Source organism: Massilia terrae, assembly GCF_024753145.1.
Classification (GTDB): domain Bacteria; phylum Pseudomonadota; class Gammaproteobacteria; order Burkholderiales; family Burkholderiaceae_D; genus Telluria; species Telluria terrae.
On record NZ_JANUGU010000001.1, the window covers coordinates 569609 to 627279 of the forward strand.

48 protein-coding genes (2 of these 48 running past the window's edge) are annotated in these 57671 nt (G+C 65.8%); 28 read left to right on the forward strand and 20 right to left on the reverse strand.

Annotated features, from left to right (window positions below):
- Positions 1-1051, forward strand: the 3' portion of a protein-coding gene (locus NX778_RS02670) for an NAD(P)-binding protein (RefSeq protein WP_258810131.1). The gene continues 986 nt to the left of window position 1, outside the view; the window shows 1051 of its 2037 coding nt (coding positions 987-2037); its start codon lies beyond the left edge, outside the window; its stop codon occupies positions 1049-1051.
- Positions 1048-2577: a glycerol-3-phosphate dehydrogenase gene (glpD, locus tag NX778_RS02675; protein ID WP_258810132.1), complete on the forward strand. Its 1530-nt coding sequence runs from the start codon at positions 1048-1050 to the stop codon at positions 2575-2577. The genes NX778_RS02670 and glpD overlap by 4 nt, the downstream gene beginning before the upstream one ends.
- Before the next feature lie 108 nt (positions 2578-2685).
- Here glpD and NX778_RS02680 read toward each other — a convergent pair whose 3' ends face one another.
- Positions 2686-5346, reverse strand: coding sequence for a M1 family metallopeptidase (locus NX778_RS02680; protein ID WP_258810133.1), 2661 nt, complete (start codon positions 5344-5346; stop codon positions 2686-2688).
- A gap of 165 nt (positions 5347-5511) precedes the next feature.
- Between NX778_RS02680 and NX778_RS02685 the strand changes: the two genes are divergently transcribed.
- Positions 5512-6132, forward strand: a complete 621-nt coding sequence (locus NX778_RS02685; protein WP_258810134.1) for a glutathione S-transferase family protein — start codon at positions 5512-5514, stop codon at positions 6130-6132.
- 59 nt (positions 6133-6191) lie between these two features.
- On the opposite strand, the gene NX778_RS02690 is transcribed toward NX778_RS02685, so the two are convergent.
- The 3 genes from NX778_RS02690 to NX778_RS02700 form a co-directional block, all read right to left on the reverse strand.
- Entirely contained in the window at positions 6192-6896 is a 705-nt protein-coding gene (locus NX778_RS02690; RefSeq protein WP_258810135.1) for a YjjG family noncanonical pyrimidine nucleotidase, read from the reverse strand.
- 114 nt (positions 6897-7010) lie between these two features.
- Positions 7011-7862, reverse strand: coding sequence for a CheR family methyltransferase (locus NX778_RS02695; RefSeq protein ID WP_258810136.1), 852 nt, complete (start codon positions 7860-7862; stop codon positions 7011-7013).
- Positions 7850-12757, reverse strand: a complete 4908-nt coding sequence (locus NX778_RS02700; protein ID WP_258810137.1) for a response regulator — start codon at positions 12755-12757, stop codon at positions 7850-7852. Before NX778_RS02700 ends, NX778_RS02695 begins: the two co-directional genes overlap by 13 nt.
- A 363-nt stretch (positions 12758-13120) precedes the next feature.
- Between NX778_RS02700 and NX778_RS02705 the strand changes: the two genes are divergently transcribed.
- Positions 13121-13858, forward strand: a complete 738-nt coding sequence (locus NX778_RS02705; protein ID WP_258810138.1) for a helix-turn-helix transcriptional regulator — start codon at positions 13121-13123, stop codon at positions 13856-13858.
- Here NX778_RS02705 and NX778_RS02710 read toward each other — a convergent pair.
- Positions 13833-14102: a helix-turn-helix domain-containing protein gene (locus tag NX778_RS02710; RefSeq protein WP_370661301.1), complete on the reverse strand. Its 270-nt coding sequence runs from the start codon at positions 14100-14102 to the stop codon at positions 13833-13835. The two genes, NX778_RS02705 and NX778_RS02710, sit on opposite strands and share 26 nt — an antisense overlap.
- 157 nt (positions 14103-14259) lie before the next feature.
- On the opposite strand from NX778_RS02710, the gene NX778_RS02715 reads away from it, so the two are divergent.
- The 5 genes from NX778_RS02715 to recD all read left to right on the forward strand — a co-directional run bounded on the left by NX778_RS02715 (position 14260) and on the right by recD (position 27025).
- Complete coding sequence (locus tag NX778_RS02715) at positions 14260-14844, forward strand: acyl-homoserine-lactone synthase (RefSeq protein WP_258810139.1); 585 nt, start codon at positions 14260-14262, stop codon at positions 14842-14844.
- 114 nt (positions 14845-14958) lie between these two features.
- A complete protein-coding gene (locus NX778_RS02720) occupies positions 14959-17925 on the forward strand; it encodes a CHASE domain-containing hybrid sensor histidine kinase/response regulator family protein (RefSeq protein WP_258810140.1) in 2967 nt (988 codons plus the stop codon).
- Positions 17926-18111: 186 nt separating this feature from the next.
- Positions 18112-21495 (forward strand): exodeoxyribonuclease V subunit gamma, encoded by a 3384-nt coding sequence (gene recC, locus NX778_RS02725; RefSeq protein WP_258810141.1) that lies wholly within the window; start codon positions 18112-18114, stop codon positions 21493-21495.
- Positions 21492-25112, forward strand: coding sequence for an exodeoxyribonuclease V subunit beta (recB, locus tag NX778_RS02730; RefSeq protein ID WP_258810142.1), 3621 nt, complete (start codon positions 21492-21494; stop codon positions 25110-25112). Before recC ends, recB begins: the two co-directional genes overlap by 4 nt.
- Complete coding sequence (gene recD, locus NX778_RS02735) at positions 25109-27025, forward strand: exodeoxyribonuclease V subunit alpha (protein ID WP_258810143.1); 1917 nt, start codon at positions 25109-25111, stop codon at positions 27023-27025. Before recB ends, recD begins: the two co-directional genes overlap by 4 nt.
- A gap of 136 nt (positions 27026-27161) precedes the next feature.
- On the opposite strand, the gene NX778_RS02740 is transcribed toward recD, so the two are convergent.
- Together NX778_RS02740 and NX778_RS02745 are read right to left on the reverse strand one after the other, a co-directional pair.
- On the reverse strand, positions 27162-28040 hold the full coding sequence (locus NX778_RS02740) for a serine hydrolase (RefSeq protein ID WP_258810144.1): 879 nt from the start codon (positions 28038-28040) through the stop codon (positions 27162-27164).
- Positions 28041-28248: 208 nt separating this feature from the next.
- Positions 28249-29262, reverse strand: a complete 1014-nt coding sequence (locus tag NX778_RS02745) for a sulfate ABC transporter substrate-binding protein (protein WP_258810145.1) — start codon at positions 29260-29262, stop codon at positions 28249-28251.
- A gap of 267 nt (positions 29263-29529) precedes the next feature.
- Between NX778_RS02745 and NX778_RS02750 the strand changes: the two genes are divergently transcribed.
- The 4 genes from NX778_RS02750 to NX778_RS02765 all read left to right on the forward strand — a co-directional run bounded on the left by NX778_RS02750 (position 29530) and on the right by NX778_RS02765 (position 31614).
- On the forward strand, positions 29530-29991 hold the full coding sequence (locus NX778_RS02750) for a GNAT family N-acetyltransferase (RefSeq protein ID WP_258810146.1): 462 nt from the start codon (positions 29530-29532) through the stop codon (positions 29989-29991).
- 68 nt (positions 29992-30059) lie between these two features.
- Positions 30060-30788, forward strand: a complete 729-nt coding sequence (locus NX778_RS02755; RefSeq protein WP_258810147.1) for a YcbK family protein — start codon at positions 30060-30062, stop codon at positions 30786-30788.
- A gap of 83 nt (positions 30789-30871) precedes the next feature.
- Positions 30872-31159, forward strand: a complete 288-nt coding sequence (locus NX778_RS02760) for a DUF378 domain-containing protein (RefSeq protein WP_258810148.1) — start codon at positions 30872-30874, stop codon at positions 31157-31159.
- Positions 31160-31161: 2 nt separating this feature from the next.
- Positions 31162-31614, forward strand: a complete 453-nt coding sequence (locus NX778_RS02765; RefSeq protein WP_258810149.1) for a metallophosphoesterase family protein — start codon at positions 31162-31164, stop codon at positions 31612-31614.
- 1 nt (position 31615) lies between these two features.
- Here the strand turns inward: NX778_RS02765 and NX778_RS02770 are convergent, their stop codons facing one another.
- On the reverse strand, positions 31616-31831 hold the full coding sequence (locus NX778_RS02770) for a DUF3460 family protein (protein ID WP_258810150.1): 216 nt from the start codon (positions 31829-31831) through the stop codon (positions 31616-31618).
- 68 nt (positions 31832-31899) lie between these two features.
- Between NX778_RS02770 and NX778_RS02775 the strand changes: the two genes are divergently transcribed.
- The 3 genes from NX778_RS02775 (at position 31900) to NX778_RS02785 (ending at position 33924) form a co-directional block, all read left to right on the forward strand.
- Positions 31900-32349: a hypothetical protein gene (locus tag NX778_RS02775; RefSeq protein WP_307727895.1), complete on the forward strand. Its 450-nt coding sequence runs from the start codon at positions 31900-31902 to the stop codon at positions 32347-32349.
- Between the two features lie 87 nt (positions 32350-32436).
- Positions 32437-33252 carry a cystine ABC transporter substrate-binding protein gene (locus NX778_RS02780; protein WP_258810151.1) on the forward strand — a complete coding sequence of 272 codons (816 nt, stop codon included), beginning with the start codon at positions 32437-32439 and terminating at the stop codon, positions 33250-33252.
- Positions 33253-33261: 9 nt separating this feature from the next.
- The gene (locus NX778_RS02785; protein ID WP_258810152.1) at positions 33262-33924 is read left to right on the forward strand and encodes an amino acid ABC transporter permease; all 663 of its coding nucleotides are present in this window, start codon (positions 33262-33264) and stop codon (positions 33922-33924) included.
- Positions 33925-33985: 61 nt separating this feature from the next.
- Here the strand turns inward: NX778_RS02785 and NX778_RS02790 are convergent, their stop codons facing one another.
- Complete coding sequence (locus NX778_RS02790; protein ID WP_258810153.1) at positions 33986-35662, reverse strand: electron transfer flavoprotein-ubiquinone oxidoreductase; 1677 nt, start codon at positions 35660-35662, stop codon at positions 33986-33988.
- A 172-nt stretch (positions 35663-35834) separates the two neighbouring features.
- On the opposite strand from NX778_RS02790, the gene NX778_RS02795 reads away from it, so the two are divergent.
- Positions 35835-36611 (forward strand): SDR family oxidoreductase, encoded by a 777-nt coding sequence (locus tag NX778_RS02795; protein WP_258810154.1) that lies wholly within the window; start codon positions 35835-35837, stop codon positions 36609-36611.
- Complete coding sequence (locus tag NX778_RS02800; protein ID WP_258810155.1) at positions 36611-37030, forward strand: acyl-CoA thioesterase; 420 nt, start codon at positions 36611-36613, stop codon at positions 37028-37030. Before NX778_RS02795 ends, NX778_RS02800 begins: the two co-directional genes overlap by 1 nt.
- Positions 37031-37124: 94 nt before the next feature.
- Here the strand turns inward: NX778_RS02800 and NX778_RS02805 are convergent, their stop codons facing one another.
- Positions 37125-37394 carry a hypothetical protein gene (locus NX778_RS02805; RefSeq protein WP_258810156.1) on the reverse strand — a complete coding sequence of 90 codons (270 nt, stop codon included), beginning with the start codon at positions 37392-37394 and terminating at the stop codon, positions 37125-37127.
- A 17-nt stretch (positions 37395-37411) separates the two neighbouring features.
- On the opposite strand from NX778_RS02805, the gene NX778_RS02810 reads away from it, so the two are divergent.
- Positions 37412-39721 (forward strand): TonB-dependent receptor plug domain-containing protein, encoded by a 2310-nt coding sequence (locus tag NX778_RS02810; RefSeq protein ID WP_258810157.1) that lies wholly within the window; start codon positions 37412-37414, stop codon positions 39719-39721.
- Between the two features lie 145 nt (positions 39722-39866).
- Here the strand turns inward: NX778_RS02810 and NX778_RS02815 are convergent, their stop codons facing one another.
- Positions 39867-40967: an alkene reductase gene (locus NX778_RS02815; protein WP_258810158.1), complete on the reverse strand. Its 1101-nt coding sequence runs from the start codon at positions 40965-40967 to the stop codon at positions 39867-39869.
- 136 nt (positions 40968-41103) lie between these two features.
- Between NX778_RS02815 and NX778_RS02820 the strand changes: the two genes are divergently transcribed.
- Complete coding sequence (locus tag NX778_RS02820) at positions 41104-42039, forward strand: LysR family transcriptional regulator (protein ID WP_258810159.1); 936 nt, start codon at positions 41104-41106, stop codon at positions 42037-42039.
- Here the strand turns inward: NX778_RS02820 and NX778_RS02825 are convergent.
- Complete coding sequence (locus NX778_RS02825) at positions 42029-42589, reverse strand: PAS and helix-turn-helix domain-containing protein (protein ID WP_258810160.1); 561 nt, start codon at positions 42587-42589, stop codon at positions 42029-42031. The genes NX778_RS02820 and NX778_RS02825 overlap by 11 nt on opposite strands.
- 138 nt (positions 42590-42727) lie before the next feature.
- Here NX778_RS02825 and NX778_RS02830 point away from each other — a divergent pair, with 138 nt between their 5' ends.
- On the forward strand, positions 42728-43426 hold the full coding sequence (locus tag NX778_RS02830; RefSeq protein WP_258810161.1) for a CoA transferase subunit A: 699 nt from the start codon (positions 42728-42730) through the stop codon (positions 43424-43426).
- Between the two features lie 21 nt (positions 43427-43447).
- On the forward strand, positions 43448-44098 hold the full coding sequence (locus tag NX778_RS02835) for a 3-oxoacid CoA-transferase subunit B (protein ID WP_258810162.1): 651 nt from the start codon (positions 43448-43450) through the stop codon (positions 44096-44098).
- Positions 44099-44200: 102 nt separating this feature from the next.
- Here NX778_RS02835 and NX778_RS02840 read toward each other — a convergent pair whose 3' ends face one another.
- Positions 44201-45466 carry a M56 family metallopeptidase gene (locus tag NX778_RS02840; RefSeq protein ID WP_258810163.1) on the reverse strand — a complete coding sequence of 422 codons (1266 nt, stop codon included), beginning with the start codon at positions 45464-45466 and terminating at the stop codon, positions 44201-44203.
- An 8-nt stretch (positions 45467-45474) separates the two neighbouring features.
- Entirely contained in the window at positions 45475-45858 is a 384-nt protein-coding gene (locus NX778_RS02845) for a BlaI/MecI/CopY family transcriptional regulator (protein ID WP_258810164.1), read from the reverse strand.
- Positions 45859-46004: 146 nt separating this feature from the next.
- On the opposite strand from NX778_RS02845, the gene NX778_RS02850 reads away from it, so the two are divergent.
- Both NX778_RS02850 and NX778_RS02855 read left to right on the forward strand, forming a co-directional pair.
- The gene (locus NX778_RS02850; protein ID WP_258810165.1) at positions 46005-48374 is read left to right on the forward strand and encodes an ABC transporter permease; all 2370 of its coding nucleotides are present in this window, start codon (positions 46005-46007) and stop codon (positions 48372-48374) included.
- A 19-nt stretch (positions 48375-48393) separates the two neighbouring features.
- On the forward strand, positions 48394-49095 hold the full coding sequence (locus tag NX778_RS02855) for an SIMPL domain-containing protein (RefSeq protein ID WP_258810166.1): 702 nt from the start codon (positions 48394-48396) through the stop codon (positions 49093-49095).
- Positions 49096-49141: 46 nt separating this feature from the next.
- Here NX778_RS02855 and NX778_RS02860 read toward each other — a convergent pair whose 3' ends face one another.
- The gene (locus NX778_RS02860; protein ID WP_258810167.1) at positions 49142-50443 is read right to left on the reverse strand and encodes a dicarboxylate/amino acid:cation symporter; all 1302 of its coding nucleotides are present in this window, start codon (positions 50441-50443) and stop codon (positions 49142-49144) included.
- A gap of 254 nt (positions 50444-50697) precedes the next feature.
- On the opposite strand from NX778_RS02860, the gene NX778_RS02865 reads away from it, so the two are divergent.
- Complete coding sequence (locus NX778_RS02865; RefSeq protein WP_258810168.1) at positions 50698-51561, forward strand: patatin-like phospholipase family protein; 864 nt, start codon at positions 50698-50700, stop codon at positions 51559-51561.
- Between the two features lie 44 nt (positions 51562-51605).
- Here the strand turns inward: NX778_RS02865 and NX778_RS02870 are convergent, their stop codons facing one another.
- The 5 genes from NX778_RS02870 to NX778_RS02890 all read right to left on the reverse strand — a co-directional run bounded on the left by NX778_RS02870 (position 51606) and on the right by NX778_RS02890 (position 55980).
- Positions 51606-52904 (reverse strand): metal-dependent hydrolase family protein, encoded by a 1299-nt coding sequence (locus NX778_RS02870; RefSeq protein ID WP_258810169.1) that lies wholly within the window; start codon positions 52902-52904, stop codon positions 51606-51608.
- A 94-nt stretch (positions 52905-52998) separates the two neighbouring features.
- A complete protein-coding gene (locus tag NX778_RS02875) occupies positions 52999-54111 on the reverse strand; it encodes a hypothetical protein (protein WP_258810170.1) in 1113 nt (370 codons plus the stop codon).
- A 65-nt stretch (positions 54112-54176) separates the two neighbouring features.
- A complete protein-coding gene (locus NX778_RS02880) occupies positions 54177-54602 on the reverse strand; it encodes a hypothetical protein (RefSeq protein ID WP_258810171.1) in 426 nt (141 codons plus the stop codon).
- Positions 54603-54666: 64 nt separating this feature from the next.
- Positions 54667-54975, reverse strand: a complete 309-nt coding sequence (locus NX778_RS02885; protein ID WP_258810172.1) for a DUF1272 domain-containing protein — start codon at positions 54973-54975, stop codon at positions 54667-54669.
- A gap of 210 nt (positions 54976-55185) precedes the next feature.
- Positions 55186-55980 (reverse strand): 3-hydroxybutyrate dehydrogenase, encoded by a 795-nt coding sequence (locus NX778_RS02890; RefSeq protein ID WP_258810173.1) that lies wholly within the window; start codon positions 55978-55980, stop codon positions 55186-55188.
- A 121-nt stretch (positions 55981-56101) separates the two neighbouring features.
- On the opposite strand from NX778_RS02890, the gene NX778_RS02895 reads away from it, so the two are divergent.
- The 3 genes in view from NX778_RS02895 to NX778_RS02905 are tightly spaced (at most 13 nt apart) and all read left to right on the forward strand, a layout consistent with a single transcriptional unit that may run on beyond the window.
- Positions 56102-56998 carry an alpha/beta fold hydrolase gene (locus tag NX778_RS02895; RefSeq protein WP_258810174.1) on the forward strand — a complete coding sequence of 299 codons (897 nt, stop codon included), beginning with the start codon at positions 56102-56104 and terminating at the stop codon, positions 56996-56998.
- A gap of 9 nt (positions 56999-57007) precedes the next feature.
- Positions 57008-57358: a RidA family protein gene (locus tag NX778_RS02900; protein ID WP_258810175.1), complete on the forward strand. Its 351-nt coding sequence runs from the start codon at positions 57008-57010 to the stop codon at positions 57356-57358.
- 13 nt (positions 57359-57371) lie between these two features.
- Positions 57372-57671, forward strand: partial view of a RelA/SpoT family protein gene (locus NX778_RS02905; RefSeq protein ID WP_258810176.1) — the 5' portion only. 1947 nt of this gene lie beyond the right edge of the window; only the first 300 of its 2247 coding nucleotides appear in the window; it begins with the start codon at positions 57372-57374; its stop codon lies beyond the right edge, outside the window.

Consider the following 57671-nt stretch of genomic DNA (forward strand, 5'->3'; position numbering starts at 1 on the left):
GCGCTTTGAATTCTTCCGGCGCGTCGAGGAGCTGCTGCCCGATGGCGACGGCATCGGCGAAGTGCGCCTGACCGAGCAGGCGCTCGTGGGCGGCAGCTACGATCCGCTGGTCGACGTCAAGGGCCTGCCGTGCTGGCCTTCGCAAGCACTGTGGGAGCAGCTCGATCCTGCCCAGGCCATGCTGATGCGGGAAAGCGGCGTCGACCTCGAATCGTGGTACAGCGACTGGCCGGCGATCTACCGCCAGGCCTTCGGGCGCGAGCTGCCGCAGCGCGTGCTGCGCCGCGGGCAAGATTTCGACCACATCGTGTTCGGCATACCGGTGGCCTCGCTGCCACTACTGGCGCCACGCGTGCTCGACGCCAGTCCGCCGCTGCGCGCCACCGCCAGGCGCCTGCGCACCATCGCCACCCAGGCCTTCCAGGCTTGGTTCGACCGCGATCTGGACGCGCTCGGATGGACCGAACACCCCGGCGGCCAGCAGCCTGTGCTGACCGGCTTCAGCCAGCCCTACGATACCTGGGCGCCGATGGACCAGGTGCTGGCGCGTGAAGATTGGCCGGGCAGCGAGCGCCCGGCAGGGGTATCCTATTTTTGCGGGGTGTTCCCGGCCGGCGCGCTGCCGCCGCAATCCGACCACGGCTATCCGGAACGCGCCAACGCGCAAGCGCGCGACAACGCGTTCGCGCTGCTGGCGTCGCGCATCGGTGGGCTGTGGCCGGCCGCGGCCGGCGGCTTCGCGTGGGACTGGCTGCACGACCCGCTGCACGGCGAGGGCAAGGACCGCTTCCAGCGCCAGTTCTGGCGTGCGAACGTCGACCCGTCCGAGCGCTACGTGCTGTCGGTGGCCGGCAGCGGCGGCTACCGCGTGACGGCAAGCGGCTCGGGCCTGTCGAACCTGTACCTGGCCGGCGACTGGCTGCGCACCGGACTCGATGCCGGTTGCGTGGAAGCGGCGGTGATGGGCGGAATGCAGGCATCGCGCGCCTTGTCGGGTTATCCTCGGGTCATCGAGGGCGAGACTGATTTCCCTCCGGGGGAGAGTGCATGAGCGAGGACGCAAACCGTATCGAGTGCGATGTGCTGGTGGTCGGCGGCGGCATCAATGGCGTCGGCATCGCGCGCGACGCCGCCGGGCGCGGCCTGCGCGTGGTGCTGTGCGAGAAGGACGACCTCGGCGCCCATACCTCGTCGGCCTCCAGCAAGCTGATTCATGGCGGGCTGCGCTACCTGGAGTACTTCGCGTTCGGGCTGGTGCGCAAGTCGCTGGCCGAGCGGGAGGTACTGCTCAAGAGCGCGCCCCACATCATGCGTCCGCTGCGGCTGGTGATGCCGCATGACCGCGGCCAGCGGCCCGCGTGGCTGATCCGCGCCGGGCTGATGCTGTACGACCGCCTGGCGCCGCGCGAATTCCTGCCCGGATCCGAAGCGGTCGACCTGCCGCGCCACCCGGCCGGCAAGCCCCTCAAGCGCAAGTTCGCGCGCGGCTTCGTGTATTCGGACGGCTGGGTCGACGATGCGAGGCTGGTCGTGCTCAACGCGCTGGACGCCGGCGAACGCGGCGCCACCATCATGCCGCACACCCTGTGCCGTGCGATCGAGCGCCATCCCGGCCACTGGTCCGCCACGCTCCAGCATGCCGATGGCTGCACCCGGGTCAACGCGCGCTGCCTGGTCAACGCCACCGGGCCGTGGGCCGCGCGCTTCCTGCAAGGCGCGACCGGCGCCGGCGCCGCGCTACGCCTGGTCAAGGGCAGCCACATCGTGGTGCCGCGCCTGTTCGACCACCAGTTCGCCTACCTGTTCCAGCACCCGGATGGCCGCATCGTGTTCGCCATGCCCTACGAAGGCGCGTTCACGCTGATCGGCACCACCGATATCGAGTACAAGGGCGACCTGGACAAGGTCGCCATCACGCCGGAGGAAGTCGGCTACCTGTGCCAACTCGCCAACCGCTACTTCGTGCGCCAGATCGGCCCGGCCGACGTGGTGTGGAGCTACGCCGGCGTTCGCCCGCTGGTGGAGGATGCGTCAGGCAACGCGGCCGCCGTCACGCGCGACTACCGGCTGGAGCGCGACACGCGCGGCGCGCCGCTGCTGTCCGTCTTCGGCGGCAAGATCACCACTTACCGCAAGCTCGCCGAGCAGGCGGTGGACTGGATCGCGCCCACGCTGGGCCGCAAGGCCGGGCCGTGGACCGCGCACGCCTGCCTGCCCGGCGGCGACCTCTACGGCCCGCAGCCGGCAAGCCGCGCGGTGCTGGAGTTCGAGCAGTGGATGCGGCGCCAGCAGGCGGCCTGGCCGTGGCTGCCCGCGCCGCTGCTGGCGCGCTACGCCCGCGCCTACGGCACCTTGATCGAAGTGCTGCTGGCGGGGCGCGGCTCGATGGAGCAGATGGGGGATGAAATCGTGCCCGGGCTGTACGAGGCGGAAGCCGAGTACCTGTGCCGGCATGAGTGGGCCACGAGCGCCGAGGACATCCTGTGGCGCCGCTCCAAGCTGGGACTGCACGTACCGCCCGGCAGCGCGCGCAAGCTCGATGTATGGTTGAAAGCGCGCCAGGCCGCGCCGGCCTAAGTGAGGTCGTCGGTTCTTTTACGCTAAGTGGTACGCGTCGAAATGGGGTTCCCGCGAACGCCGGAACCCCATTTTGCGTGCGCTAGCGGGTACTTTTACCGTCGCGCCTCAGTCCACCCGATGGCTGGCCAGCCACACATCGATCTCCGGCAAGCGCTCATTGCGCACCTTGATGCGGTCGCGGATCGCGGCGATCGCCGTGTCGGTGTCGCGGCGCGAGGTCGGGGCCAGGTTGGCGCCCGCGTAGTCGCCGAGCTTCTGGATCATGGCCGGATCAAACGAGCCGTAGGCCAGGCGCGGGAAGTAGCGGCTGCGCGAAGTCGCGTCGATGCGCTGGTTGACCTGGTCGATGTGACTGATCGCGAAATCGAAGGCCATGTCCGGATGGTACTGCGCCACGCGCGACAGCATCGCCGCGCTGTTGGTGGCGCCCGGCTCGTCGCCCAGGGCCAGGTCCAGCGCGCGCTGCGCCAGCGCCTTGTCGTTGGCCGAGGCCAGCATCGTGTACAGGTGGTCCTTGATCAGCGGCGTCTTCTCGGCCTGCGCCCGCGCGTGCAGCTGGTCCCAGGTGGCGGCGTCGGCGTGTTCCGCGACCACGCCGACGATCACCTTGCGCAGTTCCGCCGGCACCGCCTTCGGATCGCTGTCCATCGCGGCATAGCGGCGGCGCGCCTCGCCGACCACGTTCGGGTCGCCCAGGTCGCCCAGCACCGCGATCAGGTGCTCGCGCAGGTTGGTGATGGTGGTCGGCTCGCCCGCGCGCGCGTTCCAGCCCACTTGCGCCATCACCGGGGCGAGGCGCGCTGCCGCATAGCCGTCGAAGCGCTTCTGCGGCGTGCTGTCCTTTTCATACAGGTTGTGAATGTTGTCGAACACCGACGCGATGCGTCCCCACACTTGCGGGTCGGCCGCCAGCGGCGTCGCCGCCGCCAGGTCGAGCACCGAGGCCGTGTTCTGCAGTCCCGCCAGGCCCAGCGCCCAGCTGTCCGCGAGCGCGCCCAACTGGTCGATTGGCGCCATCTTGTCGAAGGAGGCCGCGATCTCGTTGAAGAACTTCGGCGCATACAGGGTGCGGTAGTAGCCGCTCTGGCCCGCATTGACGATCACCGCGCCGCCGCAGCCCGGCAGCGTGAGCGCGCCCTGGCCGCCGCTGACGATGGCGCGGCCCGGCTTCTGCGCACCCACGATCTGAGCGATCACCGGCACGCGCCACGACAGTGGCTTCTTGTCCGGCTGGTCGCGCGAGAATTCGCCCTGCGACAGCTTGACCACCGTGTTCCCGCTCTTGCAGCTGATGTCCTCGACGCGGATCAGCGGCACGCCCGGCTGCAGCGTGAAGTCGTGCGCGATCGCGGTGATCGGCTTCTTCGCCGCCTGCTCGACCGCTTTCCACAGGTCGTCCGACACCGTGTTGCCGTAGGCGTGGGCCTTGATGTAGGCGCGCACGCCGCTGCGCCAGGCGTTCTCGCCGACATACCCTTCCAGCATGTGGATGACAGCTTCGCCCTTTTGATAAGTAATGTCGTCGAAGGCCTGGCTGGCCTGTTCGACGGTTTCGATGCGTTGGACGATCGGGTGGGTGGTGGCGAGCGAATCGCGGAACATCGCGGCGTCGCGGCTGTTCACCGACTGCAGCGCGGTATTCCATTCCGGATGCAGGCGCGCGGTGGTGCGGCTTTCCATCCACGAGGCGAAGCCTTCGTTCAGCCACAGGTCATCCCACCACGCCATCGTGACCAGGTCGCCGAACCACTGGTGCGCCATCTCGTGCGCGGCCGTCGCGAACACGTTCTGGCGGTCGCGCGGGGTCGAGAACGAGGGATCGACCAGCATGTCGTATTCGAAGGTGAAGATCGCGCCCCAGTTTTCCATCGCGCCGAAGAACTGGCTGCGGCCCGGGCCGGCGATGTTGTCGAGCTTTGGCAGCGGGTAGCGCACGCCGAAGTAATCGTTGTATTCGCGCAGGACCAGCTTGGCCGAATCCAGCGCGAACTGGGCCTGCGATGCGCCGCCCTTGCGCGTCACTACGCCCAGCTCGGTGCCGTCGACCGTCATGCGGGCGCGTTCGAAATCACCGAGGCCGAAGAACAGCAGGTAGGTCGACATCTTCGGCGACTGCGCGAAGCTCACGTGCGCCAGGCCGTTGCCGAGGTCTTCCTGCTTGGTGATCGGCATATTGGAGACCGCCATCTGGCCTGCCGGCACCGTCACGTCGAGGGCGAAGGTGGCCTTGTAGGAGGGCTCATCCCACGAGGGGATCATGCGGCGCGCATCGGAGTTCTCGAATTGCGTGTACAGGGCGCGCTCCTTGCCGGCCGGGCTGTCGTAGTCGAGCGAGAACAGGCCGACCGCCTGGGTGCCGATCACGCCGGTGTAGTCGAGCGCGAGCTTGTAGGTCCCTTTCGCGATGGGGCGCGGGAAGCTGAAGGTGGCGGTCTGCGCATTCGCATCCACGGCAATCGTCGCATTGACCGGCGCGCCGCCGGCGGCCGGGGTCAGCGCCGCGCCGGCAAACTTCAGGTCGACCGCGTTGAGCGTGATGCTGCCGGCCGGCGCCTGCACATTGAGCGTGATCGTGACCTTGCCGGCGAAGGTGGCCGCCTTCGCGTCCGGCGCCAGCGACACATCGTAGTGCGTGGGCGTGATCCCGCGCGGCAGCTGGGTCGTGACGGCCCGCGCCGGAGCGGCGGCGGCTGCCGCGGTCAAGGGCTGGGCTGCGAACAGGGCGAGGGCGGCGGCGACAGCGGCCGGGATGAGCTTGCGATGCATGGGCGACCTTTGCGAGTATGTACGTTGAACGCCGCGCCTCGTGAGAGCGGCGCCCGACATCTTTAGCCAAATCCGAAAGCATGTCAACGAGCCATGCAGATGGCGCACGCAGCGCCGATTCGGTCTATCATGCGCTCAGCCTGAAGTGACAAACTAGGAGACCGGATGAAGCTCTACGTCAGCAAATACGCGCCCAACCCGCGCCGGGTCAGCATCTTTGCGGCGGAGAAGGGGATCGCGCTCGAGATCGTGGCGGTGGACCTGTTCAACGGCGAGATCAAGACGCCCGAATTCCTCGCCAGGAATCCCTTCGGCCGCGTGCCGGTGCTGGAGCTCGACGATGGCCGCACGCTGTCCGAAACGCGCGCGATCTGCACTTACCTGGAAGGCCTGCAGCCGCAGCCGAACCTGATGGGCGAGGGCTTCGAAGAGCGCGCCTTCATCGAGATGGCGGACCGCCAGGTGGAGCACTACCTGTTCCTGCAGATCGCCAACTGCGTGCGCCACACCCATCCCGCGCTGGCGCCCCTGGAGCAGCCGCAGTTCGAGGACTTCGGCAAATCGCAGGGTGAGAAGATGCTGGCCAGCGCGCGCTGGCTGGATGGCGTGCTGGCGAAGCAGGCTTACGTCGCCGGCGACCGCTTCACCATCGCCGACATCACGGCCTTCTGCGGACTGGAGTTCGCGCGCGGCATGTTGAAGTTCAACGCAGGCGAGGCCGGCTTCACTCACCTTCAGGCTTGGCGCGACCGCATCGCCGCGCGGCCGACGATCGGCAAGCCCTGACGGGCCAAGTATGCAAGAAGGGCCGCGCCAGCGCCCGCACGATTCGCGACGTTGAGTTGCTATTCCGCGAACGCCAGCCCTTTGAGCGAGGGCACGATGTGGTGCAGGCTCGCGACCTCGTAATCCGGCACGGCTTCGGATTCGTTGGCCGCGCCGGACGGGTTGAACCAGCAGCTCTCGATGCCGAAGCGGTTGGCGCCGAGGATGTCGGCGTCGAGGCGGTCGCCGACGATGACCGTCTCCGCCTTGGCGAACTTGCGCGCCATCTTGACGGTGTAGTCGAAGAAGCGGCTGTCCGGCTTGGCGAAACCGCAGGCTTCCGAGGTCGCAACAAACGAGATGTGATGGTGCAGCCCGGCGCTGGAGATGCGCCGCCCCTGGATCTGCGCGACGCCATTGGTGATGATGCCGACTTCGCCGATCGCGGCCAGCGCCTCGCACACTTCCTTTGCGCCTTCGATCAGCACCACCGACTCTGACAGCGATTCGAGGTAGGTGTGGCTGGCCGCCTGCGCGTCGAGGTCCAGGCCATGCTGCGCGAAGGTGGCGCGGAAGCGTTCGACCTTCAGGAATTCCTTGGCCACCGTGCCTGCTTCGAAGCGCTTCCACAGATCGATGTTGATCACCTGGTAGTCCGCGAACAGCTCGTCGATGCCGTCGGAGACGCCGAGCGACTGCACGGTCCGCGCGAAGGACAGTTTTTCCGAGGCCTTGAAGTCGAGGAGGGTGTCGTCGAGGTCGAACAGGAAGAGGGTGTGTTTCATTGCTGGTATCAGGGGGCGTGAATCCGTGCCCCATGATACCACCGCTGCCGCGGCCTCTCAGCGCAGCACCGCCATCACATCGACGCCGCGCACTTCGTGCATCGGGTCGGGCGCTCAGCCGACCCGCTTGTACCAGCCCTGGCCCGGCACCAGCTGCTGGTAGCGGTCCGCCATCCCGTCCGATGGCGACAGCGGCTTGTCGATGCCAAGCACGCCGAAGCGCGCCAGGCTATCGTGGAACAGGCGCAGTACGCGCTGGCGCAGCACCGGACCGAAGTCGGGCAGGGCGCGCCAGCAGACGATGGCCTGGAACTCGTTGAACGAGGCGTCGGTCACCGGGCTATAGTGAGCCCAGGTGATGCGGCCGGCCAACTGCGGCAACAGGCTCGCGCGGCCGTTCGACACTTCGAGATAGTCGGCCAGCTTGCCGCGGCCGCCGCTGCACTCGTAGCGCTGCTGCAGCGCGGCCAGGTTCTGGGCCGGCAGCGTGCCTTCGCTGGACTCGGCCAGCAGCTCCTCGTTGGACACGGTGGCGAAGATCTCGGTGCGCCCATGCAGCTGCGTCTCGGCCAGCAGGATCGCCAGCGCCCACGCCTCGCCGATGCCGGCACATTCGGCCAGCCAGACGCGCGGCAGCGCGCAAACCCCCAGCGCCGGCACCAGCACCTCGCGAAGCAGGAGGGCATGCTGGGGCGGGTCGAACAGCGCGGCCGGCGGCACCGCCAGCGCGCGCAGCAGGACGGCCAGCGCGCCTGGCTGGTGCAGCATCCTTTCCTGCAGCGCCGAGATGGTGGCGAGCCCCTGCGCACGGATCAGCTCCGTAAGCCGGCGCTTCAGTGCGGGCCGCGCGTAGCCCCGGAAATCGACGCCGAAGCGCTGGTACATCGCCTCCAGCAGCAGCTCGATTTCCAGTTCGTCGGGCGCGACCCCGGCGGCGAACGAGGCCCAGGCGGTCAATGCAGCCACACCCGCATCAGCGACAGCAGCTGGGCCACGTCGACCGGCTTGGTGATGTAGTCGGACGCGCCGGCCGCGATGCACTTGTCGCGGTCGCCCTTCATCGCCTTCGCGGTGAGGGTGATGATCGGCAGCGACTTGAACTTCGGGATGCGGCGGATCGCCCGCATCGTGTCGTAGCCGTCCATCTCCGGCATCATGATGTCCATCAGGACGATCTCGATGCTCGGGTCCTTCTCCAGCACCTCGATGCCGTCGCGGCCGTTCTCGGCGAACAGCACCTGCATCTGCTGGCGTTCCAGCAGCGAGGACAGGGCAAAGATGTTGCGCAGGTCGTCGTCGACGATCAGCACCTTGCGTCCGGCCAGGCCACCCTCGGCGGCGTGGATCTCTTCCAGCATGCGGCGCTGGTTCTCCGGCAGGCTGGCGTGCGAGCGGTGCAGGAACAGCGCGGTTTCGTCGAGCAGGCGCTCGGGCGAGCGCGCATCCTTGACCACGATGGTCTTGGCGTAGCGTTTCAGCTTCGTCACTTCCTTGCGGGTCAGCTCCTTGGCGGTGTAGATCACGATCGGCAGGTCGCGCAGGCGCGGGTTATGGCCGATCTGGTCGAGCAGGTCGAAGCCGGAGACGTCGGGCAGGGTCAGGTCGAGCACCATGCAGTCGAAGTGGCTGCTCTCCAGCGCTTCCATCGCGGCCTTGCCGTCTTCGGCGGTCACCAGGCGCAGGTCGGACGCGCCGATCAGCTGCACGATGGCGTCGCGCTGGGCCTTGTCGTCCTCCACCACCAGCAGGCTGCGCTTGCCGCCCATGAGGAATTTCTGGATGCGGGTGAACTCCTCCTGCAGCTGCTCGCGGCCGACCGGCTTGTTGATGTACGAGATCGCGCCCTGGCGCAGTGCGCGCTCGCGCTCGCGCAGCGACGACATCACGTGCACCGGGATGTGGCGTGTGTTGGGGTCGCGCTTGAGGCGGTCCAGCACCGTGAAGCCGTCGATGTCGGGCAGGTCGATGTCGAGCAGGATCGCGGACGGCAGGTAGTCGCGCGCCAGCGACAGGGCCGAGTCGCCGCGGTGGGTGACGATGCCCTTGAAGTTCTTCTCGCGCGCGAACTCCAGCACCACCTTGGCGAAGCGTTCGTCGTCTTCCACGATCAGCACCGACGGGTCGCCCGGGGCGATCACGCCGCGGTCGTCCAGCACCGAGGCGTATTCGACCAGCGCGCTGCTGCTGACGGTGGCCTCGACGGTGACCACGTCGTTGTCGGTGTTCGGCGCCAGCGCGACCGCGTTGTGCTGCGGCTGCGGCTGCGGCGGCGCCAGGCGGGCCGGCTGCGGCTGGCGCGCCAGCTCGTAGTTGACGAAGCCGGCGCGGTTGTACGGCAGGTACAGCGTGAAGGTGGAGCCGACGTTGATCATCGATTCGACCCGGATCTCGCCGCCCAGCAGGCGCGCCAGTTCGCGCGAAATCGACAGGCCCAGGCCGGTGCCGCCGTATTTGCGGGCGGTCGAGCCGTCGGCCTGCTGGAAGGCCTCGAAGATCAGCTGCAGCTTGTCGGACGGGATGCCGACGCCGGTGTCGCGCACCGAGAACGCCACCACCGCATCGGCCAGCGGCAGGTTGGGGTGGTCCGGGCTCCAGCCGATTTCCACCATGCTGATCGACAGCGCGACCTGGCCGTGGCTGGTGAACTTGAAGGCGTTCGACAGCAGGTTCTTGAGCACCTGCTGCAGGCGCGTGGTGTCGGTCATCAGCGCGGTCGGCAGGTTGTCGGCCAGTTCGACCGTGAAGCCGAGGTGCTTCTGTTCGGCCATGTGGCGGAAGGTGCGGTCGACGTAGTTGCGCAGGTTGTTGAAGCGGTACTCGGACACGTCCAGCGTGACGGTGCCCGACTCGATCTTCGACAGGTCGAGAATGTCGTTAATGAGCGTCAGCAGGTCGGAGCCGGAACCGTGGATGGTCTTGGCGAATTCCACCTGCTTGCCCGACAGGTTGCCCTCGGGGTTGTCGGACAGCTGCTGCGCCAGGATCAGCAGCGAATTGAGCGGGGTGCGCAACTCGTGCGACATATTGGCCAGGAACTCGGACTTGTACTTGGACGAGAGCGCGAGCTGGGTCGCTTTCTCTTCCAGCGCCAGCTTGGCCTGCTCCACCTCGCGGTTCTTGCGTTCCACCTCGATATTCTGTTCCGACAGCAGGCGCGCCTTCTCGGCCAGCTCCTGGTTGGTCTGCTGCAGTTCCTGCGCCAGCGACTGCGACTGGGTCAGCAGCGATTCGGTACGGCTGTTCGCCTCGATCGTGTTGAGCACCACGCCGATCGATTCCATCAGCTGGTCGAGGAAGGAAAGGTGGGTGTCGGTGAAGCGGTCGAGCGAGGCGATCTCGATCACCGCCTTGACCTGCTGCTCGAACAGGATCGGCAGCACCACGATATTGGTCGGAGGCGCCGAGCCCAGGCCGGACGACACCACGATGTAGTCGCGCGGGACGTCGGTCAGCCAGATGCGGGTCTTTTCCAGCGCGCACTGGCCAACCAGGCCCTCGCCCGGCAGGAAGGAGGTGGGCAGCTTGCGGCTGGAACGGTAGCCGTAGGAGGCGATCATGCGCAGGCGCGCGTCGATCTCCTGCGAGTCCATCATGTAGAAGACGCCGTGGTGGGCGGAGACCAGCGGCGCCAGTTCCGACAGGATCAGCTTGGTCACGGCCTGCAGGTCGCGCTGGCCCTGCAGCAGCCGGGTGAAGCGCGCCAGGTTGGTCTTCAGCCAGTCCTGCTGCGCGTTCTTCTGGGTGGTCTCCTTCAGGTTGCGGATCATCTCGTTGATGTTGTCCTTCAGGTAGGACACCTCGCCGCGCGCTTCCACCTGGATGGAACGCGACAGGTCGCCGCGGGTCACGGCGGTCGCCACCTCGCCGATCGCGCGCATCTGGTTGGTCAGGTTCGCCGCCAGCTGGTTCACGTTCTCGGTCAGGTCCTTCCAGGTGCCGGCCACGCCGGACACGTTTGCCTGTCCGCCCAGCTTGCCTTCCGTACCCACCTCGCGCGCCACCCGGGTCACTTCCGATGCGAAGGAGGACAGCTGGTCCACCATCACGTTGATGGTGTCCTTCAGTTCGAGAATCTCGCCCTTCACGTCCACCGTGATCTTCTTGGACAGGTCGCCGCGCGCCACCGCGGTGGTCACCGCCGCGATGTTACGCACCTGGCCGGTGAGGTTGGACGCCATGAAGTTCACGTTGTCGGTCAGGTCCTTCCAGGTGCCGCCGACGCCCGGCACATAGGCCTGGCCGCCGAGCTTACCTTCCGTGCCCACCTCGCGCGCCACGCGGGTCACCTCGGAGGCGAAGGAGGACAGCTGGTCCACCATCACGTTGATGGTGTTCTTCAGTTCCAGGATCTCGCCTTTCACGTCCACCGTAATCTTCTTGGACAGGTCACCGCTCGCCACCGCGGTGGTCACCTCCGCGATATTACGCACCTGGCCGGTGAGGTTGGACGCCATGAAGTTCACGCCGTCGGTCAGGTCCTTCCAGGTACCCGCGACGCCGGGCACGTTCGCCTGGCCGCCGAGCTTGCCTTCGGTACCCACCTCGCGCGCCACCCGGGTCACCTCGGAGGCGAAGGAGTTCAGCTGGTCCACCATCACGTTGATGGTGTTCTTCAGTTCCAGGATCTCGCCCTTCACGTCCACCGTGATCTTCTTGGACAGGTCGCCGTTCGCCACCGCCGTGGTCACGTCCGCGATGTTACGCACCTGCGCCGTGAGGTTACCCGCCATCGAGTTCACCGAATCGGTCAGGTCCTTCCAGGTACCGGCGACGCCCTTCACCTGCGCCTGGCCGCCGAGCTTGCCTTCCGTACCCACCTCGCGCGCCACGCGGGTCACCTCGGAGGCGAAGGAGGACAGCTGGTCCACCATCACGTTGATGGTGTTCTTCAGTTCCAGGATCTCGCCCTTGACGTCCACCGTGATCTTCTTGGACAGGTCGCCGTTCGCCACCGCGGTGGTCACCGCCGCGATGTTACGCACCTGGCCGGTGAGGTTGGACGCCATGAAGTTCACGTTGTCGGTCAAGTCCTTCCAGGTGCCGCCGACGCCCGGCACATAGGCCTGGCCGCCCAGCTTGCCCTCGGTGCCCACCTCGCGCGCCACGCGGGTCACCTCGGATGCGAAGGAGCGCAGCTGGTCCACCATCACGTTGATGGTGTCCTTCAACTGCAGGATCTCGCCGCGCACGTCCACCGTGATCTTCTTGGACAAGTCGCCGTTCGCCACCGCGGTGGTCACCTCCGCGATGTTACGCACCTGCGAGGTGAGGTTACCCGCCATCGAGTTCACCGAGTCGGTCAGGTCCTTCCAGGTGCCGGCCACGCCCTTCACCTGCGCCTGGCCGCCGAGCTTGCCTTCCGTACCCACCTCGCGCGCCACGCGGGTCACCTCGGACGAGAACGAGGCCAGCTGCTCGACCATGGTGTTCGCGGTCATCGCCGCGCGCAGGTACTGGCCCTTGAGCGGGTGGCCGTCCACCTCCAGCGCCATGGTCTGCGACAGGTCGCCCTTGGCCACCGCGCCGATCACGCGCGCCATCTCGGTGGTGGGGCGCACCAGGTCGTCGATCAGGGTGTTGACGGAGCTGAGGATGGTGGCCCAGCCGCCGGTCACCTCGGGCACGCTGGCGCGCTGGGTCAGGCGGCCTTCGCGGCCCACCACGCGCGACACGTCCTTCACCGACGTGACGATCTTTTCCTTGGTCTCGATGATTTCGTTGAGGGTGTCGGCGATCTTGCCCGCCACCCCGGTCCAGTCCGACGGCATGCGGGCCGTGAAGTCGCCCTTCTTCAGCGCCATCAGGGTTTGCAGGAGCAGCCGGAGGTCGAGCTCTTCGGACAGTTCGGTCATGTCATTCATGGATTACTTCCTCAGGAACGGAGCTGGTAGCTAGTGTAGCGGCGAGCGCGCTGGTGCAATGAAAAATGTTACGCGAGAAATCGTGACAAGATACCCTTGTGCTCGCGAGGGGGCAAGCGGGAAAGAATGGCAGCCGGATCATTCTTGTTGCATATGTGCAATTGTGAAGGCGTGAACCGTGGGAGGGTAGAGGAAAAACCACAAATTTGTCGCACGATTGGCGCGGAAGCAGTATTGTTTAGTTTCTGTAGGGCAACTTAACGTGGCCAAAGCGCCTCAGGAAATAATATAAAAATTGTAATTCTTGATGCAGTCTGCTTACATCTCATCTAGCATTAAAGAAAACATTGCCTACTTTGCCACATGGTGCAGACCGAACAACTGATCGACTTGCTTGAGAGCAAGGATGACGCCGCCTGGAGCCGGGCGCTGTTTGCGCTCGCGCGCTCTTGCGGCTTCGATCATGTCTTGTACGGGGCGGTACCGTCGCGCCATGCCAAGTTCGAGAACGCTTTCCTGGTCAGCAATTATTCAGCGGCGTGGCGGGAACGCTACGATGCCGACCGGCTGGCCTATGTCGATCCCACCGTCACCCATTGCCTGTCGAGCAGCCTGCCGATCGTGTGGCAGCCGGACGCGTTTTCCGGGGCCGCCCCACGTGCCCTGTACGAGGAAGCGTGCGGCTTCGGCATCCGTTCCGGGGTGACCCTGCCGGTGCATGGCCCGAACGGCGAGTTCGGGGTGCTCAGTTTCGCGTCGGACGCCGCGGCCGACGGCAAGGCGGTGGGGGAGATCCGGGGCCGGATCGGCGACCTGGCCCTGATCCGCGACTATGCGCTGGAATCGTCGCAGCGCCTGATGATCCCGCGCCAGCCAGCCGAGATTGCTCCCAAGCTGACCCGGCGCGAGCTGGAAGTGCTCAAGTGGGTGATGGCGGGGAAATCCTCCTGGGAGATTTCCCGCATCACCGATTGCTCAGAAGCGACCATCAATTTCCACATGGCCAACGTGCGGCAGAAATTCAATGTGAATACCCGCCAGCAGGCCGTGGTCAAGGCAATTGCCCTCGGCCTGATTATTCCTGAAGGTCCCCATCGTTGAGCTTGCCGTTGACATAGAGCTTCAGCAAGATCGCCACCGGCGCCGGGATCGACAGCCCGGTCTCGAACCGGCTCCCGCTCGACTGGGTGACGCCGAAGCGGCCCCAGAACTTCTCTTGGCTCTCTCGCTTGCTGATGCGCAACTGGCGCAGGTCGGCCAATTGTGATCGCACGGCATCGGCGTTGATGCCGATCGTTGCACTCTGCTCGTCCATTCTTGCCTCGGAAACAAAATCTTTATCCATGATATTCACCTTTCGAGGAAATATGCAATTAGCAAGTATTTCACTTTGGCGATTTATATCTACCTAGCAAGCCTGCTAGTTCAGTTTCCCCCGATTTTGGCCGACACTTCGTATGCACCTTGCATATTCCGATGTCAACAAAACAATGGGGGATGTCATGGCACTGCAGATCGAAATCGCAGCACGGCGGGAATTCAAATCGAAAGACCTGTGGGAGATGCATGCATTGCGGGCGAAAGTGTTCAAGGGCCGGCTGGGCTGGGAAGTGCCGGTGCTGTCGGGGATGGAAATCGACGGCTACGACGCGCTCGAACCGCTGTACATGATGATGCGCGAGGCCGGCGGCAGCCTGCGCGGGTGCTGGCGCGTGCTGCCGACCGAAGGCCCGTACATGCTCAAGGATTCCTTCCCCGAGCTGCTGCACGGCGCCGAGGCGCCGTCCGATCCGCGTATTTACGAGCTGTCGCGCTTCGCGATCGAGACCGAGGACTGCGGCCCGTTCGGCTTCTCCGAGATCACCATGGAGTCGATCGCGGCGATCATCCGCTACGGCCATGAGGCCGGCCTGCGCCAGTACGTCACCGTGACCACCACCGCCATCGAGCGCATGCTGCGGCGCGCCGGCGTGGTCACGCACCGCCTCGGCGAGCCGGTCAAGATCGGCATCGAGACCGCGGTCGCGCTGTTCGTCGAAATCGAGCCGACCTGCGAAGCCCTGTTCGACACCCGGCTGGCGTCCTGACGGCGCGCGCTGCTTGGCCATGCGGGAGCGGGCACGCTCAAGGTGCCGTGCCGCGTCCCGCCGGCCTGCCATATACTTGTGGCTTTTGGCGCCGAGCCAGCCACGAGTCCACCGATGCCGCCTCCGATTACCAGCAGACTGCAACCGCGCCGCACCCGGGCCGGCTCCAATGTCCTGCTGTGGCTGGGCGGGCTGCTGCTGGCGCTGCTCGTCGGTGCGCTGCTGTTCGTGGCCACCGAACGCCAGCTGCACAAGGACGCCCGCCTGCGCTTCGAGAACCGCGCGCGCGCCACCCAGCAGCGCATCGCGGCCAGCATCAACCTGTACACCACGGTGGTGCGCGGCCTGTCGGCCCAGTTCGCGGCATCCGACATGCTCTCGCGCGCCCAGTTCCGGCGCTATGTCGCCGCGCTCGACCTGCAGCACAGCGCACCGGCCATCGACGCGGTGTCCTGGGCGCGCTACGTGCCGGACAGCGAGCGCGAAGCCTTCATCGCTTCCGTGCGCGCCGACCGCAGCGTCGATCCGGCCGCTTATCCGGACTTCACGATCAAGCCGCCAGGGCGCCGCGCCGGCTACAACGTCATCACCTACATCGAGCCCTTCGAGCCGCTGGCCGACAAGTTCGGCGTCGACATGTCGGCCAACCCGCTGATCGAGCATGCGCTGGCGGTGGCGCGCGACACCGGCGGCATCAGCGCTTCCGGCCAGCCGGTGCAGGTCGCGGGGCCGCACCCGCACATCGGGCTGGGCATGCGCCTGCCGGTGTACAGCGGCGGCGGCCTGCCGCCCGACGTGGCCAGCCGGCGCGCGCGCTTCCTGGGCACGGTCGGCATCGGGTTCTCGGTGCCGGGGCTGATCGAGCAGGCGCTCGGCCGTCCCGGCGAACACTCGCTCGCGCTGGCGCTGTACAGCGCGGCGCCCGGCGGCCGGCCGGGGCCTCCCGCGCCGGGCGATCGCCTGCTGTACCGCAGCGAAGGCAGCGGTGCGCCGCAATTCGAGACCGTGCTGCCAGTCGACTTCAATGGCCAGCTGTGGAAGCTGCTGGTGTTCGCGCGCCGGGGCGACCTGTACGTGGGCGTGGACCGCAGCATCCCGTGGCTGGCGCTGGCCGGCGGCTTCGTCGCCACGCTGCTGGTGTACTGCCTGTTCCTCCAGTTCTACTGCTCGCGCCGCAAGGCCGTCGAACAGCGCGCCTTGCTCGACTCGGTGCTCGACAACGTCGACGCCTATGTGTTCATGAAGGACCGCGCGCGCCGCTACCTGTACGTCAACGCCCGGACCGCGGCCGCGTTCGGGCGCAGTGCGGAAGAGGTGGTCGGGAAGCTCGACAGCGAGATCGTGCCGGCCCGCCAGGCCGACAAATACTGGAGCCACGACCAGGCCGTGTTCACCGACCGATGCCGCCTGGCCGAGCAGCGCGAATTCGTCGACCACGGGGGCAAGATGCACCAGTTGTGGCGGGTCGCGGTGCCGGTTGAGGTGGACGGGCAGGTGGTGGCGATGCTGGGCGTGGCCACCGACATCACCGAACTGCAGGAGCTCAAGGCCAGGGCCGATGCCGCCAGCCGCGCCAAGAGCGAGTTCCTGTCGAATATGAGCCACGAGATCCGCACGCCGATGAACAGCATCATCGGCATGACCGACCTCGCACGCGGGCTGGCGCACGACGCCCGCTTGCGCGGCTACCTCGACCGCATCCACCACGCCGGCCAGCACCTGCTGGGGATCATCAACCGCCTGCTCGATTTTTCCAAGATCGAATCGGGCAAGCTGGAGCTGGAACTGCTCGACGTCTCGCTCGACCGCCTGATGCGCAACGTGGCCGGCCAGCTGGGCGAGGACGCCGCGGCCAAGGGGCTGCGCCTGCAATTCGACGTCGATCCGGCGCTGCGCCGTCCCCTGCGCGGGGATCCGCTGCGGCTGGAGCAGGTGCTGCTCAACTTCGTCGGCAACGCGATCAAGTTTTCCGGACATGGCACGGTGCAGGTGCGCGCCCGGCCGCTGGCCGGCGGCGGCGCCGATACGCTGGTGCGCTTCGAGGTGCAGGACGAAGGCATCGGCATCGACCCGGCCGAATTGTCCAAATTGTTTACCCCGTTTCACCAGGCCGATGCCTCGATCACGCGGCGCTACGGCGGCACCGGGCTGGGGCTGGTGATCAGCAAGCAGCTGGCCGAGCTGATGGGCGGGGAGGCCGGCGTCGAGAGCGTGGCCGGGCAGGGCAGCCTGTTCTGGTTCACCGCGCGCCTGGGGCAGGCCAGCGGCGGCGACGATGCGGCGCCGGCGGCCGCGGCTTCGCTCGATGCCGTGCGCGTGCTGCTGGTCGAGGACAATGTGTTCAACCAGGAGGTCGCGCGCGAATTGCTGGAACGCGCCGGTGCGAAGGTGACGCTGGCGGGCAATGGCAGCGCGGCGCTGGAGCTGCTGCGCCGCGAGCGCTTCGACTGCGTGCTGATGGACTTGCAGATGCCGGTGATGGATGGACTGGAAGCCACGCGCCGCATCCGCGCCGATCCGGCCCTGCGCGACATGGTGGTGATCGCGATGACCGCCAACGCCAGCGTCGAGGACCGCGCACGCAGCCTGGCGGCCGGCATGAACGACTTCGTCGCCAAGCCGGTGGACCCGGCGCTGCTGGCCGACACCATCGCACGCTGCCTGCGGCACGCCCCGGTGGCGGGGCCGGCGCCGACAGCCAGGCCGTACGCGCCGGCAGGAGCGGCAGCGCTGCTCGATACCACGGTGCTGGCCGCGACCGTGGGCGAGGACCGCGACCAGATCCGCAAATACCTGTTCCTGTTCCTCGACGCCGCACGCGAAGGGATGGCCGAGATCGACGTCGCGCTGGCCGGCGCCGACCTCGCGCGCGCCGGCGCGGTGGCGCACCGTATCAAGTCTTCGGCGCGAACCGTGGGCGCCACCACTTTCGCCGCAGTGTGCGCCGAACTGGAAGCGCAACAGTCGCGCGCGGCACTGGCCCAGGCTCGCGCGCTGACGGCCCGCCTGCGCGGCCTGCACGCACGCCTCGAACGCCACATCGCCGCCGAATACGGCGTCCGCGCGGCCGACCAGCGTTAAAGGCGCGGCCGCCGCTGGCACGCCAGCCCGGCTGGGCCAGGCGCCAAGCCAGGCGTAGCAACAACGGGCTTCCGATCGCGATGATTATCGGTCTTGCAATCCAGGTGTGCCCCGGGCGCGGCCATCACTACCATATGGAGGCCGAAGATAGTATCCTGTGCCCCCAAGCTGCCCAACCATACGCCCATGCCCCAACCCCTCACTCCCGGCTTGCTGATTTTGCACGGGAACCAGATGGAACTGTTGCGCGAAGCCGTGTTCGACTGGCTGCGCAGCCATCCGCTCGGCCCGCTTGAAACGGAGACCATCCTGGTGCAGTCGAACGGCGTGGCGGAATGGCTCAAGATCGCGCTTGCCGGCCATCTGGGCGTGTGCGCCGCGACCCAGGTGGCGCTGCCCGCGCGCTTCCTGTGGCAAGCCTATCGCGGCTTGCTGGGGCAGGAGCAGGTGCCCAGGATTTCCCCTTTCGACAAAGGCCCGCTCACCTGGCGCCTGATGCGCCTGTTGCCCGCGCTGCAGGCGCAGCAGGTGTTCGCGCCACTCGCCCACTTCCTCGGCGATGGCGACCCGGAACGCCGGCTGCAGTTGGCCGAACGCCTGGCCGACCTGTTCGACCAGTACCAGGTCTACCGCGCCGACTGGCTGGCCGACTGGGAGGCCGGCCGCGACCAGCTGCGCCGCCCCGGCGTCGATCCCGTGCCGCTGCCGCCGGACCAGCTGTGGCAGGCGCAGCTCTGGCGCGCCGTCCACGACAGCCTGGAGCCGGCGCTGCGCGGCACCGGCCGCGCCACCATCCACGAACGCTTCGTCGCCGCCAGCCTGGCCGGCGCCGAGCCTGCGGGCCGCCTGCCGCGCCGCGTCGTCCTGTTCGGCATGTCGGCGCTGCCGTACCAGACCTTGCAGGCGGTGGCCGCGCTGTCGCGCTATACGCAGGTGCTGCTGGCCGTGCCCAATCCCTGCCAGTTCTATTGGGGCGACATCATCGAGGGCCGCGAACTGCTCAAGGCCGCGCACCGGCGGCAGCAGCTGCGCGGCGGGCGCAACCTGGCGCACGTCCCGGTCGAGGAACTGCACGCGCACAGCCATCCGCTGCTGGCGAGCTGGGGACGGCAGGGCCGCGATTTCGTGCGCATGCTCGACGAATTCGACCAGCAGGACAGCGAGCGCTTCGGCAAGCTGCGGGTCGACTTGTTCTCCGATGGCGAGAGCGGCACGCTGCTGTCGCAGGTGCAGGGCGCGGTGCGCGACCTGCTGCCGCTCACCGAGCATCCCCTGGCGCCGCCGGCGCCGGACGACCGCTCGATCGAATTCCAGGTCGCGCACAGCGTCCAGCGCGAGGTCGAGGTGCTGCACGACCAGCTGCTGGCGATGTTCGCGCAAGATCCCACGCTGCGTCCGCGCGACGTGGTGGTGATGGTGCCCGACATCGACGTGTTCACCGCCGCCATCCACGCCGTGTTCGACCAGCACAAGCGCAGCGATCCGCGCTACATCCCCTTCGAGATCGGCGACGTCAAGGACCGCAGCGTCAATCCGCTGCTGGTCGCGCTGGAATGGCTGCTGCGCCTGCCGCAGCAGCGCTGCCGCCAGAGCGAGGTGCGCGACCTGCTCGATGTGCCGGCGCTGGCCGCGCGCTTCGGGCTGGCACAGGACGACCTGCCGACCGTGGGCCGCTGGATCGACGGCGCCGGCGTGCGCTGGGGCCTGGACCGCGAACACCGCGACGGCCTGGGACTGGGCGCGGCCGGCGAGCAGAACGCCTGGATGTTCGGCGTGCGCCGCATGCTGCTCGGCTACGCCAGCGGCGCCGGCGCCAGCTTCGGCGACATCGAGCCCTATCCCGAAGTCGGCGGCCTCGATGCCGAGCTGGCCGGATCGCTGGCGCAGCTGGTCGAATCGCTGCTGGCCTGGCGCATCACGCTGGCGCAGCCGCATCGCCCGGCCGAGTGGGGCCAGCTGGCGCGCGAGCTGATGGCCGCGTTCTTCAAGGCCCACGACGAGACCGATCGCCTGATGCTGGCCAACCTCGACAAGGCGCTGCGCGACTGGATCGAGCTGTGCGAGAACGCCGGCTTCGACGAAGCGGTGCCGCTGGCGGTGCTGCGCGAAGCCTGGCTCGGCCAGGTCGACGAGCCGACCCTGAACCACCAGTTCGTGTCCGGCGGCGTGACCTTCTGCACGCTGATGCCGATGCGCGCGGTGCCGTTCCGCGTTGTCTGCCTGCTCGGCATGAACGACGGCGACTTCCCGCGCCGTGCGCAACAGGCCGACTTCGACCTGCTGGCGCAGGCCGGCATGCACCGTCCGGGCGACCGTTCGCGCCGCGACGACGACCGCTACCTGATGCTGGAGGCACTGCTGGCCGCGCGCGACAAGCTGTACGTGAGCTGGGTCGGCCGCAATGTGCGCGACAACAGCGAGCAGCCGGCCTCGGTGCTGGTGTCGCAGCTGCGCGATTACCTGGTCGCGGGCTGGAAGCTGGATATCGATGCGCTCACCACTGTGCATGCGCTGCAGCCCTTCAGCCGCGTGTATTTCGAAAGCGGCGGCCTGCCGACCTACGCCGGCGAGTGGCGCGCCGCCCACGCGGCTGAAGCAGGGGAGGCAGAGCAGCCGCTGGCGCCTTACGAAATCGAGCAGGACTACAGCCTCACACTGGCCGAACTGGCGCAGTTCGTGCGCCAGCCGGCCAAGCACTTCTTCCGCCGCCGGCTGGGCGTTTCGTTCGCCGAAGAAGACGTGGTGGGCGAGGACGAGGAGCCGTTTGCGCTGGACGGCCTGCAGCGTTATTCGCTGGAAGACCGCCTGCTGCACGACGCCGGCAATCCGCAGCCCGATGAGGACGTGGCGGCCACCTTGACCGCCTGCGCGGCGAGCCTTGGCCGCCAGGGCCTGCTGCCGATTGGCCGCGTCGGCCGGCAATGGCAGGTCGGCCTGGTGCGCGACCTGGTCCCGGTGCGCAGCGCCTGGATCGAGCTGGTGACCCGGTATCCCGCGCCCGCGCCCAAGTTCCCGGTGGGACTGGAATGCGATGGCATCAGGCTGGACGACTGGATCGACCACCTGCGCACCGGCGTGCTCGATACGGCCTGGTTGATGCAGATTTCGTCCAAGGTGCTGGACCGCGGCGGCGCGCCGCGCGGGGACAAGCTGATCGGCCCGTGGCTGCGCCAGCTCGCGGCCGCGGCCTGCGGCACGCCCGTCGCCGGCTTCATGGTCGCGCGCGACGCGGTGATCGAGATGCGCCCGCTGGAGCCGTCGCGCGCGATGACGGAGCTGGCCGCATTGATCGCCCTGTGGCGCCGCAACCTGGACGCGCCGCTGCCGCTGGCCTGCAAGACGGCGCTGGTCTACCTGCAGGGCGGCGATCCGCGTTCCGCCTACGAAGGCGGGTTCGAGCGACCGGGCGAGGTCGAACAGGAGCAGTGCCTGGCGCGCCTGTGGCCCGATTTCGCGGCCCTGGCCGCGAGCGGCGAATGGGCCGGGCTGGCTGCTGCTGCCTACGGCCCGCTGGTGCGCTGGATGGAAGAAGACATCAAGGTTCGCGTGCACGTGGAGGTGACGGAATGAGCGAGAACCTCGTCCCGCTGACTTTCCCGCTGCACGGCTCGCGCCTGATCGAGGCCAGCGCCGGCACCGGCAAGACCTGGACCATCGCCGCGCTCTACCTGCGCCTGGTGCTCGGGCATGGCGGCGAGGCGGCGCATCCACGCCCGCTGCTGCCGTCCGAAATCCTGGTGATGACCTTCACCCGCGCCGCCACGCGCGAGTTGTCCAACCGCATCCGCGAGCGGCTGGTGCATGCGGCTGCGTACTTCCGTGGCGAAGACGTGCAGTCCGATCCGCACCTGGAGCAACTGGCCGCGGCCTATCCGGGCGAGGCCGAACGCCGGCAGGCTGCTTACCGGCTGGTGCTGGCCGCCGAAACGATGGACGAGGCGGCGATCTTCACCATCGACGCCTGGTGCCAGCGCATGCTGCGCGAGCACGCCTTCGACAGCGGCAGCCTGTTCGACGAAGAACTGCTCGGCGACGAGCGCGCGCTGTTCGAGGACGCCGCCCACGACTACTGGCGCCAGCAGGTCTATCCGCTGGACGACGAGGCGCTGGGCGCGGTGCTCGGCTGCTGGGCCGACGTCGAGGTCCTCAAGCGCGGCGTGCGCGAGCTGGTGCCACGCTGGGAGGCATTCGGCACGCCGGTCGACGAGCCGCTGGCCGCACTGGTGGTCCGGCTGCAGGCCGCTCACCTGGCCGACCTGGCCCGGCTCAAGCAGGGCTGGCTTGAACGCGCCAACCAGATGGAGCAGTGGATCGCTCAGCAGCGCGAGCGCAATCCCAAGTGCTTCAACGGAAACAAGATGCGCCCGGACTCGCTGGCCAAGTGGTTCGATGCGCTGCGCGCGTGGGCGCATGACCGCCACATGCTGGCGCCCGACCTGAGCGACACGGCGTGGAGCCGGCTGACCCCGGGCGGCATCCGCGACGCCTTCAGCAAGGATTACCGCAGTGACATCCCCGCGTGGTTTGAAGAGACCCAGGGATTGCGCACCGAGCTGGCCAGGCTGCAGCCGCTGTCGCACGCGCTCTTGCGCCACGCGGCACAGCATATCGCGCAGCGGATGGCGGCCCTCAAGCGCCGCAACCGCCAGTTCGGTTTCGCCGACATGCTGCACCGGCTGCGCGATGCGCTGGAAGGCGCCAACGGCGACGCGTTGCGGCGAAGGATCGTGGCGCAGTATCCGGTCGCGCTGGTCGACGAATTCCAGGACACCTCGCCCGACCAGTACCGTATCTTCAACCTGCTGTACCGCGTCGCCGCCAACGATCCGGCGCTCGGCCTGTTCATGATCGGCGACCCGAAGCAGTCGATCTACGGCTTCCGCGGCGCCGACATCCACAGCTATCTGGCCGCGCGCCGCGCCACCGAGGGGCGGCACTACAAGCTCGGGACCAACTACCGCTCGACGCAGGGCATCGTCGCTGCCGTGAACCGCCTGTTCATGTATGCCGAAGGGCGCTACGGCTCGGGCGCATTCCGCTTCAGGAAGGAGCACGAGAACCCGCTGCCGTTCGAGGAAGTGCAGGCGCAGGGGCGCAAGGAAGAACTGGTCGGCGTCGACGGGCCGTACCAGGCGCTGGCCGTGTGCTGCTTCGACCGTGAGGATATGAAGGCCGAGGCCTACCGCGACTTCTTCGCTCACCACTGCGCGGAGCACATCGTCACGCTGCTCAACGATCCGCGCGTCGGCTTCGACAAGGAGGGCAGGTTCCGGCGCCTGGTCCCGGCCGACATCGCGGTGCTGGTCCGCGACCGCAACGAGGCCAGCGCGATCCGGCGCGCGCTCCAGCAGCGCAAGGTGGCCAGCGTGTATTTGTCGGACAAGGATTCGGTGGTCGAAAGCGAGGAAGCGAGCGACGTGCTGCGCTGGCTGCGCGCGGTCTCCAATCCGCTCGACGGCCGCTTGGCGCGCGCCGCGTTCGCGACGTCCACCGCGCGCCTGCCGCTGCCCGAACTGGCGCGCCTGGCCGCCGATGAAGCGGCGTGGGAAGAGCGGGTCGAGCAGCTCAAGGCCCTGCACATCACCTGGCAGCGCCAGGGCGTGCTCGCGATGCTGCGGCGCTTCGTCCACGAACTGCAGCTGCCAGCGCGGCTGCTGTCCGAAGCGGGCGGCGAACGGCGCCTGACCAACCTGCTGCACCTGGCCGAGCTGCTGCAGGAAGCCAGCCGCGAACTGGATGGCGAGCAGGCGCTGGTGCGCTGGTTCGCCGAACAGGTCAAGGGCGCCGGCGAGGGCGGCGACGAGCGTGTGCTGCGCCTGGAGAGCGATGCGGAGCTGGTCAAGGTGGTCACGGTGCACAAGTCCAAGGGCCTCGAATATCCGCTGGTGTACCTGCCGTTCGCGGTCACCGCGCGCAAGGTCGAGGGTGCGCGCCGCAGCTTCGTCGAATTCGTCGGCGCGGACGGCGCCCGCAAGCTCGACCTCGCGCTGGCCGACGAGGCGCTGCTGATGGCCGACCGCGCGCGACTGGAGGAAGATGTGCGCCTGCTGTACGTCGCGCTGACGCGGGCGAGTCATTTCCTCTGGCTGGGCGTGGCTTCGCTGGCGGCGCGCAAGAAAGGGCAGAACCGCCTGCATGAATCGGCGCTGGGCTACCTGCTCGGCGGCGACGACCCGATCGCGGTGACCGAGCTGCGCGAGCGCTTCGGCCAGCTGCGCGGCGAGGTCGACGACATCGAGCTTCATGCGCTCGATGCGCCGGAAGGCTGCACCATGCTCGACCGCGTGGAGGAGCGTCCGGCACTGGTCGAGACGCCGGTCTACGATGCCAGCTTCGAGCGCGACTGGAGCGTCGGTTCCTTCACCTCGATCGCACGCCAGGCCAGCGCGGCGCCGGTGCGCGCGCAGGACGAAACGCTGCTGGAGGAGCCGGACGCCGTGGCCGTGCCGTCCACCGTGGACGACCTGCCGTGGCACCGCTTCCCGCGCGGTTCGGTGCCCGGCAACTTCCTGCACGAGCAGCTGGAGTGGATGGCGCAGGAGGGCTTCGCCATCGTCCACGACCAGCATTTCGACAGTCGTTTCACCCAGCGTTGCGATCGCGCCGGCTGGGCCAACCGCAAGGACGATGCGCTGGAGTGGCTGCGGGTGGTGACCACCACGGCGCTGCCGCCGCTGGGCGCCGCGCTGGCCGACATCGACCAGCCGCTGCCGGAAATGGAATTCTGGTTTCCGAGCGAGCGGCTGGCGGTGGGTGAACTCGACCGCGCCTGCCGCGAGCGACTGCTGGGCGGGATCGACCGCGCGGTGCTGCCGGAGCGCGAATTGCACGGCATGCTCAAGGGCTTTGCCGACCTCGTGTTCGAGCACGAGGGGCGCTACTGGGTGCTCGACTACAAATCGAATGCGCTGGGCGTCAACGATGCCGCCTACACGCGGCGCGCCATGGCGGGCGGGATGGCCGCGCACCGCTACGACATCCAGGGCGCGATCTACATGCTTGCGCTGCACCGCCTGCTCAAGAGCCGCCTTGGCGACGCTTATGATCCGGCGCGCCAGCTGGGCGGCGCGGTCTTCCTGTTCCTGCGCGGGATCGGCAACGCCGCCACGCGCGGCTGCTACCTGCTGGAGCCGGATATCGAACTGCTCGACCGGCTCGACCAACTGCTTGGAACGGAGACCGCATGACGGACGCATTGTGGAGTGAAGTCACGCGGCTGACCGAAGCGGGCGAGCTGCGGCGCCTGTCCGGCGCGTTCGCGCGCTTCTGTGCTTCGCTTGGCGCCGCCTCGCCGGCCGTGCTGCTGGCCGCGCTGGCACTGTCGGAAATGGAAGGGCAGGGCCACAGCTGCCTGCCGCTGGCCGACCTGGCGGCGGGACCGGGCGAGCTGCTTGGCTGGCCGGAGGGGCAGTGGCAGACGCTGGCCGGCACGGCAGGCCCGCTGCCGAAAAACGCCAAGGCATGGCGCGCCGAACTGGGCGCCTGCGAGCTGGTGTTCCAGGCCGGCGAATTCGATTACGGCGAGCCGCTGGTGCTGGACAGCGACCGCCTCTACCTGCGCCGCTACTGGCGCGACGAGATGGCGGTGGCCGATGCGATCCGCGCCCGCGCCCAGGACACGCACGAGGTCGACACGCCCGAGGTGCGGCGCTGGCTCGACCTGCTGTTCGCCTCGCATCGCGCGGCCGAATCGCCGGACTGGCAAAAGCTGGCTTGCGCGATCGCGCTGCGCGGCTCGGTGGCCGTCATCACCGGCGGTCCGGGCACCGGCAAGACCTACACCGTGGCGCGCTTGCTGGCCCTGCTGCTGGCGGTGGCGGGCGAGGACGCGGGCCGGCGCCGCATCGCTTTGGCCGCGCCGACCGGCAAGGCGGCCGCACGCCTGAAGCAGTCGATCGACAAGGCGCTGGGCGACCTGGCGCAGCGGGTCGGCGATGCGCTGCCGCTGCGCGCGCTGGCGGACCGCATGGGCGCGGCGCGCACCCTCCACAGCCTGCTGGGCGCGCGTCCGGACAGCCGCGCGTTTGCCCACCACGCGGGCAATCCGCTCGACGTCGACGTGCTGATCGTGGACGAGGCTTCGATGGTCCACCTGGAGATGATGGCCGCGCTGCTCGGCGCGCTGCCGGCAGGGGCCACGCTGATCCTGTTGGGCGACAAGGACCAGCTGGCATCGGTGGAGGCGGGCGCCGTGCTCGGCGACCTGTGCCACGATGCGCAGGCCGGCAACTACAGCGCGGCCACGCTGGCGTACGCGCAGGCCGCGAGCGGCGAGGCGATCCCCGGACAGTTCTCGGGCGCCGGCGGACCGCTGGCCCAGCAGACCGTGATGCTGCGCCACAGCCGGCGCTTCTCAGGGCCGATCGGGCAGCTTGCGCTGGCGGTCAACGCCGGAGACGCCGACGCGGCCGACCGTGTGCTGCGCGCCGGCGATGGCCCGGTGCGCTGGATGGAGAACGCGCACCCGGCGCAGGCCGTGGCGCTCGGCGTGGCGGGCTATCGCGGCTATCTGGAACTGGTCAAGGCCGGTCCCGGCGCCGGCATCCACGAGGACTGGGTGCGGCAGGTGCTGCAGCGCTTTGAAGCTTTCCGCATCCTGTGCGCGGTGCGCGAGGGCGACTGGGGCGTCGCGGGGCTGAACACGGCGATCGAGGAGAAGCTGGAAGCGGCGCGCCTGATCCGCCGCGGCGGCGAGTGGTATGTGGGCCGGCCCGTGATGGTGACGCGGAACGATTACGGCACGCGGGTGTTCAATGGCGACATCGGCCTGACGCTGCCGGATCCTGAGCGCCCCGGTTCGCTGCGCGTGTACTTCCTCGAAGGCGATGCGGTGCGCAGCGTGCTCGCGACGCGCCTGCGTGACGTGGAGACGGCGTATGCGATGACGGTCCACAAATCGCAGGGTTCGGAGTTCCGGCACACGGTGCTGGTGTTGCCGCAGGACCGTGGCGGCATCGTGACACGCGAGCTGGTCTACACCGGCATCACGCGGGCGAGCGAGGAGTTCACGCTGATCACGCCGGCGGGAGCAGGGCTGGCCCAGGCGATCGCGCGGCGCACCCATCGCGCCAGCGGCTTGCGTGAGCTGCTGGGCTCATAGCCTTTCGCACCTCCTTACACCTCTACCGTCGTTCCCGCGTTCGCGGGAATGACGGTAACCATGTAATCGGCGCTACGACTACCAGCGACGAAAAAAAAGCCCGCATCGCGCGGGCTTTGTCATTGGATCCAGCGAATCAGTTGTGCCGGCGCTTCTTTGCGCGACGCACATGATGGCGCGTCGACACGGCCTTGGCGCGCGGCGCCGCGTTCGCGGTCGTGGTGCTGTCGCCCAGCACATAGCGGCGGATGTTCAGCGCGTCCAGCATGCGCACCGACGAAGCGCCCGCGTTCAGCAGCACCAGCGTCGCGTTCTTGCCGGCGGCCTTGACCTTCATGATCAGGCAGCGGCCCGCTTCCTGGGTGTAGCCGGTCTTGGACAGGCCGATATCCCAGCCCTTGGCGCCGACCAGGCGGTTGGTGTTGTGGTACTCGACTTCGCGGCCCTTGATGCTGATGAGGTCGCGCGGATCCGTGGTGATGCGCGTGATCTCCGGGTAGCGCGAGGCGGCGGTCGCCATCTTGACCAGGTCTTCCGCGGTCGAGCGGTTGGCCGGATTCAGGCCGGTCGGCTCTTCGATCGCGGTGTTGGTCATGCCGAGGGCGATGATCTTGTGCTTGACCGCGGTCTTGAACGCCTCGATGCCGCCCGGGTAGGTGCGGGCCAGCGAGGCGGCGGCGCGGTTGTCGGACGACATCAGCGCCAGCTGCAACACGTCGCGGCGGGGGATGGTCGCACCGACCGGCACGCGCGAGGTACTGTGCTTGAGGGTGTCGACGTCGGCCTTCTCGATCTCGATTGGCTCGTCCATGTCCTGCTTCGCGTCCAGCACGACCATGGCGGTCATCAGCTTGGTCAGCGAGGCGATCGGCACGACACGGTCGGCGTTCTTCTCGAGCAGGACTTTGCCGGTGTCGTCTTCGACCACCAGCACCGATTGCGAGCCGAACGGCACCGCGGTAGCGGCAGCGGCGGTCATCGACAGCAATGCCGCGGCGAACAGTTTTTTCATCATGGTCTGGTAAACGGGCAAATCGCTGTCGGGGTTGACAGCGGAAACTATGTGGCTGTGGGGAAACTTCTACAGTTCAGAAGATACCACCGATTTGTAACGTATGTCTATGGCGCACAAGCAAATTTTCCCTTTTATGCCGAAAGGACAAAAGAAAAAGGCCCCGCGAAACCGTCGGAGCCCTTTGTTCGGCCGGCGGTGCCGGCAGCGATTATTTCGACTGGTAGATCTTGTCGAACTCGCCGCCGTCATCGAAGTGCGTTTTCTGGGCTTTTTGCCAGCCGCCGAACAGCTCGTCCACGCTGAACAGCGTGATCGGCTGGTAGTTGGCCGCGTATTTCTTCATCACCGCCTGGTTGCGCACGCGCAGGAAGTGCTTGGCGCCGATTTCCTGGCCTTCCGGGGTGTACAGGAAGTTCAGGTAGGCCGTCGCCTCCTTGCGCACGCCCTTGCGGTCGACCACCTTGTCGACCACGGCCACCGGCGACTCGGCCAGGATCGACACCTTCGGGTAGACCACGTCGAAGTTGCCGCCGAATTCGGCGCGCACAAGGTTCACTTCGTTTTCAAATGTAACCAGCGCATCGCCGATCTGGCGCTGGGTGAAGGTGGTGGTGGCGGCGCGGCCGCCGGCGTCCAGGATCGGCACGTTTTTGAAGATGCCCTTCACCAGCTCGCGCGCCTGCGCCTCGCTGCCGCCTTTCTTGAGCACCGAGCCCCAGGCCGCCAGGTAGGTGTAGCGGCCATTGCCCGCGGTCTTGGGATTCGGGATCACCACTTGCACGCCCGGCTTGGCCAGGTCCGGCCAGTCATGGATGTTCTTCGGGTTGCCTTTGCGCACCAGGAACACCATGGTCGAGTAATACGGGGCCGCGTGGTCGGGGAACTTCTTGGCCCAATCCTTCGAGACCAGTCCTTTGTCGGCCAGGAAATCGATATCGTTGGCCTGGTTCATCGTTACCACCGAGGCTTCCAGTCCGTCGGCGACCGCGCGCGCCTGCTTGCTCGATGCCGCGTGCGATTGCTTGATGGTGACGGTCTCGCCGGTCTGCTTCTTGTACTCCGCCACGAAGGCGGGGTTGATGTCCTTGTACAATTCACGCGCGACGTCGTAGGAAACGTTTAACAGCTCGACGTCGCGGGCGTTGGCAGACAGGGGCAGGGCGCTGGCAAGCGCGGCGGCGAGCAGCCAGCGGCGCAGGGAAGACGTGGTCGTGGTGGTCATATTCTTCTCGCTATCAGGACGGTGAAAACAATTCATGTTCCGTAAATTCGCGCACAAACGGAACAATAGTTTTGTCATATGCTTAGAAAAGCGCAGGCATGCATATGTCTGGATATGCATGGGCTCAGAGCGGCTTTGCGAGCTTAGGTGTATAGTTCGCGGCGTCGGCCGAAGCCTGACCGGTTTATCGTTTTTTGTTTTCTTGGAACAATGGGTATTGAAATTCGACAAGCATTGCCAACCGATGCGCAGGCAGCCTGCCATCTGTTGCGCCGATCGATCGCCGAGGGCTGCGTGCCGGACCACGGCGACAATCCCGGCATCCTCGACGCTTGGCTCGGCAACAAGACCGCGCAGAATGTCGCCACCTGGTTTTCCACGCCCAGTAATTATGCCGTGGTCGCCGTGCGCGACGGCGCACTGGTCGGCCTCGCCCTGCTGACCGCCGCGGGCAAGGTGGCCCTGTGCTATGTGCTGCCCAATGCCGTGCGCAGCGGCATCGGCCGCGCGATGCTGGACGGGCTGGAGCAGAAAGCGCGCGCCTGGGACATCGGCCGCCTGCACCTGCAGAGCCCGCCGTCGAGCAGCGCCTTCTTCGAGCGCCACGGCTACACCAATGCCGGCAAGGAAAAGGCCTGTTTCGGCCTGGAGTGTGACCTGCTGTGGAAGAGCCTCAAGTGCACCGATCCCGCCCAGCGCAAGCGTTTCTGCAATTGCAGCGGTAAATAGCCTGCCGTCATCTTTTTTCCGTGCTCACCTTGCGCTATAGTAAGCGCCTCGAATTGATGAGTACGCTCATGGCTTCACGCAGAGAATTTCTCCAGCAGGGCATGCGCCTGTCCGCGCTCGGTGTCCTGTCCACGCCGCTGATCGGGTGCGCCAGTGCCAGCACCCGGGCCCATCCGGTCCAGGCCGCGCAGAAAGCGGTCCCGCAACAAACCGCCGGGCGCGAACCGGCCGCGCCGGCCATCAAGGTGGCCGACAGTGGCACCACCAGCCTGGCCCCGCCGCCCGACCTGTTCGATGCCCAGATGCTCGACCTCGACTTCTGGGTCAAGCCGCGCACCCTGACCCTGGTGCGTCCGCAAAGCAACGAGAAGACCAAGGTGCTGTACTGGAAGGACGGCGAGGTGATCGACACGGCTTACCAGGAGTTGTGCCACATCCTGCGCGACGTCAACGGCAAGGCCACGATCCCGATCGACCCCAAGCTGCTGGAAACCCTGTGGGCGACCCAGGCCTTCATCGCCCGCTACGGGCTGGAACAGCCACTGGAAATCTTGTCCGGCTACCGTACCCCGGCCTCCAACAAGCGCCTGATCGAACAGGGCGTGCCGGCGGCGCGGCAGTCGCTCCACATGTCCGGCCGCGCGGCCGACATCCGCATTGCCGCCTTGAACGAGGAAGTGCTGGGCGGACTGGTGCAGAGTTTCCGCAAGGGCGGCGTTGGCTTCTATTATCGTTCCGGCGCGAAAGGTGGCTGGATTCATACGGATACGGGCCTGAATCGTAGCTGGAAAGGCTGACGCCAAGCCGAACTTGCGCGAAAATTTGCTGTCACAAGCCGGATCGGCCAGAAGGCTGGTCCGCCGTTTCCAGGAGAACAGTGATGGCAACTTTGAACGCACACACCATAGACCGGCGCCAATTGCCGGAACGCCGCGTAGCACTACGCGAGGGCAATTCCGTCATGTCGGCAGTCGACTACGTCGCGATGGTGCTCCTGATCATCGGCGGCCTCAACTGGGGCATGGTCGGGCTTTTCAATATCGACGTGGTCTCCACCATCTTCGGCGCCGAAAGCCCGCTGTCGCGCGTCATCTTCGTGCTGGTGGGCGTGGCCGCGCTGTACTCGATCTACCTGTCGGCCAAGATGGCGACCAGCAGGCGGCACTGAGCTTGCGCATCGGCCTCATTTCGGACACCCATGGGCTGCTGCGGCCGGAGGCGCTGGCCTTCCTGGCTGGCGCCGACCACATCGTCCACGGCGGCGACATCGGTGGCCCGGACATCCTCGACCGCCTGCGCGCGCTGGCGCCGCTCACCGTCGTGCGCGGCAACAACGACAGCGCGGACTGGGCGCGCGCGCTGCCGGACACCGCCTTGTTGCAGGTGGATGGCGTGGCGGTCTACGTCGTCCACGACCTGAAGACGCTGCCGCGCGATCCCGCCGCGGCTGGCGCCCGCGTGGTGGTGTCGGGACACTCGCACAAGCCGGTGCAGCGCGAGGACAGCGGCGTCCTGTACGTCAATCCGGGCAGCGCCGGTCCGCGCCGTTTCAGCCTGCCGATCTCGGTCGGCGAATTGCTGGTCGCCGGCGGCACGGTGCAGGCCCGCATCGTCATGCTCTAAACTACTCGTAGTAATAGCTGCCCGGCTTCAGCGGCACGTCCGCCTTCTGCTCCCGCTCCAGTTCGTCGAAATCGACGTGCTTATCCCACAGCAAGTACCAACCCTGTTGCTGGCCCTTTTCCATGTCCGGATGCTGCCGCTGGTAGCCGTTGATGAAGCTGGTGAATTCGGAAACGTAGCCGCCGTGCTGCGGCCGGTAGGTCTGCTGGAATTTCATGACAGGGCCCTCCCATGTGGCGGCCCGCGCGCGCAACCGCTCAGTTCGGGATGGCCGCGGGCGCCGAAATGTCTTACGATACAGCGCTTCCAGTTTTCCTGCCGTACCACATGAACCTGCCCGACACCGACAAGCCCCGTTTCCGCCCGCGCCCCTGGGATGCGCTGGTGTCGCCGCAAGACGTCGAATTGTGGATCGAAGAGCACAACCAGGCGATGCAGGAGTTGATCAGCCCGAAGGAAACCGGCGCCGGCATCCGCTTCAGCCTCGCCGTGGGCGGCGCCATCACCATGCAGACCGCCGCCGACGCCGTGATCCTCGACGTCGAGCCCGACGCCGAATGGGTGGCCCCGCTAATCATCGCCGCTACCGGCGCCGAACAGCCCAAGGGCCAGATATGGATCCTGCCCGCCGACCGGCTGGTGCAGCTGATCCTCGGCTTGTCGAGCCTGGTCGAAAGCACGATCCTCGTCACCGGCCACAACTTCGGCGCCCGCGCGCGCATGGCCTGGCGCTAAGACTTTGTATTGACGGAATATTTCTTTCGCACAATCACGTTTTTCGGTTATAACAACGCATTCAGCATTTCGTGTAACGGTGATGCCATGCGAAAGAACTCCCTGAACACTCTCCGCCGCCGCGCACTGGCGGCCGGCGCCCTGTTGCTGGCGGCTGGCTTCGCCGTGCCCGCGCACGCCGCCGACCTGCTCGACACCGTCAAGGCGCGCGGCACGCTTCGGATCGCGATGGAGGGCACCTATCCGCCGTTCAACTACAAGGACAAGAAGACTGGCCAGCTGACCGGCTACGACGTCGAAGTGGCGCGCCTGCTGGCCGCGCGCATGGGGCTCAAGCCCGAGTTCATCAGCACCGAGTGGTCGGCGATCCTGGCCGGCCTGGGGGCGGGCAAGTACGACGTCATCGTGGCCCAGGTCGGCATCACGCCCAAGCGCGAGGCCACCTTCGATTTCTCGGTGCCGTACACCTATTCGATTCCGCAACTGGTCGTGCGCAACAACGACACCACCACGTACAAGACGCTGGCCGACCTCAAGGGCAAGAAGGTCGGCGTGGGGCAGGGCACCGTGTTCGAGCAGCAGCTCAAGGCTGCGCCGCCCGGCATCGACATCAAGAGCTACCCGGCGACGCCGGAAACCCTGCAGGACCTCGCTTTCGGCCGCATCGACGCGGCGCTGCAGGACAGTCTCATCGTCAATTACCTGGTGAAGACTTCGCATCTGCCGCTGCGTGGCGCCGCACGCCTGGGCGATATTTCGCGCATGGGCATCCCTTTCCAGAAAGGGAATCCCAAATTCAAGGCTGCGCTCGACAAGGCGATCGAGGACGCGCGCGCGGACGGCAGCCTGAAGCAGCTGTCGATGAAGTGGTTCGGTACCGACGCCAGCCGCCCCGCAGAATAAAGGCGTTTGATGGACCTGATTGAATTGCTGCGCGAAGCGGCGCCGGTGATGCTGACCGGCGCCGGCTACACCCTCCTGTTTGCCGTTGCCGCCATGCTGGGCGGGCTGGTGCTGGGATTCCCCATCGCCGTGATGCGCATCGCCCCATGGGCGCCGCTGCGCTGGCCAGCGGCGCTGTACGTCAGCATCATGCGCGGCACGCCGTTGCTGGTGCAATTGTTCGTGATCTATTACGGCTTGCCCAGCGTCGGCATCGAGTTCACGCCGGTGACCGCCGGCATCCTGGCGCTGTCCCTGAACGCCGGCGCCTACCTGTCTGAAAGCCTGCGCGGTGCGATCCACAGCATCGGCGTGGGGCAGTGGCGCGCCAGTTTTTCGCTTGGCCTGAGCTATGGGCAGGCGCTGCGCTATGTGGTGTTGCCGCAGGCCTTGCGGGTCGCGGTGCCGTCGATGAGTAATACCTTGATCAGCCTGATCAAGGACACCTCGCTGGTGTCGGTGATCACGATGACCGAGCTGATGCTGGCCACCAAGGAAGTGATTGCGACGACGTTCCAGCCGCTGCCCTTGTACATTGCGGCGGCTGCCATCTATTGGGTTCTGAGCCTGATCTTCGAGCAGGTGCAGCGCTATACCGAGCAGCGCCTCAACAGGGCGCACCAGCAACACTGATCAAGGAAAATGGGGTTCCCGCTTCCGCGAGAACCCCATTTCCGAAGCGTCACCGCGACGCTTACATATTCGGATAATTCGGCCCACCGCCCCCTTCAGGCGTCACCCACACGATGTTTTGGGTCGGATCCTTGATATCGCAAGTCTTGCAATGCACGCAGTTCTGCGCATTGATCTGCAAGCGTTCCTGCCCCGCATCGTTCTTCACGAACTCATACACCCCCGCCGGGCAATAGCGCTGCTCCGGCCCCGCGAACCTGGCCAGGTTGACCTCCACCGGCACATCCTTGTTCTTGAGCGTCAGGTGAATCGGCTGGTCTTCCGCGTGATTGGTGTTCGAAATGAACACCGACGACAGCCGGTCGAAGGTCAGCTTGCCATCCGGCTTCGGATACACGATCGGCTTGAAATCCGCCGCCGGCTTCAGGCATTCGTGATCCGCATGCTGGTGATGCAGCGTCCACGGCGCCTTGCCGCGGAAGACCATCTGGTCGATGCCGGTCATGATCGAGCCCAGCACCAGCCCCTTGGACATCCACGGCTTGAAGTTGCGCGCCACGTGCAGCTCCTCGTGCAGCCACGATTGCTCGAAGGCTGCCGGATAGCTCGCCAACTCGTCGCCCTGGCGGCCTTCACCCAGCGCCACGAAGACCGAATCGGCCGCCAGCATGCCGCTCTTGATCGCCGCGTGGCTGCCCTTGATGCGCGAGACGTTGAGGAAGCCCGCATCGCAGCCGATCAGCGCGCCGCCCGGGAACACCAGCTTCGGCAGCGATTGCAGGCCGCCCGCTGTGATCGCGCGCGCGCCGTAGGAAATGCGCTTGCCGCCCTCGAAGAAGGTGCGGATCGCCGGGTGCGTCTTGTAGCGCTGGAATTCCTCGTACGGCGACAGATAGGGATTCTCGTACGCCAGGCCGACCACGAAGCCGACCGCGACCTGGTTGTTCTCCAGGTGGTACAGGAAGGAGCCGCCGTAGGTCGCGTTGTCCATCGGCCAGCCGGCCGTATGGATCACGAGGCCCGGCTTGTGCTTGGCCGGATCAATTTCCCACAGTTCCTTGATGCCGATGCCATAGGTCTGCGGATCCTTGCCCTTGTTGAGGTCGTACTTGGACATCAGCTGCTTGCCCAGATGCCCGCGCGAGCCTTCCGCGAACAGCGTGTACTTGGCGTGCAGCTCCATGCCGAGCTGGAAGGCATCGGTTGGCTGGCCTTCGCGGTTCACGCCCAAATTGCCGGTGGCGACGCCCTTGACCGAGCCGTCCTCGTTGTACAGGATCTCCGCCGCCGGGAAGCCCGGGAAGATTTCCACGCCCAGGGCCTCGGCCTGCTGGCCCAGCCAGCGCACCACGTTGCCGAGCGAGATCACGTAGTTGCCGTGGTTTTCGAAACACTTCGGCACCATGAAATTCGGCGTCTGGTAAGCCTTGGTCTCGGTCAGGAACAGCACGCGGTCTTCGGTGACGGGCGTGTTGAGCGGCGCGCCGAGTTCCTTCCAGTTCGGGAACAGTTCGGTGATCGCCTGCGGATCCATGACGGCGCCGGACAGGATGTGCGCGCCGATTTCGCTGCCTTTTTCGAGCACGCAGACGGACACTTCCTGGCCTTTCTCCTGCGCCAGCTGCTTCAGGCGGATCGCCGCCGACAGGCCGGCCGGGCCGCCGCCGACGATCACCACGTCATATTCCATGGCTTCGCGCGGGCCGTATTGTTCGAGGAGGTTGGAGGTCTCAGTCATGTTCTTGTAGGGTTAAAAAAATTTAAGCACGAGTGTGCGGCTTTTCGGTGGCGAATGCAACTTTGCCCGATATTTTACGGCGATAATGCGAGGCGGGATTCTAAACTTGGCAAGATGTGTAATGATGTTGACTTCTCCAACAACATCGCCGAGCAGCAACGGGAGCCGTAACGTGGGCATTGAAGTAAATTTCGAAGGCAAGATAGCAATGATTACGGGCGCATCCAGCGCCCTGGGCGCGCGTTTCGCCAAGGCGCTGGCGGGCGCCGGCGCCCAGGTGGTGCTGGCCTCGCCGCACACCGAGCGGCTCAAGGAGCTGCGCGCCGAGATCGAGGCCGATGGCGGCGCGGCGCACGTGGTGGGGCTGGACGTAACCGATCTCGCCAGCATCAAGGCGGCGGTCGCGCACGCGGAGACCGAGGCCGGGCCGATCGACATCCTCGTCAACAACTCCGGCGTGTCGACCACCCAGCGCCTGCTCGACGTCACCGAGGAAGACTTCAGCTTCGTGATGGACACCAATCTGCGCGGCGCCTTCTTCGTGGCGCAGCAGGTGGCCAAGCGCATGATCGCGCGCGCCAAGGGCGACCCCAAGAAGCAGCACCGCATCGTCAACATCGCCTCCGTCGCGGGACTGCGCGTGCTGCCGCAGATCGGCGTCTACTGCATGAGCAAGGCAGGCGTGGTCCAGATGACCAAGGCGATGGCCGTCGAATGGGGCAAGTACGGCATCAACGTCAACGCCATCTGCCCCGGCTTCATTTCGACCGAGCTGAATGAAGAATACTTCGGCACCGAAAACGGCAAGAAGCTGCTCGATATCCTGCCGCGCAAACGGCCGGGCCGGCCGGAAGACCTGGACGGGCTGCTGCTGCTGCTCGCCGCGGAGGAAACGCATTTCATCAACGGCGCCATCATCACGGCCGACGACGGGATGACCGCGCAATAATGAGCAAGCGACAGCAGGTGCACGTCATGCGGATGCCGATCCGCTGGGGCGACATGGACATGATGGGCCATGTGAACAATACGGTGTATTTCCGCTATATCGAGTCGGCGCGCATCGCCTGGCTGGAAGAAGCGGGAGGTGCGCCCAATCCCACCGCCGAAGGCCCGGTGATCGTCAACGCCCACTGCAGTTTCATCAAGCAGCTCAAATATCCGGGCGAAATCGAAGTGACGACCTTTGTCGGGTCGCCGGGGCGTTCCAGCTTTGAAGTCACGCACGAGATCCGGCTGGTCGGGGCGGATGGACAGGCAGGCGCACTGCATGCCGAAGGTGGCGCGAAAGTCGTGTGGGTGAATTTCGCGGCCGAGAAGTCCGTGCCGTTGCCGGACGAGGTGCGCGCGCTGCTACCCGCGCCCTGAGCGAATAAACGCCTGAGCGTTCGTTCCCCTAACCCTTATCCTAAAAAACGTCGTCCCGGCCTGCGCCGGGACGACGGGGTAGCTTTCAGACGACTTATTTCGACGGCGGCACCTGCTTGGCGTTGGCATCCGCCTGCTGCTGTTGTTGTTGCTGGGCCTTTTGCTGCGCTTCCTGCTCGCGCTGCTTTTTCTTGGACATGTGATGGCCGACCACGCAGCCGACAGCCGCACCGGCCAGCGCGTGGTGTTTGGCCACGTGGCCGGCGACTCCGCCGACAATGGCGCCTTTTACGCAGCCGGCGTTGGCGGCGCCGGCGCTGCCCAGCGACAGGGCAATGAACAGGGCAATGAATCTGTTTTTCATCGTAACCTCGCAGTGGATTGGAACCGGAGCTGATTATAGGCCCGTTAGCGTTCGAGCCTGGCACAATCAATAATTGTCCTGAACGCAACAATCATTTAAGCTCAGCATCTCACCCAGTTCAGGTTCAAGAGATGTTTTCCCAGCCCTTCCGATGTGGCGCCGCCGCGCTCCTGATTTTCCCGTCCCTTGTGTTGGCCCAGACGGCGCCCGCTTCCGTGAAAGCGGCCAAGCCGGCGGACAAGACCAAAGACACCAGCACCGCGCAGATCCAGACCATCGAAGTCAAGGGCTCGGCCGCGCATTACGATCCGCGCCGCGACGATACGGCCAGCAAAACGGTGCTGAACCGCGACGAGATCACCAAATACGGCGACGATAACGTTTTCGACGTGCTGAAACGTGCGCCCGGCGTGACGGTGACCGGCAATGTGCTGCGCATGCGCGGCCTTGGCGCCGGCTACACGCAAATCCTGGTCAACGGCGACCGTCCGCCGCCCGGTTTCTCGCTGGACGCGCTGACGCCCGACCAGATCGAGCGCATCGAAATCATCCGCTCCGCCAGCGCCGAATATTCGATGCAGGCGATTGCAGGCACCATCAATATCATCCTGCGCAAGGTGGTGGCAAAGCCGCAGCGCGATGTGCGGCTCAGTTACAACCATTCCTCGCAAAACCGCAATACGTCGGTGAACGGCACCTGGGCCAATAAGGTGGACCAGCTGTCTTATTTTTTGAACGCCGCCGCCTGGCGCGGCACTAACGACTATGCCAGCCATAGCGACGAGGAGTTCTATCTTCCTTCGGGCCAGATTAGCCAGTCGCGCGAGACGGCCAATAATGGCGGCGGCGCCTGGAAAGGCATGGTCTTGCTTCCGCGTGTGCTCTACAAATTCGATAACGGCGACGAATTGAATTTGAACGGATCTGCGCAGGCGAGCAGCAACGAATCTGCGTACCGGTGGGTGCACACTGCCCAATTCGGCGCCTGGCCCCGGCCCGACTATGCCGAGGGGCAGGGCGGTACGCCGGCCAAACAGCGTGTGCTCAAGGGCGATGTGAATTACGTCTCGAAAATCGGCGGCGGCAAACTGGACCTGACGATGTCGGCCGAACGCAGCCGCTTTACCAGCGATTCGGACAACGTGATGTACACGGCCGCGCGCGCATCGCGCCTGGAGCGCAATTGGGATACGACCACCCTCGCCAGCCGCGCGTCGATGCGCGGAAAATTCACGCGTTCGCTATTTGACGATCATTCGCTCGCCACCGGCTTTGACGCCAGCAGGCAGAAAGACGACCAGGCGCGCGACCGCCACGAGCAAACGGACGCGGCGCCGGTGACGGAAACAATCGAGCGTTTCGAGCCGCGGATCGATCGTTTCGCCGCATTCATCCAGGACGAATGGAACCTCCGCCAGAATATCTCGGCCTATGTCGGCGCGCGCTGGGAAGGCGTGCAGACGGAAAGCAGCGGCACCAATGCCGATGGCGGCATCAGCTCGCGCAATCATGTATTGAGCCCGGTGGCGCAATTCCTCTATAAATTCCCGGACAAAAGTGGACGCCAGCTGCGCCTCGCGCTCACGCGCACTTACAAGGCGCCGACTCTGGACCAGCTGACCTCACGCCGCTACGAAGCGACCTTGAATACCCGATTCAGCCCGGATTCGAGCGGCAATCCGAACCTGAAGCCGGAGCTGGCCACCGGCATCGACGCGGGCTATGAACAGTTCTGGGAACAGGGCGGCATGGTCGCCATCAGCGTGACGCGCCGTGCGATAACCGACTACATCCGCACCGCGCTGGTCGTGGATCCAAATGGACGCTGGCTGAACCAGCCGCTCAACGACGGCGACGCGCTGGTGCATACGCTCGAAGCCGAAGTGAAAATGCCGCTCAAGTCGCTTATTCCGTCCGCGACCGGCGTCGACATGCGCGCGAGCGCGAGCCGCAACTGGTCGGAGGTGTCGACCGTGCCGGGGCCGAATAACCGGCTGGACGCACAGATGCCGCTGTCGGCCAATGTCGGCCTCGATTACAAGAGCGGGGATTTCGGTCTTGGCGCGACGCTCGTGTTCCAGAAGGGGAGCTGGGTGCAGGTGTCGGAAGCACAAAGCCAGCGCCAATTGACCCGCCGCGACCTGGATGCATACGCGTTGTGGAAGCTGGACCCGCGTTATCAGTTGCGCGTGTCGGTCGCGAATATCCTTGGTACGCCAGGCAGTTGGTATGAACGCTTGTACGCTGACGCTTCCGGCATATCGCGGCAGGCGCACGTCATGCCGGGGGCAATCCGGACCGGGGTGAATCTGGAAGCGAAATTCTGAAGAATCGCCCCAGTGTCACGAAGAAAGAACGTCGTCCTCGCGAAAGCGGGGATCTCATTTCTCATGCGTAGCCGCTGCGTTCGATAGAGCGATTGCGCTTGCAAAATGGGTTCCCGCCTCCGGGACAACGACGTTCTCTTGACTATTACGCCGCCTGGTCGAGCGCCGGATAATCGATATAACCCACCGGCCCCGGCGAATAAAAGGTCTGCGGATTCGGCACATTCAGCCGCGCATTGAACTTGAGCCGCTGCACCAGGTCCGGATTGGCGATGAACAGCCGTCCGAACGCCACCGCATCCGCATGCCCCGATTCGACCGCCTCGATCGCCATGTCGCGGGTGTAGCCGTTATTGGCGATATACGCGCCCTTGAAGGCCTTGCGCGCCCAGGCGAAATCAAAGCCCGGCAGATCGCGTGCGCCGCCGGTGGCGCCTTCGACGAAATGGATGAAGGCGATGCCGCGCTTGTTCAGTTCCTCGACCAGGTAGCCGAAGACCGCCTGCGGATTGCTGTCCGTGATGTCGTTCGACGGCGTAACCGGCGACAGGCGTATGCCGACCCGGCCCGCGCCGATTTCGGCCGCCACCGCATCCACCACCTCCAGCGCAAAGCGCGCACGGTTTTCCACCGAGCCGCCATATTCGTCGGTCCGCCGGTTGGCGCCATCGCGCATGAACTGGTCGATCAGGTAGCCATTCGCGCCGTGGATCTCGACACCGTCAAATCCGGCGCGAATCGCGTTGGCCGCGCCGCGGCGGTATTCGTCCACCACCTGCTTGATATCGGCCAGCGACAGCTCGCGCGGTTCCGGTGCTTCCACCTTGCCGCTGCGCGTGTACGCGACGATGTTCGGCTTGATCGCCGACGGGCCGATCGGCTGCGCACCGCCCGTCAGTTCCGGGTGCGTGATCCGGCCAACGTGCCAGATCTGCGCCACGATTTTCGAACCGGCCTCGTGCACAGCTTGCGTGATCGGCTTCCAGCCTTCCACCTGGGCATCGGAATAGATGCCGGGCGTTGCCATGTAGCCCTTGCCGATCGGCGAGACCTGGGTGCCTTCGCTGATGATCAGGCCGGCGTTGCTGCGCTGGCGATAGTATTCGATGTTCATCGGGCTGCCCGGGATGTCGCCGGCCGCTTCGTCGGCGCGGCTGCGGGTCAGCGGGGCCATCACGATGCGGTTGGCGATCTCGATGTCGCCGATGCGGGTCGGTTGAAACAGCTTGCTTGCGTCAGTCGTCATTTTTTTCCGTCCATTTCTCGTATCGAATTCGGTGCGGGTTCCCGGCAGCCGGGCTCGCCCATCATCAAATTATGGCTATTCCGTCCGTTCTTAAAGAGGGGTGTTCAGCGATATAATTTATTCCAAGGAGGAATGAATGGATCGCTTACGGATGATGGAAACCTTCGTGCGCGTGGTCGAGACCGGCAGTTTCTCGGCCGTCGCGCGCGAAACACTGACGACGCAGTCCGCGATCAGCAAGCGGATGCAGGCGCTGGAGGCCTATCTGGGCGCCAAGCTGCTGGTGCGCTCCACCCGCAGCCATTCGCTGACCGAAGCCGGCCGCCTGTACTACGAGCGCTGCCGGCAGATCCTGGATACGCTGGAAGAGGCGCGGGTCGAGGTCCATTCCACGGAACACGAGATTTCCGGCACGCTGAAGGTCGCCGCGCCGGTCTCTTTCGGCCGCCATCACATCGTGCCGCGCCTGGCCGGCTTTTACGAACGCTATCCGCGCATCAAGGTCGAACTGCAACTGGACGACAGCTTTGTCGATCTGGTGGCTTCCGGCGCCGACCTGGCCTTTCGTGTAGGCGAGTTGCGCGACAGCCGCCTGATCGCGCGCCGCATCGGCACCGCGCACCGTGCCGTGCTGGCTTCGCCGGCCTACCTTGAAAAATTCGGCGAACCGACGCATCCGCTCGAATTGCTGAAACATCGCTGTCTGGTCTACACCGGCCTCGTCAGCATCAATGAATGGACTTTTCGGCAGGATGACGGCGAAGACATCGTGGTGCGGGTCGACGGCAATTTCCGCTCGAACAGCTCCGAGGCGATCCGCCAGGCGGTGGTGGACGGCCTGGGCATCAGCTATTCCTTGGCGTGGATCTACGGCGACGACCTGCGCGCCGGCCGGCTCAAGCGCATCCTGACCCGCTACCGCCTGCCCACGCTGCCGCTGAACGTGGTGTTCCAGCCGGCACGGCGGCCATCGCTGAAGGTCCAGCATTTCGTGAATTATTTTGAGGAAGCGTTCAGCCAAGACCCGGACATCGCGGAGATGCTCACGCCAGCTGCCCGGATCAGCGGGTAACGCCCACCAGCTTGTGCACCAGCTCGGATGAAGTGGCGGCCGAGAACTTGCGCATCAGCTTGGCACGATGCATTTCGACCGTGCGCGGCGACAGGTCGGTCTCGCGAGCGATCAGCTTGCTGGTCTTGCCTTCGACCAGCAGCGCGGCGATCTCACGCTCGCGCGGCGTCAGCTCGGCCGTTACCGGGCGCTTCTCGCTGACATCCTCGAAGGTCCACACGCCCGCGCCCAGCGGCTCGGCCGGGTCCAGCGCACGGCCCGTCACGTGGCACCAGAACAGCTCGCCGCTGCCGCGGCGCATGATGCGTTCGTCCGAGTAGCGGCCCTTCGCGTTCATGATCGGAATGATGCGGTCGCCGGTGCGCAGGAACTCGTCCATGGTGGGGTAGAGCACCGAGAACGACTGCCCGTCGAGCTCCGGTTTCCGGTAGCCGAACATCGAGGCCAGCGCGTGGTTGCACGACTGGATCACACGGTTCACGGAGATGCACATGCCGACCGGGGCATGCTGGAAAATCATCTCATAATCAATGGCGTATGATGCGTTCATCTGATGTAAATCGCGTGTCCCCAGGGTTGTCGATGACCGGTATTTCTACGGTATTGTGCTTTGACCGGGCGTATTTTATGCTCAGATTTTACTCTGCGGTTAGCAAGAGCGTGCTGCTCAACTATTAAAGGGACGGGTATGAATAAAGTTTATCCTGACGCGGCATCGGCGCTCGCCGGTGTCGTGCAAGACGGCCAGACCATCGCCGTCGGCGGCTTCGGCCTGTGCGGCATTCCGGAGGCGCTGATCGAGGCGCTGCGCGATTCGGGCGTCAAGGGCCTGACTGCCATCTCCAACAATGCCGGCGTCGACGGCTTCGGCCTTGGCCAACTGCTCGAAACGCGCCAGATCAAAAAGATGATTTCGTCCTATGTGGGCGAGAACAAGGAATTCGCGCGCCAGTTCCTGGCGGGCGAACTCGAACTCGAATTCACTCCGCAGGGCACGCTGGCGGAAAAGCTGCGCGCCGGCGGCGCCGGCATTCCGGCCTTCTTCACCAAGACCGGCTACGGCACCATCGTCGCCGAGGGCAAGGAAACCCGCGAATTTGACGGCGAAATGTATGTGATGGAGCGCTCGCTGCTGCCGGACGTATCGCTGGTCAAGGCCTATATGGCCGACAAGGCGGGCAACCTGGTGTTCCGCAAGACCGCGCGCAATTTCAACCCGAACGTCGCCACCGCAGGCAAGGTCTGCATCGTGGAAGTCGAAAAGCTGGTCGAGATCGGCGAGATCGATCCGGACCAGGTGCACACCCCGAGCATCTTCGTGCACCGCATCGTTCACAACCCGAACCCGGAAAAGCGCATCGAGCAGCGCACCGTGCGTTCCAACTGACACCAGCTTTCGGAGAAAAACATGGCATGGACTCGTGATCAAATGGCCGCGCGCGCGGCCCAGGAATTGCAGGACGGTTTCTACGTCAACCTCGGCATCGGCTTGCCGACCCTGGTGGCTAACTACGTCCCGCCTGGTATTGAAGTGTTCCTGCAGTCCGAAAACGGCCTGCTTGGCATCGGCCCGTTCCCGACCGACGCCGAAATCGACGCCGACCTGATCAACGCCGGCAAGCAGACTGTGACCGCGCTGCCGGGCGCTGCCTACTTCAGCTCGGCCGATTCCTTCGGCATGATCCGCGGCGGCAAGATCAACCTGGCGATCCTTGGCGCCATGCAGGTGTCCCAGCAGGGCGACCTGGCCAACTGGATGATTCCGGGCAAGATGGTCAAGGGCATGGGTGGCGCGATGGACCTGGTGGCCGGCGTCAAGCGCGTGGTCGTGGTGATGGAGCACGTCGCCACCGCCAAGGATGGCAGCACCAGCCACAAGATCCTCAAGAAGTGCGACCTGCCGCTGACCGGCGTGGGCGTGGTGGATCGCATCATTACCGACCTGTGCGTGATCGACATCACCGACACCGGCCCGAAAGTGGTTGAACTGGCGCCGGGTGTGAGCAAGGAAGAAGTCGCCGAAAAGACTGGCTGCGAGCTGGACTTTACGGCTGTTTGAGCGACGAGAGCGGGCTCGGCCCGCCGCCGAAAGCAAAAACGCGCTGGCATTTTCCGCCTGCGCGTTTTCTTATTTGACTGACTGTCTCCGTTTTTTTAAGGTCTAGTTCAGCAGCCACTGGTAGGCCACCGGGACCCACATCTGGACTGCTTGGCCGTGGCTGGTCGCCGGCACGAAGCGGCATTGGGCGATCGCGTCGCGCGCCGAGGCATCCAGGCTGGGATACCCGCTCGAGCGTGTCACCTTTGCTTGCTCCACCTTCCCATTGGCGCCGACCAGGAACATGAGCGTCACGGTGCCTTCATGGCCGGCCTGCAGGTCCGCCTTCGGGTACATCGGCTTGGTGCAGGTGCTGAAATCGACGATGGGGCGCTGAGTCGCGGCCACCGGCAAACGGATCGGCGCCGGTGCGTTGTTCGCATACGCGGCGGCGCACAGCATCGCGATGCCCAGCAGCGGGACCAGCGAGGTCCAGCCGGCCGATGGCGTGTCCGGCCGCAGCAGGCGCCGGACGCGCGCCATCAGGTCGCCGCCGCTGGCCGCCTGCGCGAGCTGCTGGCGCGAGCCGAACTGGCGTTTTTCGAGTTCCGACAGGGCGCGCGCGAGGCGTTTCGGGTCGCCCAGTTGACGCGCCGCGATGTCGTCGGCGATCTGTTCGCGCTCGGCGCGGATACGGCCCGAGATCCACCACACGGCGGGGTGGTAGAACAGGATGGTCTCGACCAGGTTCTGTGCAAGGTTTACCAGGTAGTCGTGGCGCCTGATGTGCGCGATCTCGTGCGCGAGCAGGGCTTCGAGCAGCTCCGCCGGCATGCCGGAAACCAGCGATGCGGGCACCAGCACGACGGGGTGCCACCAGCCGGCGGTGACTGGGCTGGCCAGCGCTTCGACGATGCGAAGGCGCACAGGGCGCGCGATGCCCGCGTGCGCCGCCAGCTGGGTCAGGCGCGCCTGCCACGCGTGGCTGGTGCTGGTGCTCCGCGCGGACCGGTTGATCCACGCGAGGCCAAGCGCCATTCTCAGCGCGAGCGCCAGCACGCACGCTGCCCAGGCGGCGACCAGCATGGCCATGTTAGCCTGCAGCCAAGCCAGCATGTCGGCCCCGGTGGCGATATTCGCCAGACCGGCCACGTGTGCCGCGCCGGCCCGCGCGAAGGCGCCTGCCGCGGGCGTAACGAGGCGCTTCACCAGGCCCGACGCGGGCCACAGCAGGCATACCATCAAACCGCTGCACGCGGCCAGGTAGCGCAGCTGCGGCCTCGCACCGCGCAAGGCCGTGAGCCCGAGGGCGACCATGCAGCCCACCAGCGCACCCTGCCACACAAAATCGAGGAGAGTCCAGCCTATAGCCACCAACAGCTCGTTCATGGCCGGGCTCATTTCTCGTCATCCTTCAGCAGCTTTTCGATTTCGTCACGCTCCTTCTTCGAGATGCCGGTCTTGAGCGCGGCCAGCACCAGCGCCTTGGCCGAGCCGGCGAATGCACGCTGCATCAGGTCCTTGAGCAGGTTGGTCTGCAGCGAGTCCTGCGTGTAGACCGGTGCGTACACGTGCGAACGTCCGCTCTCGTCGCGCAGCAGCAGGCCCTTGCCGTGCATGATCTGCATGAGGCGCAGGACGGTGGCGTAGGTGACGTCCGGACGCTCCTGCTGCATCGCTTCATGCACCTGGCGTACCGTGGCCGAGCCAAGCGGCCACAGGGTCTGCAGGAGGTCGAGTTCAGCCGGTGTCGGCTTGGGGAGGGCGGGGGATTTGGCCATGGCGCAGGGCTCGCAAAATAAGTAAACGCGCGCCTAGAGTAGCTTGTCTAGATTTGGATGTCTAGCGCATTTCTTAACAAAATGTGCTTGCCGCAAGCACACCGCCGGGGATAGCATAGACATCATTGTCTACTTTGGGGCGATGTATGAAGCTGCGCGATTTCCGTATCGGCTGGCGCCTGCTGGCGCGGCAGCCCGGCTATTCGGCCGTGATTGTGCTTGGTCTGGCGGTGGGCTTCGCGGCCTGCTTCCTGCTGCTTGCGCTGGTGCGCTACGCCTTCACCTACAACGATGCGATCCCGGATGCCGGCCGGATCTGGCTCGTCAAGGAACGGGCCAATGTCCTCCCGCGTCCCGACTGGCAGCCCATCGCTACGCGCGACCTGGCGCGGACGGTGCGAGACAGCGGCCTGCCGGTGAGCGCCACCACGGCCAAGTCCTACGACGTGGCGGCGCAACTCGATTCGCGGCTCGTGCCGCTGACCGTGCAGGTGGCAGACGGCGACTACCTTGGTTTCTTCGGCATCCGCGCGCTGGAAGGCGACACCGCGGCGGCGCTGGCTCGTCCGGATGGCATCGCATTGAGCCGCGAGACTGCGACCAGACTGTTCGGCGATCCGCACGCGCTCGGCAAGGTGGTGCGCATCGCCGGCCAGCCCTACGAGGTGCGCGCGGTCCTGCCGGACCTCCCGGCCAACACCAGTGTCGACATCGATGCGCTGGTCGGCGCCGGCCAGCATTCATTCGCCGGCGGGGCGCCCAACATCTGGACGCGCGCCACGGTGTACGTGAAGACAGCGCCGGATTTCGAGCCCGGCGCACTGCAGGCGGTGCTGCAGGAAGCGATCAACCAGCGCGATGCAGCGCTTCCGCTGCGCCTGCGCCAGCTGGCCAAGGGCGGCCCGGTCAGCTCGATCGGGCTGGCCCGATTGTCCGATCTGTACTTTGATCCGGACCTGCTCGCGAGCCGCAGCGGCCGGCGCTACGGCAGCAGGAGCGGCGTGCTTGGGCTGGCGGCGCTGGCCGTGCTGATCCTCGCGCTGGCCACGGCCAATTACGTGAACCTCGCCGCGATCCGTACGGCGGCGCGGCGGCGCGAGATCGGCATGCGCAAGGCACTCGGCGTGAGTCCGGGGGCGCTGGCGCGCCAGTTCATGGCGGAGTCGCTGGTGGTGTCGATGGCGGCGACGGTGATCGGCCTCGCGCTCGCGTGGCTGGTGCTGCCGCTGTTCTCCACGCTTGTGAACCGGCCGCTCGCGGCGATGATGTCGACGCAGGCTTGCCTGCTGATGCTGGCAACGGGCGCCGCGACCGGCATGCTGGCCGGCCTGTATCCCTATGTGCTGGCACGGCGCTTGCCCGCGAGCGTCGCGCTGCAGGGACGCGGCAATGGCGAAACCGCGGCCGGTGCGCGGCTGCGGCGCGTACTGTCGGTGCTGCAGTTCGGCGTGGCCATCGCGCTGATTGCGGCGACGCTTGCGGTAGGCTGGCAGACCCGCTACGCAAGCCAGGCCGATCCGGGCTTCGATCCGGCGCATTTGCTGGTGGTGGCCGCGCCAGGCGGCGGCACGGCGCCGGCGGCGCAGGCCTTCCGTGACGACCTGGCGCGCTTGCCCGGTGTCGCGGGCGTCACGGTGTCGGACGAGGCGATCGGGCGCGATGGCATGAAATCGACTGTCGCGATCGAACGTCCGGGACAGGCGCCGGTGCAGCTCGAGTTCAAGGCGGTCGGTGCGAATTTCTTCAAGGTCTACGGAGTGCGGCCGCTGCTTGGCCGCCTGTTCGACGAGTCGCTGGACCGATCCGGCGCCGATAACGTCGTGCTCAACGCACGGGCTGCGCAGGCGCTGGGCTACGATTCGCCTGAGGCGGCGGTCGGCCAGGTGTTCGGCAAAAACTCACGCATCGTCGGCATCGTTCCCGAACTCCGCTTCCAGACCATGAAGCAGCAGCCCGGCCCGATCATGTTCCGGGTGAGAGAGGAGCTGAACGTGTTCACGGTGCGCGCCGCGGGCGACTTGGCGGCCGTGCGCAACGCGATCGAGTCCGCGTGGACGCGCCACTTCCCGAACGACCCGCCCGATATCGAATCGGCTGCGTCGATCTTCGCGCAGAACTACGACGAAGACCTGCGGCTGGCAAAGATCCTGGGCCTGGCCAGCATCGTGGCGACCACACTGGCGAGCTTCGGCATCTACGTTCTGGCCGCGTACAGCGTGGAGCGCCGCTCGCGCGAGATCGTGCTCCGCAAGCTGCACGGGGCGCGCGGGCGCGACATCTCGCGGCTGGTGGGGCGCGAGTTCGGGGTACTGGTGGCACTTGGCACATTGGCCGGGCTGCCGCTCGCCTGGCTCGGCATCGAACGCTACCTGGCCGGTTTTGTCGAACGCGCGCCGATGGGGCAGATGCCGCTCGTGCTTGCGTTCGCCCTGATCGCTGCCGTCGGCATCGCCGCTACCACGCGCCAGACCCTGCGTGCCGCGCGCATGTCGCCGGCGCTCGCCCTGAAAGACTGATTTTCAAAGAGGAGACCACATGCTGAAGAAGTCCATCCTGCTGCTCGCCTTCCTGTTCGTTCCGCTCGCCGCTTCGGCATCGCAGCTGCCGGAGTACCCGTTCATCCACATCACCGGAAGCGCGATGCAGTTCGTGCCGCCCGACCTGGGCGAGCTCGATTTCGAGATTGTCGCGACCAACGCCGATCCGGCGCAGGCGCGCGCCACGGTGGATGAACGGATCGCCCAGATCCAGGCGCTGGTGCAGGAGCAGGGCCTGCCAGCCGAAGACGTGATGCTGCGCGACGTCCGCCAGTCCATCAAGGAAGGCAGCCAGGTTTACGACGTGCGCTGCTCGGTTCACCTGAACGTGCGCGACCTGAGCAAGTGGCAGGCCATCGCCGGCGGCCTGGTCGGGATGGAAAACCTCGACAACTTCGCCACCGATTTTGCGCCGGCGGACAAGGAGCAGGTCGAGATGGAGCTGACCAACGCAGCGATCAAGGACGCGCGCAAGCACGCCGAAGCGATGGCGGCCGGATTTGGCCGCAAGCTCGGCCCCGTGACGGGCGTGTCCACGGGCGCGTTGAAGAACCTGAGCAATGCCATGGGGTTGTTCGCCTCGGACTTCACGAACCGTTCGCGCGCCGGCAGCCCCAAGCGCATGGAAAAGCCCAATATCGCCAGCGTCGCCGCGCTGCGCTTTGCGGTGCAGGTCGACGTCATCTTCCGCATCAAATAAAAAAGCCGGGCGAACCCGGCTTGTTGCTGTGCGGCTGGAAGAACGATCAGGCAGCTTCCTTGACCGGATACATTTCCTTGTCTTCTTCCAGATGGCTCGGATGCTTCAGCTCGCGCTGCAGCGTCTCGTGGTCGAGTTCACCCTCCCACTTCGACACCACGATCGAGGCCACGCCGTTGCCGCAGATATTGGTCAGTGCGCGGCATTCGCTCATGAACTTGTCGATACCGAGGATCAGCGCCATGCCGGCCACCGGGATGGTCGGGACCACGGCCAGCGTTGCGGCCAGGGTGATGAAGCCGGCGCCGGTGATGCCCGATGCGCCTTTCGAGGTCAGCATCGCGACCACGAGGATGGTCAGGGTCTGGGTCAGCGTCAGCGGGGTGTTGGTGGCCTGGGCGATGAACAGGGCGGCCATCGTCATGTAGATGTTGGTGCCGTCCAGGTTGAACGAGTAGCCGGTCGGGACCACCAGGCCCACCACCGATTTCGAGCAGCCCAGCTTTTCCATCTTGCGCATCAGCGAAGGCAGCGCCGATTCCGACGAGCTGGTGCCCAGCACGATCAGCAGTTCTTCGCGGATGTACGACAGGTAGCGGAAGATGTTGAAGCCGGTGAAGTAACCGACGGTGCCCAGTACGAGCACGACAAACAGGAAGGAGGTCAGGTAGAAGGTGCCGACCAGCTTGGCCAGCGGCAGCAGGGCGGCGACGCCGTATTTGCCGATGGTGAAGGCCATCGCGCCGAATGCGCCGATCGGGGCCGCTTTCATGACGATGCCAACCACGCCGAAGATCACGTGCGACAGGTCGTCGATGAAGCGGGCGATGGGGCGGCCGCGCTCGCCGAGCATGGACAGCGCGAAGCCGAACAGGATCGCGATCAGCAGCACTTGCAGGATGTCGCCCTTGGCGAAAGCATCGACGAAGGTGCTCGGGATGATGTTCATCAGGAAGTCGACGGTCGACAGCGAATGAGTCTTGGCCGTGTATTCGGCGATCGACTTGGTGTCGAGGGTGGTCGGATCGACGTTGAAGCCCGCGCCCGGCTGGACCAGGTGGGCCACGATCAGGCCGATCAGGAGTGCGAAAGTGGAGATGATCTCAAAGTACAGCAGCGCCTTGCCGCCGACGCGGCCGACTTTCTTCATGTCCTGCATGCCCGCGATGCCGGACACGACGGTACAGAAGATGACCGGGGCGATGATCATCTTGATCAGTTTGATGAAGCCGTCTCCCAATGGCTTCATCTTGGCCGCGAGGCCAGGGTCGTACACGGCCAGCAGGATGCCCACGATGATCGCGAACAGCACCTGGACGTACAGGACTTTATAGATTGGCTTTTTCATGTCAGCTCTTCAGGCGAATTGTTGATTACGCCATGATCCATGAATAGTTGAGGGCGGGCTATTGTGGAAAACCCGCAGACCATCGTACGCCTGACTTTTCGTGGCCCGCGCGCGATTGCTTGGAAGAAAGTGCTACTTTCCTCAGGATGCTCGGCTTTGGGCATTGCTGCTACCATGGATGCACTCGTCGGCCCACGACCGTGCCGCCACTTTGGATGGTCGGGCTGGTGGCCGACGCCGCTTCGGAGCGTCTAATGGCTGATACGACCGGGTCGCCCACCGCGTGGGTACTTGCCGGAGGCGGAAGTTTCGGCGCAATCCAGGTCGGCATGCTGCAGGCGCTCGTCGCGTACGGCCTGGTTCCGGACCTGGTGGTGGGCTCTTCCGTGGGGGCGATCAATGGCGCCTATTTTGCCGGGGCGCCCGACGCGGATGGCCTGGCACGGCTGGCCGCCATTTGGTGCGGCATGCGCCGCAGCACGGTGTTTCCGCTCGCATGGGGCAGCCTGCTGCGGCTGAAGAACGGTGACGGCTCCACGGTCGACCCGTCCGGGCTGAGCGGCCTGCTCGAGCGATGCCTGCCGTACCAGGCCCTGGAGGACGCACGCATTGCGGTGCACATGGTCGCCACCAACCAGCTCGGCGGCGGCACCGTGACGATTTCGCGCGGCCCGGTCGTCGAGGCCGTGCTCGCAAGCTGCGCCATTCCCGCAGTATTCCCGCCGGTGCGCATCGGTGAGCACTTCCTGATCGACGGAGCGATCGCGAGCAACACGCCGATCAGCGTGGCCCTCGAACTCGGGGCGCGGCGAATGATCGTGCTACCCACGGGATTCGCCTGCGCCCTCGAGGCGCCGCCGCGCGGCGCCATCGCCAGCATCCTGCACGCCGTCACCCTGGTCATCGCACACCAGCTGGCCAGCGAGTTCGAACGCTGCCAGGGGCTGGCGCAGATCATCATGGTGCCGCCGCTGTGCCCCCTGGCGGCATCACCATACGATTTCTCCCACGCCGCGGACCTCATCCAGCGCGCGGCCGACCAGACGCGGCGCTGGCTCGACAAGGGGGGACTCACCCGCTCGCAGGTGGCGCCGGCGCTGCTGGCGCACAGCCATTGACATCTTGGCGGCGCGCGTCGGCTGCGCAGCCCGCTGGAGGCGATTCAGGGCTGAGGCGTCGGGCGACGATAGACCGAGCCCCCCTTCATCACAAAGCTGACCTTGCGCAGCGCTTCGATATTGGCGGTCGGATCGCCCTCGACGGCCACCACGTCGGCCAGCATGCCTTGCTTGAGCTGACCCAGGTCCTTCGACTTGTCCAGGATCTGCGCCGCCACTGCCGTGGCCGCGCGCAGCGCCTCGGTCGGCGTCATGCCCAGCTTGACCATCCATTCCAGCTCGCGGTAGTTGGTGCCGTGGGCGAATACCCCGACGTCGCTGCCGCTGCCGATGGTTACGCCCAGTTTGCGCGCCAGCTGGAACGCGTGCATCGCCTGCTGCATGCCGGCCGTCGGCGTGCCGCCGCGCGTGTAGTGCTGGAAGTATTCGCCGATTGCCTCGGGCGCCGTCAGCGTCGGTACGTAAGCGGTGCGATGCTCGACCATCAGCTTGAACGTGGCCTCGGACGCGCCGTAGCCATGTTCGATCGTGTCGACGCCCGCCAGCACGGCCATGCGGATCGCATCGTCCGACGCCGCATGCGCCGCCACCTTGCGCCCGGTGACGTGGGCCGCGTTGACCATCGCTTTCATCTCGTCCAGCGTGAAGGTCGGCCGCGTGCTGCCGTCCACGCCGGTGCGGTAGTCGGCGTAGAACTTGATCCAGTCCGCGCCGTGCGAGGACTGTTCGCGCACCGCCTTCACGCATTCGTCCACGCCGGTGCACTGCTGGGCGCCGTAGGGCAGGTCCATGTCCGGGCGATAGTTGCGCTCGGCCGGACCGTAGCTGAAGCTGGCGACGATGGCGCGGGTGGCGACGAACAGGCGCGGACCCGGCAGCACGTCCTCGTTGATGGCGCGCTTGATGCCGACGTCATCGTAGGCCGCGCCTTCGGTACCGAGGTCGCGCAGGGTGGTGAATCCGGCCTGCAGCGTGTCGGCGGCGTGGCGCGCGGCCAGCATGGTGCGATAGGACGGCGCTTCCTTGATCACCTGGTCGTCCCAGGTCACTTCGTTGTAAGGGTGGAGCAGGACGTGCGAGTGCAGGTCCATCAGGCCGGGAATCAACGTGCGGCCGGGCAGGTTGACGCGCTCGACGTCGGCCGGGACGCTGATCTTGTCGGCCGGGCCGACGGCCTGGATGCGGTCCTGCGACACCAGCACTGCCCATCCGGCATGCGGCGCGCCTTCGCCGGTCCAGACACGGTCGGCGGTCAGCAGTACTGGACGTTTGTCGGCAGCGTGCGCGGCACAAGCCAGCAGCGCGAGTGTGGTCAGAGCGAGTTTCTTGGCCCAGGTCCGCATTGTCGTCCCTTTAAAAGTTGTTATAACGAAATAATAGCGGACGGGCAGGAGGGTGTCTGTAATGACGTCGGGCGAATGAAGCGGTCGTGGCTGGTCAATGCGATGGCCAGGGATTTGCAGCCGCGTCCGCTTTAGCTTCAGCGTCGCTGTGCGACTCAGCATCGTGTCGCGAGAACGTGTAGTGCTCCCGGTATGCCAAGTCAAGTACGTAGGCGGCCGCACGATGTGCAAGGGCAGGCACCAGCCCGAAGCGCTGCTGATAGTATAGGTCGAGCGCCCGCTCCGCGAGGGGATACTGGCGCCGGATTGCAGTTAGCAATTGACGATTACCCGGGCGTTCCGTAGCCCATTTGTCCAGCGCCGCGTCGATTTGTTTGCGGGTGTTGTACACGCCGCGTCGCGACGCGACCGCCCACGGGCGCAGGGCCGCGTTGCCCCATGTGTGTGCGGCTGCCTGGCGCAAAAGGGCGGTCGAATGCAGGCTGCCGTCGTATCGTCCGCTGCCCATGGTCTGGTCCAGTAAATGCTCCAGCTCGCGCACGGGATGCGGCAACAGGTAGACAGTACGCTTGCCCGCTGGGTGGAACTGAATCGAGCACGCCTCCCGCAAGGTATCCGCTGCTGGCACCCATATCTTCCAGGAGTCGAGCGGCTCCTCGCTGTTGCCGAAGGAGAGCGCCCAGACCCCTTGCTGCGTGCCGGTGCGGTAGATGCGTGGGGTTACCGCTGCATCAGCAACGATCGAGCGTACCTGCGCATCCGGCGGTGATTGCCAGTTGCGCAGAACTGCTGCAGGCGGGGCAGCCGAATCGGCGACATAGAGTTCGTACCGGTCTTCCCGCCAAGGATGTCCGCGCACCATCAGGGCCAGACGGTAACCGTCGATCAAGCGCTTGCCCCAGTACAGCTTGCGGGGGAAGGGAGGCGTCGAGTCCAGTTCATCGAATGCCGATGAGTCTGCAACTACTTCGTCACCTTCGTTGGCAGACTGAAGCAACACTTTCGAAGGAAAGCGATCGGGTATCGTATGCAGGTCAAAAACAAAGTACTCCCTGGAATGGAACGCCAGCTTCGCCAGGGTCATCGCCTGGGAGCATTCGGTACGGGTCCCGCCAATCAGTCTCGGCCAGTCCGGGGCGCGTGCGAACGCGGTCTGGCCTGCGAGCAGCAGGGGCGCGAGAAATCCGCAGCGGAGAAAGGTTTGCATGGATGCTCATGCTTGAAAGTTGCTAATAAGCATCAGCATACCAGCGGGGTGTGCGACTAAAATACTCACTTTTCCACAGTGGCGCGGGTACTTCGTGCTTCGATGTGCGGGTCGTGCGGATGGCACCAACTGAGCGCCTTGAGGGAGTACGTGCTGCCGCCCAGGTCTCTTATGTCGAGAGTGGCTTCGAGGGGTTTCGCGTAGGATTGCAGGGGATAGTGTCCTTGCTGGACAGGTACATCGAACTGGACCCGTATTCTCGCCTCGCGGACCCGGTCGTGCGGCATCCCTAGTCCACGCAGCAGTCTGGCAAACATGCGCGAGTAAGTATGGATCATTGCCGCGAACTGGGCATCCGCTGGAATCAGCTGGCCGCTCAGGAGATCGAGCTCGACGGTATTGGTGGCATGGCTGAGCGCATGAGCATACAGCTTGCCGAGTGCCCAATATCCTTCCAGGTCGTTGTTACGGCTGACGAAGGAGATAAGCACGCCGTTTCCAACTGATTTCAGTCTCTTCCGGCGTGGCATGATCGCATTGCTCCCGGCCTGACGCTTATCTTTGCTCGGGCGGAATGGCCTTGATCGTCGCAGCGAAGGCCGCATGTTCGGCCGGATCCACGGGGCGATACGTCACTTTGGAACTGGCCGGATCGCTCCCAAGGAAATTGTTCCGCCTCCAGTTTCTCGACGGTCGAACCGGCCTTTGGGTAAAACCTCCGCCGCAGTTTGGGCAAACGTTCTTCAATACGCTATCGACGCAGTCTGCGCAGAAGGTGCATTCGTAACTGCAAATGTGAGCATCCAAGGCATCTGGTGGCAGTGCCTTGTTGCAGTTTTCACAGGTTGGGCGAAGTTCGAGCATAGGTTCAGGACTTGTGGCGTTGCTTATGTATCTCGACTGGGAGCACGCAAAGCGAAGTGGCCGCAAGCGCCGCGAACAAGCTCACGAACAGGCCCACAACGGAGAGTCGATGCTCCCGCAAGTATTGGGAAATGGCGCTGGCGACGACAGCAGCTGCAATCCCGAACCAAGACCGATTTAACACACTGGCAAGCGCGGTCTTGAGCATACTTACTGCGCCGCCCAGCCGCCATCCATATTCCACGCCACACCGCGCACCTGGTCCGCGGCCGGGCTGCAGAAGAACACGGCCAGCGCGCCCAGCTCTTCCGGCGTGACGAACTCGCCCGAGGGCTGCTTCTCCGACAGCAGCGCTTTCTTGGCTTGCTCAACGCTGGTGCCTTCGCGCGCGGCACGGTCGTCCACCTGCTTCTGGACCAGCGGGGTCAGTACCCAGCCCGGGCAGATCGCGTTGCAGGTCACGCCGCTGTGCGCGTTCTCCAGCGCGGTGACCTTGGTGAAGCCGACGATGCCATGCTTGGCCGCGACATAGGCCGACTTGCCCGCCGAGCCGACCAGCCCGTGCACCGAGGCGATATTGATGACCCGGCCCCAGTTCTTCTTCTTCATGCCGGGCAGCGCCAGGCGCGTGGTGTGGAAGGCCGAGGACAGGTTGATCGCGATGATCGCATCCCAGCGGTCGACCGGGAAGTCCTCGACGTTGGCCACGTGCTGGATGCCGGCGTTATTGACCAGCACATCGACGCCGCCGAAACGCTCGTCCGCGAACTTCATCATCGCCTCGATCTCGGCCGGCTTGGACATGTCGGCATTGTGGTAAGCCGTCTTGATCCCAAATTCCTGTGCCACGCCGTTGTGCAGGGCCTCGATCTGCCCGGCGTCGCCGAAGCCGTTGAACAGGATATTGGCGCCCTGCGCCGCCAGTGAACGGGCGATGCCGAGGCCGATGCCCGAGGTCGAGCCGGTTACAAGCGCGGTCTTACCGTTTAACATCTTCGAAGTCATGAGTATCCTCGTGTAAGAGTGATCAGGTGGGATGTCGCAGAATTGGTAGAATTCTAATCGCATCGCCCGCTAAAATGTCGGGCTGCCATCGGCGCAGGATTAAATTTTGTATGGAGAGGTCATGAGCGAAGCCAGGATCAAGAGCGTGCAGTGCAGTTCGCCCGCCGGCTTGCATCGCATGGCCTACAAGGAATGGGGCGACCCGGGCAACCCGCGCGTGCTGGTGTGCGTGCATGGCGTGACCCGCGTGTCGGACGATTTCGACCAGCTGGCGCGCGCCCTGTGCGGAGACTACCGCGTGGTGTGCCCGGACGTGGTCGGCCGCGGCCGTTCCGAGCGCCTGCGCGATCCGAGCCACTACACGGTGCCGCAATATGTCGCCGACATGGTTACCCTGATCGCCCGCGTCACCGCGAACAGCGATGACGAGGCCGTGCACTGGGTCGGTACCTCGATGGGGGGGCTGATCGGCATGGTGCTGGCTTCGCTGAAGGGTACGCCGATCCGCAAGATGGTCTTGAACGATATCGGCCCGGTGCTCGATCCGGTCGCCATGGCCCGCATCGGCGAATACATCGGCGAGGACCTGCGCTTCCCCAGCTTCGAGCAGGGCGCGGCTTACGTGCGCGAGGTGTCGGCCTCGTTCGGTCCGCACACCGACGAACAGTGGCGCAAGCTGGCCAGCGACGTGCTGCGCCGGCAGGAGGATGGCGCGTGGGTGCGCCATTACGACCTCGGGCTGGCAGTGCCGTTCCAGGCGATCACGCCCGAAGTGGCCAAGGCGTCCGAGGACTCGCTGTGGGCGGCCTGGGATGCGATCGAATGCCCGACGCTGCTGCTGCGTGGCGAGCTGTCCGACCTGTTGTCGCGCGAGACCGCGGCGCAGATGGCGGGGCGCGGCCCGCACCCGAAAGTAGTAGAGATTCCCGGCGTCGGCCACGCGCCGACCCTGATGCACGATGCGCAGATCGCGATCGTGCGCGACTTTTTAACCGGCCCAGTGCCGTCACATTTATAACGAGAAACCATGGAAATCAAACGACTTCACGTTGGCAAGCGCCTGTCCGAAACCGCGATCCACAACGAGACCGTCTACCTGGCCGGCCAGATCGCCGACGACACCACCCAGGACATCGAAGGCCAGACGCGCGAGGTGCTGGGCCACGTCGACCGCCTGCTGACCGAGGCGGGCAGCGACAAGACCTGCATCCTCATGTGCCAGATCTTCATCGCCGACATGGCCCACTTCCCCGGCATGAACGCCGTGTGGGACGAATGGGTCGCACAAGGCCACACGCCCCCGCGCGCCACGGTCGAAGCCAAGCTGGCCAATCCCGCATGCCTGGTGGAGATCGTGGTCACCGCCGCACTGCGCTGAGAGAACCGTTTATATGGTTTCAACCGTCGCGCTGGGCGACGCCGCCACCCAACTGATCCAGGGCCTGCGCCCCGAGGATGAGTCGCGCGTGCGCGCCGCGCTGGAGTACGCGCAAGAGTCCTACGGCGAGCGCCTCGCCACTTCCGGCCAGAACGCGTTCGAGTTTTCGCTCGGCGTGGCGGGTACGCTCGCCTTCCTGCGCGCGGACGCGGAAACGCGCATCGCCGGCCTGCTGTTCGAAGTGGCGCTGATCGAGCCGGCGGTCGCCGAAAGCCTGGGCGAGCGCTTCGGCACCGAGGTCGCGGACCTGGTG

Coding starts and splice junctions, on each gene's coding strand:
- glpD (WP_258810132.1), top strand. CDS start 1,048: ATGAGCGAGGACGCAAACCGTATCGAGTGCGATGTGCTGGTGGTCGGC.
- NX778_RS02680 (WP_258810133.1), bottom strand. CDS start 5,346: ATGCATCGCAAGCTCATCCCGGCCGCTGTCGCCGCCGCCCTCGCCCTG.
- NX778_RS02685 (WP_258810134.1), top strand. CDS start 5,512: ATGAAGCTCTACGTCAGCAAATACGCGCCCAACCCGCGCCGGGTCAGC.
- NX778_RS02690 (WP_258810135.1), bottom strand. CDS start 6,896: ATGAAACACACCCTCTTCCTGTTCGACCTCGACGACACCCTCCTCGAC.
- NX778_RS02700 (WP_258810137.1), bottom strand. CDS start 12,757: ATGAATGACATGACCGAACTGTCCGAAGAGCTCGACCTCCGGCTGCTC.
- NX778_RS02705 (WP_258810138.1), top strand. CDS start 13,121: ATGGTGCAGACCGAACAACTGATCGACTTGCTTGAGAGCAAGGATGAC.
- NX778_RS02710 (WP_370661301.1), bottom strand. CDS start 14,102: ATGGATAAAGATTTTGTTTCCGAGGCAAGAATGGACGAGCAGAGTGCA.
- NX778_RS02715 (WP_258810139.1), top strand. CDS start 14,260: ATGGCACTGCAGATCGAAATCGCAGCACGGCGGGAATTCAAATCGAAA.
- NX778_RS02720 (WP_258810140.1), top strand. CDS start 14,959: ATGCCGCCTCCGATTACCAGCAGACTGCAACCGCGCCGCACCCGGGCC.
- recC (WP_258810141.1), top strand. CDS start 18,112: ATGCCCCAACCCCTCACTCCCGGCTTGCTGATTTTGCACGGGAACCAG.
- recB (WP_258810142.1), top strand. CDS start 21,492: ATGAGCGAGAACCTCGTCCCGCTGACTTTCCCGCTGCACGGCTCGCGC.
- recD (WP_258810143.1), top strand. CDS start 25,109: ATGACGGACGCATTGTGGAGTGAAGTCACGCGGCTGACCGAAGCGGGC.
- NX778_RS02740 (WP_258810144.1), bottom strand. CDS start 28,040: ATGATGAAAAAACTGTTCGCCGCGGCATTGCTGTCGATGACCGCCGCT.
- NX778_RS02745 (WP_258810145.1), bottom strand. CDS start 29,262: ATGACCACCACGACCACGTCTTCCCTGCGCCGCTGGCTGCTCGCCGCC.
- NX778_RS02755 (WP_258810147.1), top strand. CDS start 30,060: ATGGCTTCACGCAGAGAATTTCTCCAGCAGGGCATGCGCCTGTCCGCG.
- NX778_RS02760 (WP_258810148.1), top strand. CDS start 30,872: ATGGCAACTTTGAACGCACACACCATAGACCGGCGCCAATTGCCGGAA.
- NX778_RS02770 (WP_258810150.1), bottom strand. CDS start 31,831: ATGAAATTCCAGCAGACCTACCGGCCGCAGCACGGCGGCTACGTTTCC.
- NX778_RS02775 (WP_307727895.1), top strand. CDS start 31,900: ATGTCTTACGATACAGCGCTTCCAGTTTTCCTGCCGTACCACATGAAC.
- NX778_RS02780 (WP_258810151.1), top strand. CDS start 32,437: ATGCGAAAGAACTCCCTGAACACTCTCCGCCGCCGCGCACTGGCGGCC.
- NX778_RS02785 (WP_258810152.1), top strand. CDS start 33,262: ATGGACCTGATTGAATTGCTGCGCGAAGCGGCGCCGGTGATGCTGACC.
- NX778_RS02790 (WP_258810153.1), bottom strand. CDS start 35,662: ATGACTGAGACCTCCAACCTCCTCGAACAATACGGCCCGCGCGAAGCC.
- NX778_RS02800 (WP_258810155.1), top strand. CDS start 36,611: ATGAGCAAGCGACAGCAGGTGCACGTCATGCGGATGCCGATCCGCTGG.
- NX778_RS02805 (WP_258810156.1), bottom strand. CDS start 37,394: ATGAAAAACAGATTCATTGCCCTGTTCATTGCCCTGTCGCTGGGCAGC.
- NX778_RS02815 (WP_258810158.1), bottom strand. CDS start 40,967: ATGACGACTGACGCAAGCAAGCTGTTTCAACCGACCCGCATCGGCGAC.
- NX778_RS02820 (WP_258810159.1), top strand. CDS start 41,104: ATGGATCGCTTACGGATGATGGAAACCTTCGTGCGCGTGGTCGAGACC.
- NX778_RS02825 (WP_258810160.1), bottom strand. CDS start 42,589: ATGAACGCATCATACGCCATTGATTATGAGATGATTTTCCAGCATGCC.
- NX778_RS02830 (WP_258810161.1), top strand. CDS start 42,728: ATGAATAAAGTTTATCCTGACGCGGCATCGGCGCTCGCCGGTGTCGTG.
- NX778_RS02835 (WP_258810162.1), top strand. CDS start 43,448: ATGGCATGGACTCGTGATCAAATGGCCGCGCGCGCGGCCCAGGAATTG.
- NX778_RS02840 (WP_258810163.1), bottom strand. CDS start 45,466: ATGAACGAGCTGTTGGTGGCTATAGGCTGGACTCTCCTCGATTTTGTG.
- NX778_RS02845 (WP_258810164.1), bottom strand. CDS start 45,858: ATGGCCAAATCCCCCGCCCTCCCCAAGCCGACACCGGCTGAACTCGAC.
- NX778_RS02850 (WP_258810165.1), top strand. CDS start 46,005: ATGAAGCTGCGCGATTTCCGTATCGGCTGGCGCCTGCTGGCGCGGCAG.
- NX778_RS02855 (WP_258810166.1), top strand. CDS start 48,394: ATGCTGAAGAAGTCCATCCTGCTGCTCGCCTTCCTGTTCGTTCCGCTC.
- NX778_RS02860 (WP_258810167.1), bottom strand. CDS start 50,443: ATGAAAAAGCCAATCTATAAAGTCCTGTACGTCCAGGTGCTGTTCGCG.
- NX778_RS02865 (WP_258810168.1), top strand. CDS start 50,698: ATGGCTGATACGACCGGGTCGCCCACCGCGTGGGTACTTGCCGGAGGC.
- NX778_RS02870 (WP_258810169.1), bottom strand. CDS start 52,904: ATGCGGACCTGGGCCAAGAAACTCGCTCTGACCACACTCGCGCTGCTG.
- NX778_RS02875 (WP_258810170.1), bottom strand. CDS start 54,111: ATGCAAACCTTTCTCCGCTGCGGATTTCTCGCGCCCCTGCTGCTCGCA.
- NX778_RS02885 (WP_258810172.1), bottom strand. CDS start 54,975: ATGCTCGAACTTCGCCCAACCTGTGAAAACTGCAACAAGGCACTGCCA.
- NX778_RS02890 (WP_258810173.1), bottom strand. CDS start 55,980: ATGACTTCGAAGATGTTAAACGGTAAGACCGCGCTTGTAACCGGCTCG.
- NX778_RS02895 (WP_258810174.1), top strand. CDS start 56,102: ATGAGCGAAGCCAGGATCAAGAGCGTGCAGTGCAGTTCGCCCGCCGGC.
- NX778_RS02900 (WP_258810175.1), top strand. CDS start 57,008: ATGGAAATCAAACGACTTCACGTTGGCAAGCGCCTGTCCGAAACCGCG.